60 protein-coding genes (1 of these 60 only partly in view) are annotated in these 54,879 nt (G+C 68.4%); 31 read left to right on the forward strand and 29 right to left on the reverse strand.

The features are described 5' to 3' along the window. Nucleotides 1-89 precede the first annotated feature (89 nt). The 4 genes from ON43_RS07150 (at nt 90) to ON43_RS07165 (ending at nt 2,094) form a co-directional block, all read left to right on the forward strand. On the forward strand, nt 90-524 hold the full coding sequence (locus ON43_RS07150) for a DUF1707 SHOCT-like domain-containing protein (RefSeq protein ID WP_040805071.1): 435 nt from the start codon (nt 90-92) through the stop codon (nt 522-524). Next, on the forward strand, nt 524-868 hold the full coding sequence (locus tag ON43_RS07155; protein ID WP_040805072.1) for a hypothetical protein: 345 nt from the start codon (nt 524-526) through the stop codon (nt 866-868). Before ON43_RS07150 ends, ON43_RS07155 begins: the two co-directional genes overlap by 1 nt. Before the next feature lie 78 nt (nt 869-946). Continuing rightward, nucleotides 947-1,210 carry a hypothetical protein gene (locus ON43_RS07160; RefSeq protein WP_040805073.1) on the forward strand — a complete coding sequence of 88 codons (264 nt, stop codon included), beginning with the start codon at nt 947-949 and terminating at the stop codon, nt 1,208-1,210. An 83-nt stretch (nt 1,211-1,293) separates the two neighbouring features. Continuing rightward, nucleotides 1,294-2,094: a biotin--[acetyl-CoA-carboxylase] ligase gene (locus tag ON43_RS07165; RefSeq protein WP_040805076.1), complete on the forward strand. Its 801-nt coding sequence runs from the start codon at nt 1,294-1,296 to the stop codon at nt 2,092-2,094. Between the two features lie 9 nt (nt 2,095-2,103). On the opposite strand, the gene ON43_RS07170 is transcribed toward ON43_RS07165, so the two are convergent. From ON43_RS07170 to ON43_RS07180, 3 genes are all read right to left on the reverse strand, one after another. Continuing rightward, entirely contained in the window at nt 2,104-3,582 is a 1,479-nt protein-coding gene (locus tag ON43_RS07170) for a serine/threonine-protein kinase (protein ID WP_051178079.1), read from the reverse strand. Nucleotides 3,583-3,668: 86 nt separating this feature from the next. After that, complete coding sequence (locus ON43_RS07175) at nt 3,669-5,045, reverse strand: serine/threonine-protein kinase (RefSeq protein ID WP_083913212.1); 1,377 nt, start codon at nt 5,043-5,045, stop codon at nt 3,669-3,671. A gap of 82 nt (nt 5,046-5,127) precedes the next feature. Further along, nucleotides 5,128-6,081, reverse strand: coding sequence for an acyl-ACP desaturase (locus ON43_RS07180; RefSeq protein WP_040805143.1), 954 nt, complete (start codon nt 6,079-6,081; stop codon nt 5,128-5,130). A 193-nt stretch (nt 6,082-6,274) separates the two neighbouring features. Here ON43_RS07180 and ON43_RS07185 point away from each other — a divergent pair, with 193 nt between their 5' ends. From ON43_RS07185 to ON43_RS07210, 6 genes are all read left to right on the forward strand, one after another. Next, nucleotides 6,275-6,820: a PH domain-containing protein gene (locus tag ON43_RS07185; protein ID WP_040805079.1), complete on the forward strand. Its 546-nt coding sequence runs from the start codon at nt 6,275-6,277 to the stop codon at nt 6,818-6,820. Nucleotides 6,821-6,829: 9 nt separating this feature from the next. Next, on the forward strand, nt 6,830-7,507 hold the full coding sequence (locus ON43_RS07190; protein WP_040805082.1) for a response regulator transcription factor: 678 nt from the start codon (nt 6,830-6,832) through the stop codon (nt 7,505-7,507). Between the two features lie 84 nt (nt 7,508-7,591). Continuing rightward, nucleotides 7,592-8,902, forward strand: a complete 1,311-nt coding sequence (locus tag ON43_RS07195) for a sensor histidine kinase (RefSeq protein WP_040805084.1) — start codon at nt 7,592-7,594, stop codon at nt 8,900-8,902. 113 nt (nt 8,903-9,015) lie between these two features. After that, nucleotides 9,016-9,402, forward strand: a complete 387-nt coding sequence (locus ON43_RS07200; protein WP_040805086.1) for a hypothetical protein — start codon at nt 9,016-9,018, stop codon at nt 9,400-9,402. A 37-nt stretch (nt 9,403-9,439) separates the two neighbouring features. Continuing rightward, complete coding sequence (locus ON43_RS07205; RefSeq protein WP_040805089.1) at nt 9,440-10,132, forward strand: response regulator transcription factor; 693 nt, start codon at nt 9,440-9,442, stop codon at nt 10,130-10,132. An 11-nt stretch (nt 10,133-10,143) separates the two neighbouring features. Then, a complete protein-coding gene (locus ON43_RS07210; protein ID WP_040805090.1) occupies nt 10,144-11,433 on the forward strand; it encodes a sensor histidine kinase in 1,290 nt (429 codons plus the stop codon). On the opposite strand, the gene ON43_RS07215 is transcribed toward ON43_RS07210, so the two are convergent. After that, the gene (locus ON43_RS07215; RefSeq protein ID WP_040805092.1) at nt 11,399-11,947 is read right to left on the reverse strand and encodes a GtrA family protein; all 549 of its coding nucleotides are present in this window, start codon (nt 11,945-11,947) and stop codon (nt 11,399-11,401) included. The two genes, ON43_RS07210 and ON43_RS07215, sit on opposite strands and share 35 nt — an antisense overlap. A gap of 116 nt (nt 11,948-12,063) precedes the next feature. Here ON43_RS07215 and ON43_RS07220 point away from each other — a divergent pair, with 116 nt between their 5' ends. From ON43_RS07220 to ON43_RS07240, 5 genes are all read left to right on the forward strand, one after another. Further along, complete coding sequence (locus ON43_RS07220; RefSeq protein WP_040805095.1) at nt 12,064-13,269, forward strand: 5-(carboxyamino)imidazole ribonucleotide synthase; 1,206 nt, start codon at nt 12,064-12,066, stop codon at nt 13,267-13,269. Then, nucleotides 13,262-13,765 (forward strand): 5-(carboxyamino)imidazole ribonucleotide mutase, encoded by a 504-nt coding sequence (gene purE, locus ON43_RS07225; RefSeq protein WP_040805096.1) that lies wholly within the window; start codon nt 13,262-13,264, stop codon nt 13,763-13,765. The genes ON43_RS07220 and purE overlap by 8 nt, the downstream gene beginning before the upstream one ends. 36 nt (nt 13,766-13,801) lie before the next feature. Then, nucleotides 13,802-14,491 (forward strand): TetR family transcriptional regulator, encoded by a 690-nt coding sequence (locus ON43_RS07230; protein ID WP_051178085.1) that lies wholly within the window; start codon nt 13,802-13,804, stop codon nt 14,489-14,491. A gap of 136 nt (nt 14,492-14,627) precedes the next feature. Continuing rightward, nucleotides 14,628-15,785, forward strand: a complete 1,158-nt coding sequence (locus ON43_RS07235) for an acyl-CoA dehydrogenase (RefSeq protein WP_040805097.1) — start codon at nt 14,628-14,630, stop codon at nt 15,783-15,785. Between the two features lie 436 nt (nt 15,786-16,221). Next, a complete protein-coding gene (locus ON43_RS07240) occupies nt 16,222-16,545 on the forward strand; it encodes a hypothetical protein (RefSeq protein ID WP_040805098.1) in 324 nt (107 codons plus the stop codon). Here ON43_RS07240 and ON43_RS07245 read toward each other — a convergent pair. From ON43_RS07245 to ON43_RS07255, 3 genes are all read right to left on the reverse strand, one after another. Continuing rightward, nucleotides 16,542-16,832 carry a GNAT family N-acetyltransferase gene (locus tag ON43_RS07245; protein ID WP_040805099.1) on the reverse strand — a complete coding sequence of 97 codons (291 nt, stop codon included), beginning with the start codon at nt 16,830-16,832 and terminating at the stop codon, nt 16,542-16,544. The two genes, ON43_RS07240 and ON43_RS07245, sit on opposite strands and share 4 nt — an antisense overlap. Before the next feature lie 91 nt (nt 16,833-16,923). Then, nucleotides 16,924-18,243 (reverse strand): FAD-binding oxidoreductase, encoded by a 1,320-nt coding sequence (locus tag ON43_RS07250; RefSeq protein ID WP_051178103.1) that lies wholly within the window; start codon nt 18,241-18,243, stop codon nt 16,924-16,926. Nucleotides 18,244-18,352: 109 nt separating this feature from the next. Further along, a complete protein-coding gene (locus ON43_RS07255) occupies nt 18,353-19,807 on the reverse strand; it encodes an MFS transporter (RefSeq protein ID WP_040805101.1) in 1,455 nt (484 codons plus the stop codon). Nucleotides 19,808-19,951: 144 nt separating this feature from the next. On the opposite strand from ON43_RS07255, the gene ON43_RS07260 reads away from it, so the two are divergent. After that, nucleotides 19,952-20,566 carry a TetR/AcrR family transcriptional regulator gene (locus ON43_RS07260; RefSeq protein WP_051178086.1) on the forward strand — a complete coding sequence of 205 codons (615 nt, stop codon included), beginning with the start codon at nt 19,952-19,954 and terminating at the stop codon, nt 20,564-20,566. Nucleotides 20,567-20,596: 30 nt separating this feature from the next. Further along, a complete protein-coding gene (locus ON43_RS07265) occupies nt 20,597-20,917 on the forward strand; it encodes a GroES family chaperonin (RefSeq protein WP_033085091.1) in 321 nt (106 codons plus the stop codon). Here the strand turns inward: ON43_RS07265 and ON43_RS07270 are convergent, their stop codons facing one another. Then, nucleotides 20,918-21,706 carry an oxidoreductase gene (locus tag ON43_RS07270; RefSeq protein ID WP_040805102.1) on the reverse strand — a complete coding sequence of 263 codons (789 nt, stop codon included), beginning with the start codon at nt 21,704-21,706 and terminating at the stop codon, nt 20,918-20,920. A gap of 90 nt (nt 21,707-21,796) precedes the next feature. Then, nucleotides 21,797-22,372 (reverse strand): TetR/AcrR family transcriptional regulator, encoded by a 576-nt coding sequence (locus ON43_RS07275; RefSeq protein ID WP_040805103.1) that lies wholly within the window; start codon nt 22,370-22,372, stop codon nt 21,797-21,799. Between the two features lie 60 nt (nt 22,373-22,432). On the opposite strand from ON43_RS07275, the gene ON43_RS07280 reads away from it, so the two are divergent. After that, nucleotides 22,433-23,137, forward strand: coding sequence for a polysaccharide deacetylase family protein (locus ON43_RS07280; RefSeq protein ID WP_040805104.1), 705 nt, complete (start codon nt 22,433-22,435; stop codon nt 23,135-23,137). A gap of 71 nt (nt 23,138-23,208) precedes the next feature. Here ON43_RS07280 and ON43_RS07285 read toward each other — a convergent pair whose 3' ends face one another. Genes ON43_RS07285 through ON43_RS07295 form a run of 3 tightly spaced genes read right to left on the reverse strand, consistent with a single transcriptional unit; the run spans nt 23,209 to nt 26,063 of the window. Next, entirely contained in the window at nt 23,209-24,624 is a 1,416-nt protein-coding gene (locus tag ON43_RS07285) for an NAD(P)(+) transhydrogenase (Re/Si-specific) subunit beta (RefSeq protein ID WP_040805105.1), read from the reverse strand. A gap of 3 nt (nt 24,625-24,627) precedes the next feature. Continuing rightward, entirely contained in the window at nt 24,628-24,945 is a 318-nt protein-coding gene (locus tag ON43_RS07290; protein WP_040805106.1) for an NAD(P) transhydrogenase subunit alpha part 2, read from the reverse strand. Next, nucleotides 24,945-26,063, reverse strand: coding sequence for a Re/Si-specific NAD(P)(+) transhydrogenase subunit alpha (locus tag ON43_RS07295; RefSeq protein WP_040805107.1), 1,119 nt, complete (start codon nt 26,061-26,063; stop codon nt 24,945-24,947). Before ON43_RS07295 ends, ON43_RS07290 begins: the two co-directional genes overlap by 1 nt. Before the next feature lie 326 nt (nt 26,064-26,389). On the opposite strand from ON43_RS07295, the gene ON43_RS07300 reads away from it, so the two are divergent. Genes ON43_RS07300 through ON43_RS07310 form a run of 3 tightly spaced genes read left to right on the forward strand, consistent with a single transcriptional unit; the run spans nt 26,390 to nt 28,297 of the window. Beyond that, entirely contained in the window at nt 26,390-26,839 is a 450-nt protein-coding gene (locus ON43_RS07300) for an HIT family protein (RefSeq protein WP_040805108.1), read from the forward strand. Further along, nucleotides 26,836-27,654: a maleylpyruvate isomerase family mycothiol-dependent enzyme gene (locus ON43_RS07305; RefSeq protein WP_040805110.1), complete on the forward strand. Its 819-nt coding sequence runs from the start codon at nt 26,836-26,838 to the stop codon at nt 27,652-27,654. Before ON43_RS07300 ends, ON43_RS07305 begins: the two co-directional genes overlap by 4 nt. A 4-nt stretch (nt 27,655-27,658) precedes the next feature. Next, the gene (locus ON43_RS07310; protein WP_040805112.1) at nt 27,659-28,297 is read left to right on the forward strand and encodes a Type 1 glutamine amidotransferase-like domain-containing protein; all 639 of its coding nucleotides are present in this window, start codon (nt 27,659-27,661) and stop codon (nt 28,295-28,297) included. A gap of 43 nt (nt 28,298-28,340) precedes the next feature. Here the strand turns inward: ON43_RS07310 and ON43_RS07315 are convergent, their stop codons facing one another. Next, nucleotides 28,341-29,780, reverse strand: coding sequence for an MFS transporter (locus tag ON43_RS07315; protein ID WP_040805115.1), 1,440 nt, complete (start codon nt 29,778-29,780; stop codon nt 28,341-28,343). Between the two features lie 110 nt (nt 29,781-29,890). Here ON43_RS07315 and ON43_RS07320 point away from each other — a divergent pair, with 110 nt between their 5' ends. Beyond that, the gene (locus ON43_RS07320) at nt 29,891-30,376 is read left to right on the forward strand and encodes a MarR family winged helix-turn-helix transcriptional regulator (protein ID WP_245568498.1); all 486 of its coding nucleotides are present in this window, start codon (nt 29,891-29,893) and stop codon (nt 30,374-30,376) included. A gap of 11 nt (nt 30,377-30,387) precedes the next feature. Here ON43_RS07320 and ON43_RS07325 read toward each other — a convergent pair whose 3' ends face one another. Together ON43_RS07325 and ON43_RS07330 are read right to left on the reverse strand one after the other, a co-directional pair. Continuing rightward, on the reverse strand, nt 30,388-31,749 hold the full coding sequence (locus ON43_RS07325; RefSeq protein ID WP_040805116.1) for an MFS transporter: 1,362 nt from the start codon (nt 31,747-31,749) through the stop codon (nt 30,388-30,390). A 138-nt stretch (nt 31,750-31,887) separates the two neighbouring features. Then, a complete protein-coding gene (locus ON43_RS07330) occupies nt 31,888-32,745 on the reverse strand; it encodes an NAD(P)H-binding protein (RefSeq protein ID WP_040805117.1) in 858 nt (285 codons plus the stop codon). Between the two features lie 74 nt (nt 32,746-32,819). On the opposite strand from ON43_RS07330, the gene ON43_RS07335 reads away from it, so the two are divergent. Continuing rightward, nucleotides 32,820-33,776 (forward strand): AraC family transcriptional regulator, encoded by a 957-nt coding sequence (locus ON43_RS07335; protein ID WP_040805118.1) that lies wholly within the window; start codon nt 32,820-32,822, stop codon nt 33,774-33,776. A gap of 42 nt (nt 33,777-33,818) precedes the next feature. Then, entirely contained in the window at nt 33,819-34,259 is a 441-nt protein-coding gene (locus ON43_RS07340) for an acyl-CoA thioesterase (RefSeq protein WP_040805119.1), read from the forward strand. Nucleotides 34,260-34,269: 10 nt separating this feature from the next. Here ON43_RS07340 and ON43_RS07345 read toward each other — a convergent pair whose 3' ends face one another. From ON43_RS07345 to pdhA, 3 genes are read right to left on the reverse strand one after another with little or no spacing between them, the layout of a single operon-like run. Continuing rightward, nucleotides 34,270-35,730, reverse strand: a complete 1,461-nt coding sequence (locus ON43_RS07345) for a dihydrolipoamide acetyltransferase family protein (protein ID WP_051178088.1) — start codon at nt 35,728-35,730, stop codon at nt 34,270-34,272. Between the two features lie 9 nt (nt 35,731-35,739). Then, on the reverse strand, nt 35,740-36,723 hold the full coding sequence (locus ON43_RS07350; protein ID WP_040805121.1) for an alpha-ketoacid dehydrogenase subunit beta: 984 nt from the start codon (nt 36,721-36,723) through the stop codon (nt 35,740-35,742). Then, complete coding sequence (gene pdhA / locus ON43_RS07355) at nt 36,720-37,799, reverse strand: pyruvate dehydrogenase (acetyl-transferring) E1 component subunit alpha (protein ID WP_040805122.1); 1,080 nt, start codon at nt 37,797-37,799, stop codon at nt 36,720-36,722. Before pdhA ends, ON43_RS07350 begins: the two co-directional genes overlap by 4 nt. A 179-nt stretch (nt 37,800-37,978) precedes the next feature. Here pdhA and ON43_RS07360 point away from each other — a divergent pair, with 179 nt between their 5' ends. The 3 genes from ON43_RS07360 (at nt 37,979) to ON43_RS07370 (ending at nt 40,691) form a co-directional block, all read left to right on the forward strand. Beyond that, complete coding sequence (locus tag ON43_RS07360; RefSeq protein ID WP_040805152.1) at nt 37,979-38,503, forward strand: Lrp/AsnC family transcriptional regulator; 525 nt, start codon at nt 37,979-37,981, stop codon at nt 38,501-38,503. A gap of 97 nt (nt 38,504-38,600) precedes the next feature. Next, nucleotides 38,601-39,809 (forward strand): benzoate/H(+) symporter BenE family transporter, encoded by a 1,209-nt coding sequence (locus tag ON43_RS07365; protein WP_040805123.1) that lies wholly within the window; start codon nt 38,601-38,603, stop codon nt 39,807-39,809. A 60-nt stretch (nt 39,810-39,869) separates the two neighbouring features. Continuing rightward, nucleotides 39,870-40,691: a sulfurtransferase gene (locus ON43_RS07370; RefSeq protein ID WP_040805154.1), complete on the forward strand. Its 822-nt coding sequence runs from the start codon at nt 39,870-39,872 to the stop codon at nt 40,689-40,691. Nucleotides 40,692-40,700: 9 nt separating this feature from the next. Here ON43_RS07370 and ON43_RS44680 read toward each other — a convergent pair whose 3' ends face one another. After that, nucleotides 40,701-41,399, reverse strand: coding sequence for a class I SAM-dependent methyltransferase (locus tag ON43_RS44680; protein WP_157513942.1), 699 nt, complete (start codon nt 41,397-41,399; stop codon nt 40,701-40,703). 18 nt (nt 41,400-41,417) lie between these two features. On the opposite strand from ON43_RS44680, the gene ON43_RS42250 reads away from it, so the two are divergent. Then, nucleotides 41,418-42,071, forward strand: coding sequence for a TetR/AcrR family transcriptional regulator (locus tag ON43_RS42250; protein WP_083913221.1), 654 nt, complete (start codon nt 41,418-41,420; stop codon nt 42,069-42,071). Here ON43_RS42250 and ON43_RS07385 read toward each other — a convergent pair. Continuing rightward, nucleotides 42,012-42,719 carry an HNH endonuclease family protein gene (locus tag ON43_RS07385; RefSeq protein ID WP_051178093.1) on the reverse strand — a complete coding sequence of 236 codons (708 nt, stop codon included), beginning with the start codon at nt 42,717-42,719 and terminating at the stop codon, nt 42,012-42,014. The two genes, ON43_RS42250 and ON43_RS07385, sit on opposite strands and share 60 nt — an antisense overlap. Nucleotides 42,720-42,813: 94 nt before the next feature. After that, nucleotides 42,814-43,176, reverse strand: a complete 363-nt coding sequence (locus ON43_RS07390; protein WP_040805124.1) for a hypothetical protein — start codon at nt 43,174-43,176, stop codon at nt 42,814-42,816. A 334-nt stretch (nt 43,177-43,510) separates the two neighbouring features. On the opposite strand from ON43_RS07390, the gene ON43_RS07395 reads away from it, so the two are divergent. Then, nucleotides 43,511-46,336 (forward strand): DEAD/DEAH box helicase, encoded by a 2,826-nt coding sequence (locus tag ON43_RS07395; RefSeq protein WP_040805125.1) that lies wholly within the window; start codon nt 43,511-43,513, stop codon nt 46,334-46,336. Further along, the gene (locus ON43_RS07400; RefSeq protein ID WP_040805126.1) at nt 46,333-47,103 is read left to right on the forward strand and encodes an SWIM zinc finger family protein; all 771 of its coding nucleotides are present in this window, start codon (nt 46,333-46,335) and stop codon (nt 47,101-47,103) included. The genes ON43_RS07395 and ON43_RS07400 overlap by 4 nt, the downstream gene beginning before the upstream one ends. A gap of 101 nt (nt 47,104-47,204) precedes the next feature. On the opposite strand, the gene ON43_RS07405 is transcribed toward ON43_RS07400, so the two are convergent. The 4 genes from ON43_RS07405 to ON43_RS07420 are packed head-to-tail and all read right to left on the reverse strand — an operon-like array spanning nt 47,205 to nt 51,129. Then, nucleotides 47,205-48,740: a flavin-containing monooxygenase gene (locus tag ON43_RS07405; RefSeq protein WP_051178095.1), complete on the reverse strand. Its 1,536-nt coding sequence runs from the start codon at nt 48,738-48,740 to the stop codon at nt 47,205-47,207. Then, entirely contained in the window at nt 48,737-49,351 is a 615-nt protein-coding gene (locus ON43_RS07410) for an NAD(P)/FAD-dependent oxidoreductase (protein WP_051178097.1), read from the reverse strand. The genes ON43_RS07405 and ON43_RS07410 overlap by 4 nt, the downstream gene beginning before the upstream one ends. Next, the gene (locus tag ON43_RS07415) at nt 49,348-50,271 is read right to left on the reverse strand and encodes a reductase (RefSeq protein ID WP_040805127.1); all 924 of its coding nucleotides are present in this window, start codon (nt 50,269-50,271) and stop codon (nt 49,348-49,350) included. Before ON43_RS07415 ends, ON43_RS07410 begins: the two co-directional genes overlap by 4 nt. 21 nt (nt 50,272-50,292) lie before the next feature. Beyond that, a complete protein-coding gene (locus ON43_RS07420; RefSeq protein ID WP_040805128.1) occupies nt 50,293-51,129 on the reverse strand; it encodes an SDR family NAD(P)-dependent oxidoreductase in 837 nt (278 codons plus the stop codon). Nucleotides 51,130-51,233: 104 nt separating this feature from the next. Between ON43_RS07420 and ON43_RS07425 the strand changes: the two genes are divergently transcribed. Then, a complete protein-coding gene (locus tag ON43_RS07425) occupies nt 51,234-51,923 on the forward strand; it encodes a TetR/AcrR family transcriptional regulator (protein ID WP_083913218.1) in 690 nt (229 codons plus the stop codon). Between the two features lie 31 nt (nt 51,924-51,954). Here ON43_RS07425 and ON43_RS07430 read toward each other — a convergent pair whose 3' ends face one another. The 4 genes from ON43_RS07430 to icmF form a co-directional block, all read right to left on the reverse strand. Beyond that, entirely contained in the window at nt 51,955-52,941 is a 987-nt protein-coding gene (locus ON43_RS07430) for a methyltransferase (protein WP_040805129.1), read from the reverse strand. Between the two features lie 102 nt (nt 52,942-53,043). Then, on the reverse strand, nt 53,044-54,105 hold the full coding sequence (locus ON43_RS07435; RefSeq protein WP_245568499.1) for an amidohydrolase family protein: 1,062 nt from the start codon (nt 54,103-54,105) through the stop codon (nt 53,044-53,046). 202 nt (nt 54,106-54,307) lie between these two features. After that, complete coding sequence (locus ON43_RS07440) at nt 54,308-54,703, reverse strand: hypothetical protein (RefSeq protein WP_157513943.1); 396 nt, start codon at nt 54,701-54,703, stop codon at nt 54,308-54,310. A gap of 110 nt (nt 54,704-54,813) precedes the next feature. Further along, nucleotides 54,814-54,879 carry the 3' portion of a fused isobutyryl-CoA mutase/GTPase IcmF gene (gene icmF / locus ON43_RS07445; protein ID WP_040805135.1) on the reverse strand. It continues 3,210 nt past the right edge of the window, so the window shows 66 of its 3,276 coding nt (coding positions 3,211-3,276); its start codon lies off the right edge, out of view — the gene reads right to left on this strand; its stop codon occupies nt 54,814-54,816.

A 54,879-nucleotide genomic window follows, 5' to 3' on the forward strand; every position in this document is an offset into this window, starting at 1 on the left:
CTGTGCTCGCCGAGATCAAGTAGCACAAAGCAATTCGCGAAAGGCCGCTCACCTGCGAGGTGGGCGGCCTTTCGCGCTAATGTCGTGACATGGCTGAACCACCCGAAATCCGTATTGGCACCGCCGAGCGCGAGGACGCGATGAAGCGGCTGTCCGATCATTTCGCGGCCGGCCGGCTCAGTGTCGCGGAGTTCGACGAGCGCAGCGGGATCGTGGCGGCCGCGCTGACCCGTGGCGACCTCGACAAGGTGTTCACGGATCTGCCGCTGCCCATCGCCGAGAAGGCCGTTCCGGCGCAACGGGAGTCGCGCTTCGGCTCGCAGTGGCAGGAACGGGCGATGCCGGTGATCACCATCCTGTGCGTGATCATCGGGATCGTCAGTCACCAGTGGTGGGTGTTCCTGCTGATTCCGCTGGCCGGCGCGGCCCTGTTCGGCAGCCGGGACAATTCGCGTCGCCGGAATCGGGGCGATCGGCACGAGGACCGGCGGCAGCGGCGGCTGGATCGCGGATCGGACGACTGATGGAGCCCATCGAGATCAACGCGGGCAGCTGGTACCTGCGGGCACTGCGCGCCGACGAGCGCATCGACGACCGTCCGGCCCTGGCCGACGGCGGCATCACCGATCCGGAGTATGTGGCCCGGCGGACCTCGGAATGGGCGCAGGAGAGCCACTTCTCGTGGGCGGTGTGCGTGCCCACCACCGCCGAGATGGTCGCCGAGATCGGCGTCCGGCCCAACGCTGACGGCACCGCGACCGTGACCGGCTGGGCCCGAACCGGATATGACTCGGCGCTGGCGGACGGCCTGGTGACGGTGCGCCGCTTCACCGCGGGTGCGCTCGGCCTGGAACCGCTCGACGCCTGAAAAAAATCGGTCGTGCCCGCACCCGGTTGTAGGGGACCCTGGAGTCGCATCCGAAACCGACGACCAGGGGAGGCGGTTATGTGGAGCTGGAGTAGACACCAATCGGATCGGGCGACGGCGGCGTCGTTCACCAACTGGCGGGTCCGCGATCCGGAGCCGACAGTGTTCGATCCGGAGTTCAGCGAGACCTCGGACAAGGACGGGTCCGGCACCGATGCCGGGCGCACCCCGCGCGACGGCGGCCTCCGCATCCTCGACCACGACGACGCGATGGCCGAGATCGCGGCTTCGGAGTACGCGCGAATGCAGTTCGCTGAACTGACTCTGGCCGGTGCCCACTGATCTGTGGGCGCAATGAGCAGAGGGGCGGGCCCGAATCCGGGTCCGCCCCTTTCTCGCTGTCAGGGGGTAGTAGCGTGCGAGTTATGGATAGGTCGCCGCTGGATGCTGACTTGCTGGCCCGCAGTGTCACCGAGGTGCCGGGGCTCGCGTTCTTCTCGGCCGTCGAGGTGGTGGAGTCGACGGGTTCGACCAATGCGGATCTGGTTGCGCGGGCGGCGGATTCGAGCGCGGATCGGCTGGTGCTGATCGCGGAGTCGCAGTCGCGGGGCCGCGGGCGGCACGATCGGCAGTGGGTGGGTCCGCCGCGGGCGCAGCTGGCCATGTCGGTGCTGACGCGGGTGCGCGGAATCGCCCCGGAGGTGCTGGGCTGGCTGCCGCTGCTCACCGGCGTCGCGGTGGTGGACGCGGTGCGCGCGGCCACCGGCGTCAAGGCGGTGCTCAAGTGGCCCAATGACGTTCTCGTCGACGGTCGCAAGCTGGCGGGCATTCTCGCCGAGATCGCCGCCACCGGACCGGATCCCGCGGTGGTGGTGGGCGTGGGCCTGAATGTGAGCCTCACCGAGGCGGAACTGCCGGTGCCCCATGCCACTTCGCTGACGCTGTCCGGCGCCGCCGAGCCCGATCGCAGCGCCCTGGTGATCGCGATCCTGCGCGAATTCGCGCACCGGTTCACCACCTGGGAGGCCTCGGGCTGGGACATCGCCGATCTCTCGGCCGCCTACCGCGAGCGCTGCTCGACCATCGGCGCCGAGGTCCGGGCCGAACTTCCCGGCGGCGAGGTGCTCACCGGCCGCGCCACCGGCGTCGACGGGAACGGCCGCCTGCTCATCGGGGACCGCGCGGTCTCCGCGGGCGACGTCACGCACCTGCGCGCCGAATACTGACCGCCGCACCTACTTCGGCGGCTTGGCCGTTTTGGTCGGCTTGTCGGGCTTGTCGTGGCCGCCGTTGCCTTGATCGTCGTTCCCCGGCGTGTCCTGGCGCGGTTGCGGCTCGCCCGGCGGAGTGAGGTTGCCGGGCGTGAGATTGCCCGGAAACGGAATCGGGAAGTTGGTCGGGGCCGCCGAGGCGCTCGGCGGGGCCGGTTGCGGTGCGGTGGTGGTCGGTTGCGGTGCCGCGGTGGACAGTTCCGGCGCCTCGGTGGTCGAGGATCGCGGGGCCGGTGCGGGATTCGCCGGTGCGGTGGTTTCGACCCGGGTGTCGCGGGGCGGCTGGGTGGTCGCGGCGGGCACCGACGAGGCGGGCGGCGGTTGCGGCTGTGAGGTGGTGACCGGCTGCGGTGACGGATGGTGCTCCATACTCCAGACGGCCCAGCCCGATCCGGCTCCGACCAAGACCGCGGCGATGGCGGTCACCAGGGCGAAGCGACGCGGAAAGCGCTGGGGCCGAGCGGTTTCGGCGCGAGTGCGAGCTGCGGACGACGGCGGCACCACCGCGACCTGCGGCGGCTCGGCCTCCGCGCCGACCTCGCGCTCGGCGAAGCCCGGCTGGGGTACGGCCATGATTCTGGTGGGCGGAGGGGCCGCCGGGACCGGGACCGGGGCGGTAGCCGACGCGGTGGCACGGGTGAGGGCGGTGCGGGCGGCCGCCGCGAATTCCCCCGCGGTCGCGAAGCGCTGCGTCGGATCCTTGGCCAGCGCCCGGATGATCGCGGCGTCGAGTTCGGCGGGCAGGCTCGGATCGGTATCGGTCAGATGCGGCGGGTCGACGCTGAGGTGGGCGTGCATCTGGCCGGGCGCGTCCTCGGCGGGGAACGGCCTTCGGCCGGTGAGGGATTCGTAGAGCACACAGCCCAGCGAATAGATGTCCGAGCGCGGTGTGGCCGTGCCGGTGAATCGTTCGGGCGCCATGTAGGCGGGCGTCCCGATGACCAGGCTGGCGCCGGTGATGGTCGACTGCCCGATCTGCTGGGCGGTGCCGAAGTCGATGAGATAGGTGAACCCGCTCGGCATCACAATGATGTTGGAGGGCTTGACATCCCGGTGCAGCAGCCCGCTCCGGTGCGCCTCGTCCAGCGCGGCCGCGGCCTGGGACACGATGTCGACGGCCTCGACGGGCGGCAGCGCTCCGCGGGTGCGCAGTAGTTTGCCCAGGTCGGAGCCGTCCACATAGGCCATATCGATGAAGAGCTGCCCGTCCTCCTCGCCGAAGGTGTGGATGGGCACCACGTGTGGTTCGCGCAGCCGGGCGGCCATGCGCGCCTCGCGTTGGAATCGTCGCCGGTAGACGTCGTCGGCGGCGAGTTCGCGCGCCAGTAGTTTCACCGCCACCGTGCGATCGGTGCGCGTGTCATGGGCCTGCCACACCTGCCCGGTTCCGCCGTTGCCCAGCAGGTTCTCGAGTCGGTAGGGACCGAACCGCCTGTCCCCCATGGGGAGTCCTTTCGTGCCGGGAGTTGTCTTCCCCTGGGCACTACCCCCGAAAGGTCGCAGTGTTCATGCGGGTCGGTGCTGCGGGCTCATCGCGGTCCGCGAGGGTGGTCCGGGTGCTTGCCGCCGGGATCGGGCAGTGGCAGCGGAATCGTGGGAATCGTCCAGGGCAGGGGCGGCAGGGGCGGCACCGTCCACGGTGGCAGGACCGGGGCGGCGGTGTCGGGGACGACCGGCTCCTCGGGCGGCGGGGCTTCGGTCGTCTCCGGCGGCTGCTCGACCGGCTGCGCCGTGGTCGGTGGAACGGATTGCGGGACTTGGGTTCTCGCGTTGACCGTCGTCGGAATCAGCTCCCGCTCGGGCTCGGATTCCGCCGGGCGGCCGGTGAACCACGCCGTGCCGATCACGATGGCGGCCCCCGCGATGAGCAGTCCCGCCGTGGTGAGTGCGCGCCGTGCGGTCCATTGGTGGCGCGGCCGGGCATCCGCGAGCTCCGTCGCCGGGCCCGGGTTGGTCGGCAGCGCAACGGTTCGCGTTTCCGTGCCGGGGGTTCGCGCCGCGCCGGATTCGGAGCGCACGGCCCGCAGTGCGGTCCTGAGCTCGGGAGCGGGGGCGGCGATCACCACGGTCGGCCGGTCGTCGGCCAGCGCCGCACGCGCGGCCGCGGCGAATTCACCCGCGGTGGAATAGCGTTCGCCCGGATTCTTGGCGAGGCCGCGGGCGATCACCGCGTCCAGCGCGGCGGGCACCGCGGGCGCCAGTGTCGAGGGGGGTTCCGGGGTGCGTTCCAGATGGGCGCGCATGAGCTGGGCCGGATTGCGCAGCCGGAAAGGGCGTTCGCCGGTGAGACATTCGTAGAGGACGCAGGCCAGCGAGTAGATGTCGGACCGCGTGGAGACGGTGCCGTCGAAGCGTTCGGGCGCCATGTAGGCGGGGGTGCCGACCAGCATGCCGGCCTGGGTGATGGCGGTCTGCCCGTCCTGCAGGGCGGTGCCGAAGTCGATGAGGTAGGCGATGTCGTCGGGGGCGACGATGATGTTCTGGGGCTTGACGTCCCGGTGGATCAATCCGGCGGCGTGCGCCTCGTCCAGGGCCGTGGCGATCTGGGCGATGAGGTCGACGGCCGCGTCGGGGGCCATCGGGCCCTCCCATTCCAGCAGCGCCTCGATGTCGAGGCCGTCGACGAACTCCGAGTCGATGAACAGCCGTCCCTCGAGCTCACCGTAGGTGTGCACCGCCACCACGTGCGGTCCGTGCAGCAGCGAGGCGGCCCGGGCCTCGCGCTCGAAGCGGCGGCGATATTCGGGATCGGCGGTGAGCACGGGCGCCAGCACCTTGAGCGCGACGGTACGGTCCGCCACGGAGTCGTGCGCACGCCATACTTCCGCCGACCCACCGCTGCCGAGCAGTTCGTCGAGGCGGTATCGGCCCAGGTAGCCATCCCCCAACGGAATTCCTCTCGTCACACTGGGGGACTACCTTAGCGAACCGAAGTTCTTTGAATCGTGCACAACGCATATATCGCCGCGCACGAATCCGCCGTGGAATTCAGACCGTTTGCAGGATGCCGCGCGCGGCCTCCCGGGCCAGCATTCGGTCGCGCTGCTCCTCGAACTTGAGCACGTCCTGCCCGAGCTTTTCCATGTAGGCGGCCAGCTCGTCGCGCGCCTTCTCGCCGCGCGGGCCGAAGTCGTTGCGCTCGAAGATGTTCCAGTTCTTGAGCACCGGGCCGACCACCTCGTCCATGTGCTGGCGCATGTCGTAGATGCCGTGCTTGGCCATCATGACGCCGTTGCGGCGGAAGTTGGGCATACCGTGGCCGGGCATCACGAAGTGGGTGAGCACCTTGGTGATCGCCTCGATGGCCTGGTCGGGCACCAGGTCCAGGCCGGCGCCGCACAGGGTGCGGTAGAAGATCATGTGCAGGTTCTCGTCCGCGGCGATGCGCTGCAGCATGCGGTCGGCGATGGGGTCGTTGCACACCCGGCCGGTATTGCGGTGCGAGACGCGGGTGGCCAGCTCCTGAAATGTCACGTATGCGACGTTCTCCAGGAAACCGCCCCAATCATCCGGGGACTGCGCGCCATTGGTCATGTGAATCATCCGCGCCTCTTCGAGTGCCACCGGATCCACCCCGCGCGTCACCACCAGGTAATCGCGCATGACGATGCCGTGCCGGTTCTCCTCGGCGGTCCAGCGGCCGACCCAGGTGCCCCAGGCGCCTTCCTGTGAGAAGTTCTCGGCGATCTCGCGGTGATAGGAGGGCAGATTGTCCTCGGTGAGCAGATTGGTGATCATCGCGATCTTGGCGACTTCGCTCAGCTTCGATTGCGAGGGATCCCAATCCTCGCCGCCCATGGCGGCGAAATTGCGGCCCTGGTCCCAGGGCACGTAATCGTGGGGGTGCCATTCCTTGGCCATCGACAGATGGCGATTCAAATTCGCCTCGGCGACGGGTTCGAGCTCATGGAGAATCTGATACTGCGTCAACTCGCGGGTCACACACGCCTCCTGGATCATGCACACCGGGTAGAGCCTGAAAGGTCTTGCTCGGGACAAGCGAAGGTCTTGCGCGGTACAACTCGTAAGTAGGGCAACTCGTGAGAGCCGATCGTACCGGCAACCGCACGATTGTGCCTTGGGCCGCAGTTCGACGTGCGGCATTCCGACATCTACGCGCGATAGGGTTTCTCCCATGGGTTATCCCGAGGAGGCGTTGGCGCCCGAAGAGGTGCTGCTGCTGCACCGTCATCCGCATTGGAAGATGTTGTTCTGGCCCGCTGTGACTTTCATCCTGATCACGGCTTTGGCCGGATTCGGCCTTGGGGTGTCGGCGCGCAATACCGAGGGCACCCTCCAGACCGGTTTGCTGCTCGGCATTCTGGCGGTGTGGCTGGGTATCGTGCTGTGGCGCAGTCTCGCTCCGCTGATCCGCTGGAAGTCGACGCATTTCATCGTGACCGATCGCCGGGTGCTGATCCGGCAGGGCGTGCTCACCCACACCGGTATCGACATTCCGATGAACCGGATCTCGAATGTGCAGTTCCGCCATGGCCTGTTCGACCGCATGCTGGGCACCGGCACGCTGATCATCGGCTCGTCGTCGGAGGATCCGCTGGAATACGACGACATTCCGCATGTGCAGAAGGTGCACGCGATGCTCTACCACCAGGTCTTCGATGTGGTGCAGAACAATCCGAACGGCGGCGGGTCATACGGATCCGCGAGCCCGTACCCGTAGTCTTGTTCCGTGACCGCAGTACTGCTGGCCGAAGACGACGAGGCCATCGCCGCGCCGCTGTCGCGGGCGCTGGGCCGTGAGGGCTATTCGGTGACCGTGGAGAGCTATGGCCCCGCCGTGCTGGAGCGGGCCCTCGAAGGCGGTCACGATCTGCTGATTCTGGATCTCGGGCTGCCCGGCATGGACGGCCTCGAGGTGTGCCGCCAGGTGCGGGCGCGCGGCGCCGAACTGGCCGTGCTCATGCTCACCGCGCGCACCGACGAGGTGGATTTCGTGGTCGGCCTGGACGCCGGCGCGGACGACTACGTGGGCAAGCCGTTCCGGCTGGCCGAACTGCTGGCGCGGGTGCGAGCGCTGTTGCGCCGCAGCGGAATCGGCGACGAGGCCGTGGAGGTGGGCGGCATCCGTCTGGAGCCCGCGGCGCGCCGGGTGCTGGTGAACGGCATCGAGGTGAACCTGGCCAACAAGGAGTACGAGCTGCTGAAGGTGCTCATCGATCGGGCCGGGCAGGTGGTCTCGCGCGAGACCATTCTGCGCGAGGTGTGGGGCGACGCGGATCTGCGCGGCTCCAAGACGCTGGATATGCATATGTCGTGGTTGCGCCGCAAGATCGGCGACGAGGGCCCGGTGGCGGAGCGCCGCATCGTGACCGTGCGCGGCGTAGGCTTCCGGTTCAATACCGACTAGCTCCGCCGTTCGAACCGATCCGTTGTTGTGCTCTTCCGCGCTCGTAAATCTTCTGAAGGCCCGGCGAAGCGAGGCATCTCGACGATGAGACGCAGAATCCTGCTGTCCATGGTGGCCGCGTTGACCCTCACCACCCTGGTTCTCGGTGTGCCACTGGCGTTCACGGCCTGGCAGTGGGTGGAGGACATCAACCGCAATGAACTGCGCAACCGGCTCGAACTCATCTCCGAGGAGGTGACGCGGCAGGAGCGCGACGGCGTGGTGCAGGGGGACCTGGACACCCGGGCGGTGCGGCTGCTGATTCCGGCCAACGGGCGGCTGACCGTCATCTATCCGACCGCGGCGGAGTCCAACAAGCGGATCGATGTGGGCGCGGAGACCATCGAGGATCCGCTGGCCGAGTCCTGGTCGATGGGTACGGACGGCTCGTTGCGGCTCGAAGTGCCCTCGGCCCCAATGCATTCCATGCAGCGGCAGGCGCTGGGCGCGGTGCTGGGCCTGGTGCTCATCTCGCTGGGCGCGGGCATCGCGGTGGCGGTGGTGACCGCGCGCCGGGTGGCCGACCCGCTGCGCGATGTGGCGGCCCGCGCGGCCCGGCTGGCCATGGGTGACTTCCGTGCGGATCCGCGCCGCCACGGCATCACCGAACTGGATCGCGTCTCGGACGTATTGGATTCGGCCACAGTGGAAATCGCGGGCCGGCTGCAGCGCGAGCACGCGCTGGTCGCCGACGTCTCGCATCAGTTGCGCAGCCGCCTGACGGCCGTGCGCCTGCGGCTGGACGAGCTGTCGGTGAACGACGATCCGGCGGTCGTGCACGAGGCGGAAGAGGCCATGGCACAGGTGGATCGGCTCACCGACGCCATCGACGAACTGGTGCGCGCCTCCCGCGACGAGGGTGCGGCCGAACGCGATCCGGTGCCGGTGGTCGCCGAATTGCGCAGTGTCGTAGCGGAATGGCGGCATCCGTTCGCCGAGGCCGGGCGCAAACTGGTGCTGCTCGGCGACCCGACTCTCAAAGCGCCCGTGACGGGTTCGCGCCTGCGCGAGGCGCTGGCGGTGCTGGTCGACAATGCCCTCATGCACGGCGGCGGCACCTGCACGGTGTCGGTGCGCACGGTGGCCGGACGCATGGACGACAGCGAGCCGCTGGTGGTCGTCGAGGTCGCGGACGAGGGCGACGGTGTTCGAGATGAGTTGGCCCCGCACATCTTCGACCGCGGTTTCTCGGCGGCCGGGTCCACGGGCGTCGGGTTGGCTCTGGCTCGCGCGTTGATCGAGGCCGATGGTGGCCGTCTCGAATTGCAGCGCCGCCGCCCTGCCTTGTTCGCGGTCTTCCTCGGTTCCTCCGGTGTCGCCTCCCGCCCGATCGCGGTCGGCACCGAGCCGCGCTGATCTTCTATCCGTTCTCTAACTGTTCGTTAGTCGCCGCTGAGAAGTCGCTTCCTACCTTCGGATTCGTCAGAAGGAAGCGACGAGGAATCGTCGACAAGAGAGCAGGAGATGTCATGCAGAAGCGCACCGTCCGCCGCACCGTCACCGCCGGTGTCCTCGGAGCCGCCGCCCTCGGCGTGCTCGCGATTCCCGCGGTCGCCAATGCCGCGACCCCGGATTCGGTTGCCGCGCTGGTGGATACGGGCAGCGCCGGACCGGCCGCCCCGGTCACCCCCGCCGTCCCCGGTGGGCCGGGTGTCCTGGTCACCCAGGATCAGGACGGCAATGTCACCGTGCGCCCGGCCGAGCCCGGCATGCCGATCCCGCCGGGTGCGGTGCCCGCCATCCCGCTGCAGCCGGGTACGCCGGGGCCGGGGCAGCACGTGATCATCCAGCGCGACGATCGCGGCCCGGTGCCCGGCTCGCCCGCCGACACCATCGTGGTGAGCCCGGCTCGCTGAGAACCCTCCTCAGCCTGCGTCAGTATCGTCTGATCTCGTGACGAGTCCCCGGATTCTGATTGTGGACGACGACGTCAGGGTGCTGGCCTCGGTGGCGCGGGGGCTCCGGATGTCCGGTTTCGAGGTCGAGACCGCGGCGGACGGGGCCGCCGCGCTCCGGCATATCGGCACCGATGCCCCGCAGGCCATGGTGCTGGACCTGAACATGCCGAATCTGGATGGCGTCCAGGTGGTCACGGCCCTGCGCTCGCTGGGCAATGACATCCCGATCTGCGTGCTGAGCGCCCGCTCCGAGGTGACCGACCGCATCGACGCCCTGGAGGCCGGGGCCGACGACTACCTCACCAAGCCGTTCGATCTCGGCGAACTGGTCGCCCGCCTGCGCGCCATGCTGCGCCGCGCGCCCACGCCCGCCCATGTCGCCGACGATCGCATCGTGGTCGGTCCGCTGACCGTGCAGCCGGGCGCGCGCCGGGCCGCCATCGACGGCACGCCCCTCGACCTCACCAAACGCGAATTCGATCTGCTCGCGGCGCTGGCCGCCGCGCCCGGCCAGGTCTTCTCCCGGGCCCAGCTGCTGGACCGGGTCTGGGGCTACGACTTCGAGACCCAGACCAAGGTCGTGGACGTGTTCGTCTCCTATCTCCGCCGCAAGATCGAGGACACCGGATGCCCGCGCCTGATCCACACCGTCCGAGGCGTCGGCTTCGTCCTGCGGACCGAGCCGTGAGGCGGTTCCGGATGCCGCGTGCGCGGCGGCCGATGTCGTTGCGGGCGCGGGTCGCGTTCGCGAGTGCGGCGACGGCGGCGGTCGTGGTCGCGGCCATGTCGGTGCTGCTGTTCGTCTTCGCGCCCGCCGATGCGGCGAATCAGACCGGTCGCGTGATCAAGGCGATCGCGCTCAGTCCGGCCGAGCCGCGGTCGACTCCCGCGACGCCCGCACCCGGAACCCCCGCGCTCCCGGCCCTGCCGACAGTGCCGTCACCGGGCGTGATCATCACGCGGGTCGATCCGGGCAGCCCGGATGTGGAGTACTCACGGACCGTGGCGCTGGACGGCAATCCGGTCGCGGTGACGGTCCCCAATGACGTCGTCTCTGATTCGGCCACCCAGCAGCGGATCCGGATCGTGGCCATCGGTCTGACCGGGGTCGCATTGGCGGCCCTGCTGGGCTGGTATTTCGCGCATCGGGCGGTGGTGCCGCTGCGGCGGCTGACCGCGGCCACGGCCGGGCTGGGGGAAGGCGTCGCGCTGGAGACGCCGCGTCACCCGGTGGCCAGTGAGACAACGGAATTGGCCGAGGCCATGAACACCATGCTGGGCCGCATCGCGACCGAGCGGAAACACACCGACGAAGCCCTGGTCACCGCACGGGATTTCGCCGCCACGGCCGCACACGAGCTGCGAACACCGTTGACTTCCATGCGCACCGATCTGCAGGTGCTGCGCTCCATGCCGGTGTCGGAGAGCGAGCGGGCGGAGATCATCGATGAGATCCTCGCCACCCAGAGCGCCCTCGAATCGACCCTGTTCGCCCTGGAACGGCTGGCGGTCGGCGACCTCACCACCGAATCCGATTGGGAGGACATCGATCTGGGCCAGCTCATCGACCAGGTCGTCGATGACGCGCGGCGCATGAATTCCGGTGTGATCTTGATCGCCGAGGAGGTCGAGCCGATTCGCCTGCGCGGTCTGGCCGCGGGCCTGCGCTCGGTGGTGGAGAACGCCGTCACCAATGCGGTCCGCCACGGCGCGGCATCTCGCGTCGAGATCGCGGCGCGGCGATCGGATGATCATGTCGTCCTGACCATCGACGACAACGGGAGCGGCATCCCGGAAGGGGAGCGGGAGCGGGTCTTCGAACGCTTCTACCGGGCGAGCGTGACGCCGGGCAGCGGTCTGGGTCTGGCATTGGTGGCGCAGCAGGCCCGCCTGCACGGCGGCACCGCGGCCATTGGGGAAAGTGCGTCCGGCGGCGTCCGCCTGACCGTCACCCTCAGCTGTGGCCCAGCTGCTCTTCGTTCTCGCTGACCAGGTCTTCGAATTCGTCCTGCAGTTCCTGCATTTCGTCCGGAAAGACCCACTTCTTCATGGCGTAGAAGCGGAATGCCATTTGCAGCAGGTTGCCGATGATGAACGCGCTGAAGAAGTCGGCGATGTTCTCGACGGTGAAACTCACATTGGGCTGGCGCAGGTCGAAGACATAGCTGGAGACCCACAGCGGCAGCGCGGCCAGACCGACGCCGATGCCGCTGACCAGGAAGAACAACAGCGCTTCGTGGTGCTTCTCGCGGCCACCGCGCTTGTCGAAGGTCCATTCCCGGTTGAGGATGTAGGACACGATGACCGCGACGATGCCCGACAGGATGCGGGCGACCGTCGGCTTGGTGTCGAGGATCGTCCATTTCAGGAGATAGAAAATGCCCAGGTCGATGACGAACGTGGTCGCACCGACAATCGCGAACTTCAGCAGTTCGTAATGGCGGTCCGCGAGGGCCCGCAGCGGTGCGGGCAGGCGATTGACCACTTCGTCGACAAATGACACCCCGCGAGTCTACGTCTCCGGCGCGACGGCTGTCGGCCCGGTACAAATAGGGGCAGATACCTGTCATGCGACCCGCCGGTCAGAACCCGATGGGTGTCATGACAACATGGTGCAGCGTGAGCGCCCGTTCCTTCGATTCCTCCGCGATGCCGACCGTCACCATGATCGGCGGTGGCCAGCTCGCGCGCATGACCCATCAGGCGGCCATCGCGCTGGGGCAGCGGCTGCGCGTGCTCGCCGAGCGTCCCGACGATCCGGCCGCCCAGGTGACGCCGGACGTGGTGTTCGGCCATCACGACGATCTGTCCGCGCTGCGCAAGGCCGCGACGGGGTCGCACGCGGTGACCTTCGATCACGAGCATGTGCCGACCGAGCACCTCGAGGCGCTCATCGCCGAGGGCGTGAATGTGCAGCCGCCGCCGTCGGCGCTGATCTTCGCGCAGGACAAGCTGCGCATGCGCCGCAAGCTGGCCGAGCTGGGCGTGCCGATCCCGGCCTACACCGAGGTGACTTCCGTCTCGGATGCCGTGGCCTTCGCCGACGAGCACGGCTGGCCGTTCGTGCTCAAGGCGGTGCGCGGCGGCTACGACGGCCGCGGCGTGTGGATGCCCGCCGATGCCGCCGGGGCCGCGCCGATCATCGAAGATCAGCTGGCGCACGGCGTCTCGCTCATGGCCGAGGCCAAGGTGGATCTGAAGCGTGAGCTGTCGGCCATGGTGGCGCGCTCGCCGTTCGGTCAGGCCGCCGCCTGGCCGGTGGTGGAGACCGTGCAGCGCAACGGTCAGTGCGCGGTGGTCATCGCGCCCGCCCAGAACCTGTCCGAGGCCAAGGCCACCGAGGCCGAGGCGCTCGCGCTGCGGCTGGCCGCCGAACTCGGGGTCACCGGCGCGATGGCGGTGGAGCTGTTCGAGACCCACACCGGCGAACTGCTCGTCAACGAGCTCGCCATGCGCCCGCACAACTCCGGCCACTGGGGCATGGACGGCGCCTGCACCGGCCAGTTCGAACAGCATCTGCGCGCGGTCCTCGACTACCCGCTCGGCAGCACCAAGCCGCTGGCCCCGGTCACCGTCATGGCCAATATCCTGGGCGCCCCGCAGGCCCCCGAGATGTCCATGGACGAACGCCTGCACCACCTTTCGGCCCGGCTCCCCGAGGCCAAGGTGCACCTCTACGGCAAGGGCGAGCGCCCCGATCGCAAGATCGGCCACCTCAATATCCTCGGCGACGACCCCGCCGAGACCCGCGAAAAGGCCGAGCGCGCGGCACATTGGATGTCGCACGCCGTTTGGACCGACGGATGGGATCCGCATCATGACTGAATCTGCCCAGGTCGGCCTCATCATGGGCTCCGACTCCGACTGGCCCACCATGGAAGCCGCCGCCGAGGCCCTGGCCGAATTCGGCATCCGCTTCGAGGTCGGCGTCGTCTCCGCCCACCGCACCCCCCAGCGCATGCTCGACTACGCCAAGAACGCCGCAGACCGCGGCATCAAGGTCATCATCGCGGGTGCGGGCGGCGCCGCCCACCTCCCCGGCATGGTCGCCTCCGCCACCCCGCTCCCCGTCATCGGCGTCCCCGTCCCCCTGAAGTACCTCGACGGCATGGACTCCCTGCTCTCGATCGTCCAGATGCCCGCGGGCGTCCCGGTCGCCACCGTCTCCATCGGCGGCGCCCGCAACGCGGGTCTGCTCGCCGTCCGCATCCTCGCGTCCTCCGATCCCGAACTCCGTTCCCGCATGGAGCGATTCCAGGCGAGCCTCGAGCAGCTGGTCCTCGAGAAGGACGAAGCCCTCCGCACCAAGCTCCTGGGCTAGCGCAATCGCTGGTCATCGGGCCGCTACCGTTGGCGGATGCCCAGTGACCTGCCTGTGCGGCCGCGCGCCGACGCGGATTCGACCGAGCGACGCCTGACCGTGGTGGATCAGGCGCTGCGGTTGTTCGCCGAAAAGGGTTATGAGGCAACGACGGTCGATGAGATCGCGGAGGCGGCGGGGATTTCGCGGCGGACCTTCTTTCGGCAGTTCCGGTCGAAGGAGGATGTGGTTTTCGCCGACCACGAGTCGCAGTTGGCCCAGGCGCGGGCGTTCCTGGATGCGGCGCAAGGGGATCCGTGGGATGCCGTGTGCGAGGCCGTGGCCGAGGTCTTCGAGCGGTTCACGCAGTGGCGGGAGATCGCGGCGCGGCGGTATCGGGTGGTGCGGCAGGTGCCGACGCTGCGGGAGCGGGAGATCGTGACGGTCTTCCGGTACGAGCGGTTGTTCACCGATTACCTGCGTCGGAGGTTGCAGGGGACCTCGGATTTGACGTTGGTGCAGTTCACCGCGGCGGTGACCGCGACGCACAACTATCTGTTGCGGCGGATGGTGCGCGGCGAGTCGCAGGCGAGCCCCGCGGATCTGCGCACGGCGCTGGCGGCGATTCCGCGCGGCGGCCGCGAGAGTGCCGCCGCATCGGAGGAGATGGTGGTCGCGGTGTTCCCCCGTGATCTCTCACCCCGGCAGGTCGCCGATCTTCTCGCGCGTCGGCTCGATACCCTTTAGGCGTCACTCGGCACCTCTCATGACACTCGGTGCCATGCTTGTGTGACGAAATACCCGCACGTGGCCGCGTTATCTCAACGTATACTCGGCTTCGACTGGCACTGAGTGCCGTACCGACGACCAGGAGAGACACCTCATGGCGGGCAACCCCGACTTCAATCTGTTCCAGCTCGAGGACTTCCACCACGAGCTGCGTGAGGCCATTCGCGGCCTGTCCGAGAAGGAAATCGCGCCCTACGCCAAGGACGTCGACGGCAACGCCCGCTTCCCTGAGGAGGCGCTGACCGCCCTCAACGCGGCCGGCTTCAACGCCGTGCACGTGCCGGACGCCTACGGCGGCCAGGGTGCGGACTCGGTCGCCACCTGCATCGTGATCGAAGAGGTCGCCCGCGTCTGCGGTTCCTCCTCGCTCATCCCGGCCGTCAACAAGCTGGGCACCATGGGCCTGATCCTGAAGGGCTCCGAGGAGCTCAAGCAGAAGGTGCTGCCGGACATCGTGAACGGCGAGATGGCCTCCTACGCGCTGTCCGAGCGCGAGGCGGGTTCCGACGCCGGCTCCATGCGCACCCGCGCCCGTCGCGACGGCGACGACTGGGTCATCAACGGCTCCAAGTGCTGGATCACCAACGGCGGCAAGTCCTCCTGGTACACCGTCATGGCGGTCACCGATCCGGAGAAGGGCGCCAACGGCATCTCCGCGTTCATGGTGCACAAGGACGACGAGGGCTTCGTGGTCGGTCCGCTCGAGCACAAGCTCGGCATCAAGGGCTCTCCGACCGCGGAACTGTACTTCGAGAACTGCCGCGTCCCCGCGGACCGCATGATCGGCGCCGAGGGCACCGGCTTCAAGACCGCCCTCGAGACCCTCGACCACACCCGCCCGACCATCGGCGCGCAGGCCGTCGGCATCGCCCAGGGCGCCCTGGACGCCGCGATCGCCTACACCAAGGACCGCAAGCAGTTCGGCAAGACCATCGCGTCCTTCCAGAACACCGAGTTCATGCTGGCTGACATGGCCATGAAGATCGAGGCCGCCCGCCTCATGGTCTACACCTCCGCGGCTCGCGCCGAGCGCGGCGAGAAGAACCTCGGCTTCATCTCCGCCGCCGCCAAGTGCTTCGCCTCGGATGTGGCCATGGAAGTCACCACCAACGCCGTCCAGCTCTTCGGCGGCGCCGGCTACACCACCGACTTCCCCGTCGAGCGCATGATGCGCGACGCCAAGATCACCCAGATCTACGAGGGCACCAACCAGATCCAGCGCGTCGTCATGTCCCGCCAGATCCTCCGCTGATCCTTTCGGCGAATTCGTAAGTCCCGGAGGCGGTTCCGAGTTTCGACTCGGGCCGCCTCCGCTCGTCTGCGGGGGTGTCGTGTCAAGGCGTCTTGCGGGCGGTAGCCGCAATGTGTGGTGCGTCACACTGAAATGGTTATTATTAACAGCTAACTGAGGGCCTCGTGCGGCTGCCCCCGAAGGGGCCCGGGGCTCGCTGCTGCCGTGCCCGCCAAGATCATTCGGAGTGGGCCGGTGCAGGCCGCGTGCCGCGCGGGGTCGACTCGCCTTCGTGGGCGCGCCGAAATCTGTTCGGTAACTGCAGAATTGCCCGAGCGGATGGTTCGCCGTCGATGTGCGGTGCGGGGGTTCGCCGGGATGTTTATTTACGGCTTCCTCAGGTAAAGCACGGGTTTGAGGTCTGTTCGGGTGGGGATGCCGGGGGCACTATGGAGCCATGGCCGGAGTCGAAATCAACGACACCTTCGTCCGGCGCACGTTGGCTGACGGACGGGTGGAAGAGGTCGCGTGGACGGAACTGGCAGAGGTGCGGATCATTACGGCGGCGGACGGGCCGTTCGCCGGGGATGTGTTCTTCGTGTTGATCGGGGCGACGGGTAAGGGTTGCGTGGTCCCGTATTCGGCGGCCGACACCGCGTTCCTGGCGAAGCTGCAGTCGCTGCCGGGGTTCGACGACGTGAAGGTGAGCGAGGCGATGGTGGGCAGCGCCGACCGGCATTTCCGGGTCTGGCAGCGCCACCACGCGCCGCGCGCGAATTAACCCACCAGGTCGGCGTATTCGGGGTGCTCGCCGATGTACTTCTCGACGTACCAGCAGGTGGGGATGATCGAGAAGCCTTCGGTGCGCGCGTCGTTCAACGCGAACTCGACGACCTGCGCGGCCACGCCGCGGCCCCGGAACTCGGGAAACGTGAGGGTGTGCTGGATGTCGCGGATCTTGCGGTCGCCGTCGACCTGCTCCGCGTAGTCGGCGTAGCCTGCGAGGGTGCCATCGAGGTAGATCTCGTAGCGGGTCGCGTCGGCATTGTGTTCCAGCTTCGTGCTCATGACGTGTTCGAACTCCCTTGTGCTGCGGATTGTTCCTTAAGGGGGTGTGGGGGCTTAGCCTCACACCCCCCTTCGTCGGGCGCAGCCCCGATCAGAGAACCGCTCCGGGGTTGAGTATCCCGTGCGGATCCAGCGCATCCTTGATGCGGCGCGTGAGAGCCATCACGTCGGGTCCGAGCTGATCGGGCAGCCACGGCTTCTTCAGGCGTCCGACGCCGTGCTCACCGGTGATGGTGCCGCCGAGGCCGATGGCCAGGTCCATGATCTCGCCGAACGCGAGGTGCGCACGCTCGGATTCGTCGGGATCGGCGGGGTTGTAGACGATGAGCGGGTGGGTGTTGCCGTCGCCCGCGTGCGCGATGACGGAGATGAGCACCGCGCGTTGTGCGGCGATCTCGGCGATGCCCGTCACCAGGTCGCCGAGCCGGGGGAGCGGGACACCCACATCCTCGAGCAGCAGCGGCCCCTTGCGTTCCACGGCCGGAATGGCGAATCGCCGTGCCGCACAGAACGCCTCGCCCTCGTCGGGATCGTCGGTGCGGAAAGCCTCGGTCGCCCCGGCCTTTTCGCAGGCGGCCAGCATGATGTCGGCCTCGTGTCCCGCGTGCTCGCCGGGCGCGTCGGAGCGCGCCACCAGCAGTCCCGCCGCCTCCCGGTCGAGGCCCATGCGCAGCTCGTCCTCGACGGCGTTGATGGCCACCGAATCCATGAATTCCAGCATGGAGGGCCGCAATTGGCCGGTGATGGCCAGAATCGCGTCGGTCGCTGCGGTCAGCGTCGGGAAGGTGGCGACCACCGTGGACTGCGGCGGCTGCGCGGGCAGCAGCCGCAGCGTCAGCTCGGTGATGATGCCCAGCGTCCCCTCGCTGCCCACGAACAGCTTGGTCAGCGACAGCCCGGCGGAGTCCTTGAGCCGCGGCCCGCCCAGCCGCACCGCGGTCCCGTCCGCCAGCACGACCTCCATGCCGAGCACGTAATCGGTTGTGACGCCGTACTTCACGCAGCACAGCCCGCCGGCGTTGGTGGCGGCGTTCCCGCCGATCGAGCAGATCTCGAACGAGGACGGATCCGGCGGATACCACAGCCCATGCTCGGCCACGGCTTGCTTCACCTCGGCATTGAGCAGTCCGGGCTGCACCACCGCGGTCCGCGTCACGGTGTCGACGCTGATCTCACGCATCTTCTCGGTGCTCAACAAGAGCGCCCCGTTCTGCGCGGTGGCCCCGCCGGAGAGCCCGGTCCCCGCCCCGCGCGGAACGATCGGCACCCGGTGCTCGTGCGCCCACCGCACGGTCGCCGCGACCTGTTCGGTGGTCAGTGGCCTGACCAATGCGAGCGCGATTCCGGCATCGGGATCCAGCGCCCGATCCTGTCGATACGCGCCCAGCACATCCGGATCGGTCACCACCATGCCCGCTGGCAGTAGACCGCGCAGTCCGTCGAGATCGATGTCCACAAACCCGAAACTACGGGTTCCGGACACTTTTGTCCGGGACCCGTAGTCATCGAGTGAGTGAGGCTCAGTGCGCGGGAGCGGCCTTCGGCAGCGCCAGCGCCGCCGCGAGCACGACGGCCAGCACCGCGAACCCGCCGAGCGCGGCCATCTCCATCGCGGTCACGTACCCGCCGGTGCCGTGCTTCGCACCCAGCGCGCTGAAGAAGATCACCCCGAGAACCGTTGCGCCGATGGCGTTTCCGAACTGCTGCGAGGTGGTCAGCACTCCCGCCGCCATGCCCGCCTGCCGCGCCGGAATCCCCGACGACAGCACCGCCCCGACGACCGACGGAATGGTCAGCCCGTTCCCGGTGCCGACGATCATCATCCCCGGGATCAGGGCGAGCGCGGTGACGTCGGAACCCATCCCGAACAGCACGCCCAGCGTGATCGCCAGCCCGGTGAGACTGGTCAGCGTCCCGACCACCATCACCCGGTTCCCGATCCGCGCCGCCACCCGCGGCGCGAGGAAGAACGAGCTGCCCGCGAAGCACAGCCCCAGCGGCGCGAACGCCAATCCCGCGGTGAGCGGCGACAATCCGAGCCCGTTCTGCAGCATGAGGGTCAGGCACAACATGAATCCGGCGAAGAAGGTCAGGTATCCGCCCGCGATCACCAGCCCGAGGCTGAATCCGCGTTCGCGCACCATGCCGGTGTCGAGCACCGGTTCGCCACCGCGCGCCGTCAGCCGGTTCTCGTAGCGCAGGGTGAGCAGCAGCACCGGGATCGAGGCCAGCATGCTGACCCAGGTCCACACCGGCCAGCCTTCCGGCCGGCCCAGCGTGATCGGCACCAGCAGCAGCGCCAGCGCGGCCGAGATGCCCAGCGCGCCAATCGGATCCAGCTTCGGCCGATGGGTCTGCTCGTGCCGGGGCAGCCAGCGCGCGGCCAGCGCCGCCGCGACCAGCCCGATCGGGACGTTGATGTAGAAGATGCTGCGCCAGCCCCAGCCGAACAGGTCGAGGTCGAGCAGCACCCCGCCGAGCACCTGGCCCGACACCGCGCCGAGCCCGATGGTGGCGCCGAAAGCCGCCATGGCCCTGGGGCGTTCGTGCGGCGGGAACAGCGTGTTGATGAGCGCCAGCATCTGCGGCACCATGAGCGCCGCGGTGGCGCCCTGCAGGACGCGGAAGGCGACCAGCGCCCAGGCGGTGGGCGCGAGCCCGCACAGCAGTGAGGCGGCGGTGAAGGCGAGCATGCCGATCACGAACAGCCGCCGGTGTCCGTGCAGGTCGCCGAGGCGGCCGCCGGTGATCAGGCCCGAGGCGTAGGCGAAGCCGTAGCCGCCGACGATGAGTTCGAGCGCGGCTTCCCCGGCGTGCAGGTCGTGTTGCAGCGAGGACGCGGCGACGTTCACGACGAACCAGTCGAACATCGCCATGAACATGGCACTGAGGATGACGGGCAGGGCCCGCCAGCGGGTGGCGAACTCGAGCCCGACGGAAACCGCTGCGGCGGGCCGATTTTCGAGTGTGGTCACGTCGTTCTCCCGAACGTGAAGGGGGCGGAGGAGGCGTGGCGCGCCTTTGCGCCGAAGCTCGAAGCATGTAACTAACCGGTTGGTTACAGTTATTCCATCGAGCCCCGCCCCTTGTCAACCAGTTAGTTGGTTACCATCGAAGCCATGGCAGGCATCAGGGATCCCGAGGCGACGAAGGCGCGCATCTTCGAGGCCGCGACCGCGGAATTCGCGCAGTACGGGATCGCCGGCGCGCGTGTCGACCGCATCGCCCGCAATGCCAAGGCCAACAAGCAGCTCATCTACGCCTATTTCGGCGACAAGGAGAAGCTGTTCCATCAGGTCCTGGAGAAGACCATGCTGGCCGTCGCCGGTTCGGTCACCACCGATATCGAGGACCTCGACGCCTGGATCGATCAGCACATCGACTACCACCGCGAGCATCCCGAACTGCTGCGCCTGTTGCAGTGGGAGGCCCTGGAACTGGGCCGGGAGAACGCCTCGGCCGGCGAATTGCGTTGCGGCCGTTACCTGGAGAAGCGCCGGAAGGTCGAGGTAGCGCAGTCCAAGGGCCTGATGCGCGCGGACATGCCCGCCGGTCAGATCCTCATGCTGCTCATGTCGATGATCAACTACCCCATGGCCGTTCCGCAGGTCGCCGAGTTCACCCTCGGCCCCGATATCGATCCGGAGGCGCAGCGCGCCTGGATCAAGGACGCCATCCGCCGCATCGTGGCCCCGCAGGCCGTTCCTGGCCCGGCCCCGGACACCGAGGCGTAACCGCTCGTCCTCGCGCAGTACACTGCCGCCGTGTCCGATGCCAAGCTAGAAATCCAGATGCTGCACGACCGAGTGATGGTCAAGCTCAGCCCGGAGGCGGGCGAGCGCCGCAGCAGCGGTGGCATTCTCATTCCCGCCACCGCCCAGGTGGCCAAGCGCCTGTCGTGGGGCGAGGTCTGCGGCGTGGGCTCGCACGTCCGCGCGGTGTCGGTGGGTGATCAGGTGCTCTTCAGCGCCGATGACCAGTTCGAGGTGGAGATCCAGGCGCAGGCGTATTACGTGCTGCGCGAACGCGATCTGCACGCCGTCGCCAATACCCACCCCGAACACGGCACCGGCCTCTACCTGTGATCAGAGGGTCTTGACGGTCCCGCCGTCGATGACCAGATCCGCGCCGACGATATTGGCGGCCCGCTCCGACGCCAGGAAGGTGACCAGCGCCGCCACCTCGTCGGCCTCGGAGATGCGCCCGGAGGCGATGCCGAACTGTTCCGGGATCGCGGCCAGGAAGTCGTCCTGCGCAAGGCCGTTGGCCGCCGCGAGCTTCGCGCCGATCCCCTCGGATCCGTCCCAGATCGAGGTGCGGACCACGCCCGGGGACACGGTGTTCACCCGGACTCCGGCGGGCCCGAACTCCTCGCTGAGCCGCTTGCTGAAGGAGCTGAGCGCGGACTTGGCCTCGCTGTAGCCGACCGGCCCGACCGCGGGCAGCCGCGAGTTGATCGAGGCCACGTTCACGACCGCGCCCTTGCGTTCGATAAGGCTCGGCAGCGCCGCGCGCGTGGTGGAGACGACGCCGAAGAGGTTGAGGTCGAACATGTTTCGCCACTGCTCGTCCGGGATGTCGAGGAAGCCGCCGAGGGTGAGCTTGTCACCGTCGCCGCCGCCGACATTGTTGACGAGAATATCGAGCCCGCCGACCTGCTCCAGCGCCGACGTGACGGCCGCGACCGCGCCCTCGGTGGTGCTGAGGTCGGCGGAAACGGTTGCCGCCGCGACCTTTTCGAGCTCCGGCGTGATGGTCCGGGCAACGCCCACCACCCGCACGCCCTCGTCGGCCAGCGCTTCGGCGACCGCCAGCCCGATGCCCCTGCTTGCGCCGGTCACGAGTGCGGTCTTGCCGTTCAGTCCGAGATCCATGATCCTTGCCTTTCTTGAACTGTGGGTCAAAAACTGGGTTAAAGAAAAGGGCCGCCGGATGCGGCCCGATTCACAAGGGGGAGAAGGTATTCAGAGGGTGGACAGGGTGGTGTCGACGATCCGGTACAGCGTCGCGGCATCCGAGATCCGCGCCGATACGCGAAGGCCGCCGATCGCATTCATCAGGTACTCGCCGTAGGCGCGGGCATCGATCTCGGGCCGGATGTCGCCGTCGCGCTTGCCCTGTTCGATGCGCTCGGCGAGCACCTCGGTCATGTGCGCGTGGGCCGCTGCCACCGCTTTGGTGGCCGCAGGATCGTGCCCGCCGAGTTCGGCTGCGGTGTTCACCACCATGCATCCGCGCGGTACCGGCTGCGCCAGGTCGCTGTCCACGACCCAGCGCATCCAGGCTTGCAGCCGCTCGCGCGTGGTTCCGGGCTGGGACAACACTTCCCGGGCGAGGTCGGTGCCCATCCGGTCATACCGTGCCATGCATAGGTCGAACAACTCCCGCTTGCTGCCGAAGGCGTTGTAGAGACTGCCTTTTCCGATCCCGGTGCATTCGGCCAGCTGCGCGGGCGAGGTATTCGCGTACCCGTAGGTCCAGAACGCCTCCATCGCGCGCTCCACCACGGTGTCCGCGTCGAAGTTGCGTGGCCTGCCCATGAGTACGACCGTAGCCATTCTGGACCTTGAGGTCAATAACCCTCGGCGATAATCGCTCCCATGAAACGCAAGCTGCTGGTCGGCGGCGCGCTCGCGCTGGTGCTGCTGGTGCTGAGCTGTGTCGGTCTGTACGTGCTGATGAACTCGCGCACCTACCAGGTGGCAGGCCGGATCGTCCCGCGCGTGGACACCTCGGAGAAGATCGTCGCCCTCACCCTCGACGACGGCCCCACCGACCGCACCCCCGAAATCCTGAAAACCCTTGCCGACGCAGGTATTCCGGCCACCTTCTACCTCATCGGCAGCGAGCTGGCCGCCCATCCGGACCAGGGCCGCGCCATCGCCGAATCCGGCAACGAGATCGGCAACCACACCTACCACCATGAGCGCATGATCTTCGTGACGCCGGGCTTCGTGCGCGACGAGGTCGAACGCACCGACGCCGAGATCGCGAAAACCGGCTACACGGGCCCGATCACCTTCCGCCCGCCGAACGGCAAGAAGCTCTTCGCCCTGCCCCGATACCTGTCCAGCCACAACCGCACCACGGTCACCTGGGACGTCGAACCCGATTCCGGCAAGACCCCCACCACCGACGAAATCGTGACCGAGACCCTCCAGAAGGTGCGCCCGGGCTCGATCATCCTGCTGCACACCATGTATGCGACCGGCGCACCCTCCCTCGCCGCGATCCCGCGCATCGCGCAGGGGCTGAAGGATCAGGGCTACCGCTTCGTCACGGTGTCCCAGCTGCTCGCGCAGTAGGTGCGGAGATGTCTTGAAAAGGCAAAGGCCCGTGTCCTTTTCGGACACGGGCCTTTGTCGTTGACGACCGCTTACAGCGCCTTCAGTTCCTCGGTGACGGCACCGACGGACTTCTTGGCGTCGCCGAACAGCATGGAGGTGTGGTCGGCGTAGAACAGCGGGTTGTCGATGCCGGCGAAGCCGGAGTTCATCGAACGCTTCAGGACGATGACCGACTTGGCCTGGTCGACGTTGAGGACCGGCATGCCGTAGATCGGGGACGAGGCGTCCTCGCGGGCGGCCGGGTTGGTGACGTCGTTGGCGCCGATGACCAGGGCGACATCAGTGCGGGCGAATTCGCCGTTGATGTCGTCCATTTCCTTCATGGCGTCGTAGGACACCTCGGCCTCGGCCAGCAGCACGTTCATGTGGCCGGGCATACGACCGGCAACCGGGTGGATGGCGTACTTGACCTCGACGCCCTTGGCCTCGAGCAGGGCCGCCATCTCCTTGACCGCGTGCTGGGCCTGGGCGACGGCCATGCCGTAGCCGGGGACCACGATGACCTGGTTGGCGTAGGCCATCTGGATCGCGGCGTCCGCGGCCGAGGTTGCCTTGGCCTGCTTCTGCTCGCCGCCGCCGGAAGCGCCGGGAGCCGCTGCGCCACCACCGAATCCGCCCGCGACGATGGCCGGAATGGAGCGGTTCATGGCCTTGGCCATCAGGTTGGTCAGGATGGTGCCGGACGCGCCGACGATCATGCCCGCCACGATCATGGCGGTGTTGTTCAACGCCAAACCTGCTGCGGCAGCCGACAAACCGGTGAGGGCGTTGAGCAGCGAGATGACCACGGGCATGTCCGCGCCACCGATGGGCAGCACCACCATCAGGCCGAGGATGCCCGCGAGCACCAGCAGCGCGATCATCCAGTACTGCGGCACACCGTCATTGGTGGCGCCGATGCCGATCACCACGGCCGCGGCGATGGCTCCGGCCAGCAGCAGCAGGTTGAGTGGCTGTTGCAGTTTGCCGACGCTGATCGGGCGGCCCGATAGCAGTTCCTGCAGCTTGGCGAAGGCGATGATCGAGCCCCAGAAGGAGATGGAGCCGATGATCGCGGCGAACAGCGAGCCGATGACGATGTGCACCGACGGCTGCTCGTGAACGTTGGAAAAGCCCTTGGTGTCGATGAATTCGGCCCAGGCGATGAGCGCCACGGTGCCACCGCCGACGCCGTTGAACGCGGCGACCAGCTGCGGCATGGCGGTCATCTTGGTGAAGCGTGCGGGCGGAACACCCAGTGCCACACCGACGACCAGGCCCGCGACGATGATGATCCAGTTGCTGGTGTCACGGATGGAGATCAGCGTCGCGACGACCGCGATCACCATGCCGACGGCCGCGATCAGGTTGCCGCGCACCGCGGTCTTGGGACCGGTCAGGCCCATCAGACCGTAGATGAACAGCGCGAACGCGACGATGTAGAGAATATTGACCAGATTGTCCATGGCTTACTTGCCCGCCTTCTCGCTCGCAGCGGGCTTCTTGGCCTTGAACATGCCCAGCATGCGGTCGGTCACCACGAAACCACCGATGACGTTCAGGGTTCCGAACACCACGGCCACGAACAGAATGATCTGCATCAGCACCGACGGGTGCGACACCTTGCCGAACACCACCAGCGCGCCCAGCACCACGATGCCGTGAATGGCGTTGGTGCCCGACATCAGCGGGGTGTGCAGGGTATTGGGGACCTTGGAGATCACGGCGAAGCCGACGAACCCGGACAGCACCAGGATCGCGATATTCGCCAGCAATTCGGTGTACATCAGGCTTCCACCTCACGTGTCACGCAGGAATCCGCCAGCACCTGATCCTCGAAATCCGGTGCCAGCGCACCGTCTTTCAGCATGAGTTCGAGCAGGGCGGCGATGTTCTTGGAGTACAGCTCGCTGGCATGCTCCGGCATGGTGGCCGGCAGGTTCAGCGGCGAGGCGATGGTGACGCCATGGCGCACAACGGTTTTACCGGGTTCGGTCAATTCGCAGTTACCGCCGGTCTCGCCGGCGAGGTCCACGATCACGCTGCCGGGCTTCATGCCCTCCACGGCGGCGGCGGTCACCAGGCGCGGGGCCGGGCGACCGGGCACGAGCGCGGTCGTCACGACCACGTCGAAACCCTTGATGGCATCTTCCAAAGCCTGCTGCTGCTGGGCCTTTTCGTCATCGGTGAGCTCGCGGGCGTACCCGCCCTCACCGGCGGCGTCGATACCCAGATCCAGCCACTGCGCACCCACCGACCGCACCTGATCGGCGACCTCGGGACGCACGTCGTAACCGGTGGTCCGGCCGCCGAGACGCTTGGCGGTCGCCAGCGCCTGCAGACCGGCCACACCCACGCCGAGCACCAGCACGGTGGCGGGCTTCACGGTGCCCGCGGCGGTGGTCAGCATGGGGAAGAATCGGGTGGATTCGCTAGCGGCCAGCAGCACGGCCTTGTAGCCCGCCACGTTCGCCTGCGAGGACAGCGCGTCCATCACCTGGGCGCGGGAAATACGCGGAATCGATTCCACCGCAAAGGCTTGCACGCCCGCGCTCTTCAGCGCGCCGATCTTGTTGTCGGCGTTGCGGGGCGCGAGGAAGCCGATCAGCGTCTGACCCGATGCCAGCTTGGCGATCTCGGCGTCATTGGGCGGAGCGACCTTCACGACCACATCGGCGGACCACGGATCACCAAGCGTCGCACCGGCTTCGGTGTACGCCTCGTCGGGAATCAATGCGCCCAGACCGGCACCGGCCTCGACGACCACCTCCACACCCTGCTTCAACAGGGCCGGAATGATCTTCGGCACCAATGCGACGCGTCGTTCGTCCGGGTTCGTCTCACGAACCACGCCGACGGTCGCACCGCGGGGCGCAGCGGTCTGTGCGCTCTGCGTTGTGTCCACTTGTCAAACTTCCTTCTCGTGGTGAACCCAGGACCACCCTGGCGGGTCGGGCCGCGTCACCGGTCCAACGGTGGGCCGAACTTACTCCATAGTAAGTTCGTGAGAATTCTCGCAACTGTACCTGGTTCGCGGTGAGCGTAGCGGAGATGCCCATCACATGGTGTGGCGAGAAAACCGGACAACTCCATGCTCGGCCGGGGTCCCGTCGTGGACAAGTACGAACTATTCCATGCTGCTACTTACCGGTAGGTGTGTATCCAGTTGTGGCCGTGTCGGGGTCGTCTAGGGGGTGTCGCACATCACTTGTACGCCGTAATGTCTGGACGGTGAGTGGCTGCATCTTCTGCCGGATCGTCGCGGGTGACGCGCCGGCGACCAAGATCTACGAGGACGACACCCTGCTGGCGTTCCTCGACGTCCGGCCCATCACCCGGGGTCACACGCTGGTCATCCCCAAGCGGCACGCCACCGATCTGGACGAACTGGATCCGGCCGTGGGCGCGCTGCTGTTCTCCTTCGGCCATCGCCTGGCGAAATCCATGCGCCGCGCCGGACTCGGCGCCCACGGCGCGAACCTGCTGATCAATGACGGCAAGGCCGCCTTCCAGACCGTGCATCACGTGCACCTGCACGTCATTCCGCGGCACAACGGCGATTTCCTGCGCTTCGCCAGGGGTTTCGTGCTGCGCCGCCCGCACGACACCGAGCGCACCGCCACAGCCCTGCGATCCGGCCTGGACCGGCTCGCCGATGAGGAAAGGGAGACCACCGCATGACCGACACGGTGCCCGACCGCGCCGAGATCACGGCCCTCTTATCCGACCAGTGGGACGCCATTACCCGGCTGGTGGACGGCCTGGACGAAAACCGCTGGCGCACGGCCTCGCCGCTGCCCGGCTGGACCGTGTTCGACGTGGTCGCCCACGTGATCGGCACCGAATCGCTGCTGCTGGGCGAGCCGACCCCCGATATCGATGTGGCCGGGGTGCACATTCGCAATGACATCGGCGCGCTGAACGAGAAGTGGATCGACTCGCTGCGCCCGCTCGCCGGTTCGCAGCTGCTGGAACGGTTCCTGGAGGTGACCGGCCGCCGGTTGAAGGCCCTCGAGCAGACCACCCCCGGGGCCTGGGCCGAACTCGTTCCGACCCCGGTGGGCATGGCCCCCTACGGCCGGTTCATGCGCATCCGTCTCTTCGACTGCTGGATGCACGAGCACGATATCGCCGATGCGCTGGGCGTTTCCGTCGACGAGGGCGGATCGCGCGGGAGGGCGGCCTTCGCGGAACTGCTGCCCGCACTGGGCAAGGCGGTGGTCAAGGGTGCGGGCGCGCCGGATGGTTCACGGATCACCATCGAGCTGACCGGTCCGGTGCCGGGGCGGATCAATGTGGCGGTCGACGGCGGGCGGGCCGCTGTCGTCGAAACCCTCGACGCCCCGGCCACGGTCGTGGTCACCCTCGACTCCGGCCTCTATGCCCGCCTGCGCGGCGGCCGCACCTCGGCCGACGATCATGCCGACCGGATCACCGTCACCGGCGACACCGACCTCGGCAATCGCCTGGTCCGCAGCCTCGCCTTCACGATCTGATCCCATGCGACTGTTCCTGTCCAGCTACCACTTCGGCGCACACCAGAACCGGCTGCTCGAGCTGGTCGGCACGCCGGGCCCGGTGGCGCTCGTCCCGAACGCTTGTGACGGCTGGCCCGCGGCCTGGCAGAGCGCGGTCACCAGCGATCTGATTCCGCTGCGCCGCTTGGGCTTCCAGCCCGAGGTGGTCGACCTGCGCGAGTACATCGACCGCCCGGATGAGGTAGAGCGGCGGCTGCGCGAGTTCCCGATGGTCTGGGTGCGCGGCGGCAACACCTTCGTACTGCGCGCCCAAATGGCCCGCAGCGGAGCCGATCTCGCGCTGACCAGGCTCCTGGCCGAGGACGCCCTGGTCTACGGCGGCTACAGCGCGGGCGCCTGCGTCATGCAACCCGACCTGCACGGCATCGAATCCATCGACGATCCGAACGAGGTCCGCCCCGTCTGCGGCGTCGAACCGCGCTGGGACGGACTGGGTCTCGTCGACCGCCGCATCGTCCCGCACCTGGATTCCCCGACCGATCCGGACGGGTTATCTCGAAAACTGGTGCGGGAGTACGCCGCAGCAGGTGTGGAGCACTGGGCGCTCACCGACGACCACGTGGTAGTGGTCGACGGCGACCGCACCGAAGTTCTGACGTAGTTGGGGGTTCGGGGGCGAAGCCCCTGAGAGTTACGAGAGTTGTTCAATTCCCCTTGTGGCGAATGCCGTGGCCGAGTGCGACCGCGGCAGCGCCGAACGCGCCGATTCCCAACGTCGTGAAGCTGGCGACGTACGCGCCCTCGGTCGGGAAGGCGTGCCCGCCGAGATTCAGCACGTGCGCGGTCAGGATCGAGCCGGTGATCGCGCCCGCGATCGAACCGCCCGCGGTCCGCACCAGAGAGTTGATGCCCGAGGCGATCCCGCTCTCGCTCATCGGCACGTGCTGCACCGCGAGGCTGCCCAGCGCCGCGTAGCCGATGCCGAAACCGGTGCCCTGCAGGATCTGCGCGACGATCATGTCGTAACCGTGGTCGTGCGACAGCGCCAGCCACCCCATGGACAGCCCGGCGAACACCGAACCGATGGCCAGCGTGTAGGCAGGTCCGATCTTGGCCGAGATGCGGCCGGTATTGAACGAGAAGAACGTCATGAGCGCCGCGCTCGGAATGCCGTAGAGGCCGACCGAGAGCACGGTGCCGGACAGGCCGTAGCCGACCACCTTCTCCGGGGTCTGAATGAAGTTGGACACCAGCGAGAACGCGCCGAACATCGAGAAGCCCAGCAGCGCCGAGGCCACGTTGGCCGACAGCGACTGCGGCCCGACCAGCAGCTGCAGGCGCACCAGCGGCTGTTCGACCTTCAGTTCCACGAACACCCAGACGGCCGCCAGAACGGCAGCGGCGCCGAACAATCCGAGCACCGATCCGGAGCCCCAGCCCCAGCGCGGGCCCTCGCTGATGCCCAGCAGCAGGCAGATCAGCAGGGCGGCGAGCAGTGCCGCGCCGATGAAGTCGGGCTTGCCGCCGTGGCGGACGCCATTGTTCTTGGCGCTCACCTGAATCAGCACGGTGGCGAGCACGCCGAGGCCGGCGGTCAGCCAGAAGACCGGATGCGGGTCGGTGGTGTGGTCGGCGATGACGCCGGTGGCCAGCAGGCCGACGGTGCCGCCGACGCCCATGGTGCCGGACACGATTCCGATTGCGCCGACCAGTCTTTCGCGCGGGAAGGTGTCGCGGATGATGCCGATGGCCAGCGGGATCATGGCCGAGGAGATGCCCTGCAGGGCGCGGCCGAAGATGTAGACCGGCAGCGTGGTGGCGAAGGCGCAGACCACCGAACCGGCGATCAGCACACCCATGGCGACCATGACCATCGGCTTCTTGCCGTACATGTCGCCGAAGCGGGAGAGCAGGGGAGTGGCGACCGCGCCGGAGAGCAGGGCGGCGGTGAACAGCCAGGTGACCCCGGCGACATCGGTGTGCAGCTGGGTGATGAAGCGCGGCAGCAGCGGAATCACGACGGTCTGCTGCAGCGACACGACCAGACCTGCCGCACAGAGCGCGAGCAGAGTGAGGCCGAGGTGGGCCTTGGAATGGTCGTCGGGTTTGGTCCCGGCGACCTGACCGACAGCGGTCGTAGTCATGCGGTGATCCTTTGGCTTACTTACCAAAATTAAGTAAATGGGTTTCGTAAGATAACCACATGCCGGGACCGGAAGCCACAAACGCCACCGAAGTTGACCCAGGTCACATCGTGGAACTCGAGCGCGCGCTGGCCCGTGTCGCCTACCTGCTGACCCGTGTGCGCCGCCACGACCAGGCCATGGTCCAGTGCGGATTGACCATGGATCGGGCCAGCGTGCCGCTGCTGCGACTGCTCGCCGACGCCGACGAGCCGATGCGCCTGGGCGAGGTCGCGACCCGCCTCGACGTGGAGGCTCCGCACGTGAGCCGCCAGATCCAGCGCCTCGAGAAGACCGGCTACGTCGAGCGGGTCGCGGACCCCGACGACCGCCGCGCACAGCTGGTGCGCCCCACCGACTCCGGCCGCCGCGCGGTCGAGGCCTTCCGCCAGGTCATGCGCGGCTGGATGCGCGACGCCCTCGCCGATTGGAGCCCCGAGGACCTGAAGGCCCTCGCCGTCCTCAACCACCGCATGGTCGACGACTTCCTCGACCACGCCGAAATCATCGGCGACTTCGGCGCAACCGCCCGGGAACGCGGCCCGCGCACCGCTTGATCGGCCGCGGCCTATCCCTCGCGGGCCGCCGGAGGATTGGCGGCGACCGATCGGGCTCCCCAGGCGCACAACAGCATTGCGCACAGTGGCACCGCCATCGCGGCGGTGAGCGGCACCAGCTTGTCGAGCCAGCCGATGATCGCCGGTCCCGCCAGCAGGCCGACATAGCCGAGCCCGAACACCCGTGACATGTCGGTGGCCGCCTTGGCCGACCCCAGATTGCCCGCGGCGGTGAAGACCTGGGGCACGCCGCCCGAGAGTCCGATGCCGCACAGCGTCCAACCCAGCAGGGTGAGTGGCAGCCACCCCGAGCTCACGATCAGGCCGAATCCGATGGCGGCCAACAGTGTTCCCCAGCGCACGATCGCTACCCGCCCGTACCGGCCGCTAACCCGATCCGCCGCGAATCGCCCCAGCGTCATAGTGAGCGAGAACCCTGTGAACGCCAGCGCCGCCGTGCCCGCGTCCACCCCGAGCCGACCCTGGACCTGCAGCGCGCTCCAATCCGCCGCCACGCCTTCCGCCATCAACAGCGCGAACGCGATCAGCCCGAGCGCCAGCACTTTTCGCCCGATGCGCCCGATGCGCCGGGTATTGCCGAGTGCTTCGGACGAATCGGGCGTGGCGGCAGCGGGTTCGGCCACGGGCCTCCCCGCACTGTCGATCGCCGCGCGGGCGGCCGCATCCCCCATGGAAGTATCGCGGTCGGCCGGAAAAGGGTGGGCCGCTGCGGGATCGATCCCGGCGGCGGCCCCGGCCAGTGGCGCGGATTCGTCGGGGGTAGCGGTGGTCGCCGGAGCGGTGTGGGGGAGCAGTCGCGGGATCGCGATGGCGACTGTCGCCAGGCCGAAGGCGCTGGCGAGGGCGAAGGTGAGGTGGATGGGCCAGTGGGTGTGTTGGGTGGTGGCGCCGTAGGCGGAGCCGAGGAAGCCGCCGCAGGAGAAGAAGGCGTGGAAGGCGGACATGATGGGGCGGGGGTATTCGCGCTCGATGTGGACGGCCTGGGCGTTCATGGAGACGTCGATCGCGCCGTTGCCGAAACCGAAGGCGCACAGGGCCAGAGCGAGGGTGAGGGGTGAGGTGGCGTAGGCGGGGCCGAGGAGGGCCAGGGAGAGGAGGGTGGCGGCGACGGCGGTGAGGGTGCGGCTGCCGAAGCGGTCCGCGAGGGGGCCGGCGGCCTGCATGCCGGCGATGGCGCAGGCCGCCATGAGCAGGATCAGCATGCCCAGGGTGGTGGGCGTGACGTGGGTGCGCGCGGTGACGGCGGGGATGTGCACGATCCAGACTGCGGAGAGCATCCCGTTGAGGCCGAACACCGCGAACAGTGCCGTTCGCGCCTTCCGGATCCGGGGAGCGGGCGTCGTAGCGGCCATCGATACGACGCTACCGGGTGCACCCGGCAACTCCCCGTCTTTCATCCCTTCGCGGCCTCGTCGACGCTTCGGGCTGTGATCCGAATTCTTTGCTGTACAACCTGTTTGATACCCATTCTAGGCGCGGGCACCGACAAGTTACGCGACCGGCGCGACCGCCCAGACCCCGGAATCCGCCGCCTCGCGCGCATACTCGGCAAAGTCGCGCGCCTCGCGTCCGAGCGCGCGGCGCACCCCGTCGGTGACATGTGAATTGCGCCCGTCGAGCACGGTCGCGAACATGTAGTCGAGCAGGCTGACCTCGTCGGTGGGCACGCCGTAGGAGGTCAGCGCGGCCACGAAATCGGTTCGGGTGAGCGGGATGAAGGCGATCTCGCGCCCGGCCGCCGCGGCGATCTCGGCCACCGCCTCGGCGAAGGACAGCGCGCGCGGACCGGTCAGCTCGTACACCTCACCGGCGTGCCGGTCATCGAGCAGCGCGGCCACCGCCACCTCGGCGATATCGTCCGCGTGCACGAAGGGTTCCGGAGTGTCCCCCGTGGGCAGCGCCAACTCGCCGCCGCGGATGAAATCGGTGAAGGCGCCCTCGCTGAAGTTCTGCGCGAACCAGGCGCAGCGCACGACCGTCCAGGTCAGGCCCGAATCCCGCACGATCGCTTCGCATTCCAGCGCCTCAGGCTCCCCGCGACCGGACAGCAACACGATCTTGCGCACCCCGGCCGCCCGGGCCGTGGTGCTGAACGCCTTGATGTCCGCCGGTGCGCCGGCCACTGCCAGATCGGGCTGATAGGACAGGTACACGGCGTCGACGCCGGCCAGCGCGGCGGCCCAGGTGCCGCGGTCGGTCCAGTCGAACGGGATTGCGGCCGAGCGCGAACCGGACCGCACCGGCACCCCGCGCGCGCTCAGCAGGGCGGCCACCCGGCCTCCGGTCTTTCCGGTCGAACCCAGGACGAGAACGGTGTTTTCGCTGTTGGAAGCGTTTTCGATGATCATGTATCGAGTACACCGGGATACGGCCCGCAGGAACATGGTTGAGAAGCGCCCGGGCATTTGCAATCGTCTTCGGTATGGATGCGTTGGCCAGTCTGCTCGAAGGACCACGCGCGCGAGCGGCGTTCGTCATGCGCTCGTCGTTCGACCCGCCCTGGTCCCTGCGCATCCGGGACGAGGCCCCGCTGACGCTGGTGGCCGTGGTGCGCGGCGGCGGCTGGGTGGTTCCGGACCCCAAGGGCGGCAAGCCGACTCCGCCGCGGCAGCTGCGCACGGGGGATATCGCGATCTTCCGGGGGCCCGACCACTACACGGTGGCCGACGATCCGGCGACCGAGCCGCAGGTGCTCATCGAACCGGGCAATATCACCACCACCATGGACGGCGAAGTGCTGTGCGAGGCATTGAGTCTGGGCGTGCGCAACTGGGGCACCGCCGCCGATGCCGAGACCGTGCTGGTCACCGGTACCTACGAGAACGAGTCGGCGGCCAGCCGTCGCCTGCTGCGCGCGCTGCCGCCGATCGCGGTGCTCGGCCGCGGCGAAATCGATGCGCGGGTGCTGGATCTGCTGGTCGACGAGTCCGCCAAGGACCTGCCCGCCCAGGGCGCCATGCTGGATCGACTATTGGATCTGCTGCTGATCGCCGCACTGCGCGCCTGGTTCTCCCGGGCCGACGCCCCCGCCTGGTACCACGCCTACGGTGATCCGCTGGTCGGCAAGGCCCTGCGCCTCATGCAGCACAATCCGGCCCATCCGTGGACGGTCGCCTCGCTGGCCGCCGAGGTCGGCGTCTCCCGCGCCGCGCTGGCCCGCCGCTTCACCGAACTGGTCGGCGAACCGCCGATGTCCTTCCTCACCGATTGGCGCCTCGCCCTGGCCGCGGATCTGCTGCACGAATCCGACGCCACCCTGGAGTCGATCGCCCGCCGGGTCGGCTACGGCAGCGCCTTCGCCCTGTCCACGGCCTTCAAACGCCACTACGGCATCAGCCCGCGCGACCATCGCGCCACCCCGGACGAGCGTTCGGCCTGACCGGTCGGCGCTGGGCGCAACCGGTCGCGTTATGGTCGCGGCATGCAGGAATCTGGATACCCGGTGCTGTGGCCGGTGCCGACACGTTGGGCCGACAACGACCACTACGGGCACGTCAACAACGTGACGTACTACTCGTACTTCGATACGGCCGTGAACGCGTGGCTGATTCATGCCACCGGTACCGATATCCGGGAGCTGCCCGCCATCGGGATCGTGGCCGAGACCTCCTGCAAGTTCCTGGATTCGCTGAGCTTCCCGGACCAGCTCCAGGTGGGAATCCGCATCGGCCGCTTGGGCAAGTCGAGCATCAGCTACGAGCTGGCGATCTTCCGCGACACCGGCGACGGCCTGCAGATCGCCGCCACCGGCACCTTCGTGCACGTCTACGTGGACGAGGTGACCCGCAAGCCGGTGCCGATCCCGGACGTCATCCGTGCCGCCGCCGAGCCGCTCGTCGTGACGGCCGTGGCCGAGAACTAGACCCGGGGCGCTAGACTCGGCCCAGCAGGGTCAGCGGATCCTCCAGCAGCGCGGCCACACTCGCCAGGAAGCGGGAGCCCAGCTCACCGTCGATCATGCGGTGGTCGAAGCTGAGGCCCAGCGTGGTCACCCACCGCACGGCCAGCTCGTCGCGATGCACCCACGGGCGCTTGCGGATCGAGCCCAGGCACAGGATGGCGCCCTCGCCCGGATTCACCAGCGGCACACCGGCATCCACGCCGAACACGCCCACATTGGTGAGGGTGAAGGTGCCGCCGGTGAGATCCGCGGGCGTGGCCGTCCCGGCGCGCGCCTTGGCGGCGGCCCCGGCGATCTCCAGGCAGATATCGCGCAGCGTGAACCCCTGCGCCTCTTTGAGATTCGGCACCAGCAGCCCGCGCTCGGTCGCGACCGCGAAACCGAGATTCACGTAGTGCTTGGTGATGATCTGCTGGTTCTCTTCGTCCCAGCAGGAATTGATGTCCGGGAACTCGGTGAGGGCGGCCAGGGTGGCCCGCGCGACCAGCGACAGCGGCGTCAGGGTCAGCCCGGTGAAGCTGGGCGTGGCCCGCAGATGCTCGAGCAGCTCCATGGACGCCGTGAAATCCGTGGTCACGAAGGCGCTGGCCTGCGGAATGTGCTGGGCGCTGGCCACCATGGCCGCGGCCGTGCGCTTGCGGATGCCGCTGATCGGCGTGCGCGTCTCGCGTTCGACGGGCGCGGTGCGGCCGCCGGTCGGGTGCATGGGCGGCACCTCCGGCGCGGGATGCGTCGTGGGCAGCGCCGCCAGGGCGGCGGGCGGCGGCGGGGTGTGGATCGGAATATGCCCGGCGGCAAGGGATTCCGGGCGCATTCCGTGTAGATCGTCCACGGTGACCGCGCCCTGGGGCCCGGTCCCGATGACGGCGGACAGATCGATCCCGATCTCCCGCGCGAGCTTTCGCGCGGCCGGGGTGGCGGAAGGACGTCCGGCGGGGGCGGAACTCCCCAGCCCTTCCGGGCCGTCCGAACCCATGGCGCGACCGCCGGAATTGGCCGGTGCGTCAGCCGTTTTCGCCGCCGCGCGAGCCCGCCGGGACACCGGCTCGCTGTCGGGCCCGTACCCGACCAGTACCGACTGCCGCTCGGCCGGTGCCGCGGTGGCCGCACCGGCGGAAGCAGCAGGGGCGGCGGCACCGGCGGGTGCGGCGGTGCCCACCCGGATCAGCGGTGCGCCGACCGGCACGGTGTCGCCCGGCTGGGCCAGCAGTTCCAGGACCGTGCCCGCGTACGGGCTCGGCAGCGCCACTTGCGCCTTCGCGGTCTCGACCTCGGCGATGACCTGGTTCAGGGCCACCGTGTCGCCCACCGCGACCGACCACGACACCAATTCGGCGTCCGCCAATCCCTCACCGAGATCGGGCAAACGGAATTCCTGGACCTGCTGCTGATCTTCCACCGGGCTTCCTCCGTGCAAAAGGGCTGCCTGCATCAAGGCAAATCAGGCGGCGAGCGTGCGATCGACCGCGGCGAGAATGCGGTCGGGGTCGGGCAGGTGATGCCGCTCGAGTTTAGCCGGGGGGTAGGGGATGTCGAAGCCACCGACGCGCAATACCGGCGATTCCAATTGGTAGAAGCAGCGTTCGGTGATGCGTGCCGCGATTTCCGCTCCCAGCCCGGCGAATACGGGGGCCTCGTGCACCACGATCAGCCGCCCGGTTTTCCGCACCGAGGTTTCGATGGTGTCGAAATCGATCGGCGAGAGGCTGCGCAGATCGATCACCTCGATCGAATGTCCTTCCGACGCCGCGATATCGGCGGCGGTGAGCGCGGTGGCCACGGTGCCGCCATAAGCGACGATGGTGGCGTCTTCCCCGCTCGCGCACACCCGGGCCTGGTCCAGGGCCAATCCGCCGTCCCGGTCCAGCCGCTCGAAGTCCACCTCGGTCTTGTCCCAGTACCGGCGTTTCGGCTCGAAGAAGACGACCGGATCGTCGAGCGCGATGGCCTGGCGGATCATCAGATACGCGTCGGCCGGATTGCTCGGCGACACCACCCGCAGTCCCGCGGTGTGCGCGAAATACGCCTCCGGGGATTCCGAGTGGTGCTCCACCGATCCGATGCCACCGCCGAACGGAATGCGAATGGTGATGGGCGCGACCACCTTTCCGCGGGTGCGGAAGTGGATTTTCGCGACCTGCGAGACAATCTGGTCGAATGCCGGATACACGAATCCGTCGAACTGGATTTCACACACCGGCCGCAGGCCCCGCAATGCCATTCCGAAAGCCGTTCCGATGATTCCGGATTCGGCCAGCGGAGTATCGATGACGCGGTTGTTGCCGAAATCCTTCTGCAGCGTGTCGGTGACCCGGAAGACCCCGCCCAGGCGGCCGATGTCCTCACCCATGAGCACGACCTTGGGATCGTCCTCGAGCGCCCGGCGCAGTCCGAAGTTGATGGCTCCCGCGAAGGTGGTCTTCATTGTCCGACTCCCTCCAGATAGGCGGTGTACTCGCGGCGTTCCTCCTCGATCAGCCGATGCGGGGTGGCGTACACGTGGTCGAACAGTTCGGAGGGGTCCGGGTCCGGCATGGTGAGCGTGGCGCCGCGCAGCCGGGTGGCGACGTCGTCGGCGCGTTCGGTCACCGCGGCCTCGAAGGCGCTGTCCCACAGTTTCTCTCGCTCGAGCAGCCGCTGGAATCGGTCGATGGGATCGCGTCGCCGCCACAGCTCCAGCTCCGCGTCGGTGCGGTAGCGGGTGGGATCGTCGGCGGTGGTGTGCGGGCCCATCCGGTAGGTGATGGCCTCGATGAAACTGGGCCCGCCGCCGGCGCGGGCGTGCTGGATGGCCTGCCGGGTCACCGCCAGCACGGCCAGCGCGTCATTGCCGTCGACCTGGATGCCGGGAATGCCGTAGCCGAGCGCGCGGCGGGCGATGGGCGTCGCGCTCTGCACCCGCACGGGTTCGCTGATGGCCCAATGGTTGTTCTGGCAGAAGAACACCACCGGTGCGGACCAGCCGGCCGCGAAACCGAGCGCCTCGGCGATATCGCCCTGACTGGTCGCGCCGTCGCCGAAGTAGGCGATGGTCGCGATCTCGGAGCCCTCCAGATGCGCCGCGTAGGCATAGCCGGTGGCGTGCAGCCCCTGCGCGCCGACGACGATCGCCGGATTGGTCATCTTGACCGCGTCGGCGTCCCAGCAGGAATGCGCCGCGCCCCGCCAGAGTCGGGTCAGATCCTCGGGTGCGACACCGCGGCAGAAGGCGACACCCGCCTCGCGGTAGCTGCAGAACACGTAGTCGTCTGGATGCAGGGCGTGGGCCGAACCGATCTGGGCGGCCTCCTGACCGAGCAATGGGGGCCAGAGTCCGAGCTGGCCCTGGCGTTGCAGGGCGGTGGCCTCGGTATCGATGCGGCGGGCCACCACCATGTCGGAATACATGGCGCGCAGGCGTTCACCGTCGATATCGGCGACCAGCGGGGCGTGCACGCGATCGTGGACGCGGGAACCGTCGGGCTGTACGAGCTGCACCGGGTAGGTGTTCTTCTCGGGCATGGATATCGCCTCCTGACACCGGGTTACACCGTCATCGCTTCGGGATTGTGTCCCTCGAGCAACCGTTGTGTGTCCTGTACCACACAGCATCCTCCGGCTGGCGATCTGCGCAAGTAGGGCGCGCCGAACTGTGCAGAATGCCCGATCGGTGGCCGGTCGCGGGTGTCATACTGATCCCCATGAGCAGCAGGGAGCCCATTTCTGCCCCGCTGGACGCCACCGATGCCCGGCTGTTGCTGGAGTTGGTGGCCAACCCGCGTGCCACGGGTGTCGAACTGGCCGCGCGCCTGGGCCTCTCGCGCAATACCGTGCAGGCCAGACTGGCTCGCTGGGAGGCCGCCGGGGTCCTGGACAGCTTCGAGCGCCGGGTCTCCCCGCGGGCGCTGGGCTACCCGTTGGCAGCCTTCGTCGCGGTGGTCGTGGACCAGCATCGGCTCGACCCGGTTGTTGCCGAACTGGCCGAGATCCCGGAGGTCACCGAGGTGTGCGGGATGACCGGGCCGACCGATCTGACCGTGCGGGTGGTCGCCACCGACGCCGATGATCTGTATCGGCTGACCGGGCGCATCCTGAAGATTCCGGGCGTCGAGCGGACGAATATGGCGCTGGTCATGCGGTCGCTGGTCGGGCCGCGGGTCGCGCCGCTGCTGGATCGCCTCGCCGCGAACGGATCCCGGGCCGTGCCGGAGTCGGACCCGGTCTGACGAGACGGCTGGCGGCCGGTTCCCGAAGGCGAATTTCAGTCCAGTTTCGGGGGATTGGCCGCTGACCTCAAGGCGACTGGACCGGGACGATGACCCGATGAGCACCAGCGTCACCGTCACTCCGGAGGTCGAGACCCCGCGCGGGGTGGGTCTCGGCCAGCCGATCGGGGCCGGAATCGTCACCGCCCTGGTCGGATTCACCAGCTCGTTCGCGGTGGTACTGGCCGGTCTGACCGCCATGGGCGCCACCTCGGCGCAGGCGGCGTCCGGCCTGCTGGCGGTCTGCGTCACCCAGGCCGTCGGCATGATCGTGCTGAGCCGGCGGTATCGGATGCCCATCACACTGGCCTGGTCCACGCCCGGCGCGGCGCTGCTGGCCAGCACGGGCGCGGTCACCGGCGGCTGGCCCGCGGCGGTGGGCGCGTTCGCGGTGGCGGGGGCGCTGATCGTGCTGACCGGATTCTGGCAGCGCCTCGGCGCGCTGATCGCGGCGATTCCGGTGGAGATCGCGCAGGCCATGCTGGCCGGGGTGCTGCTGCCCATGTGCCTCGCGCCGGTGAAGGCGCTGCCGGTGAGCCCGGCGGTGGTGGTGCCGGTCATCGCCACCTGGCTGGTGCTGCAGCGGTATGCCCCGCGCTGGTCGGTGCTGGCGGCCTTCGCCGTGGCGGCCGTCGGCGCGGGCATCGATATCGCGGTGACGCATCGGCACCTCGACGTGTCGGCCATGGTGCCGAATGTGGAATGGACTGTGCCGCACTGGAGTTGGCAGGCCATGATCGGCGTCGCCATCCCGCTCTACATCGTCACCATGGCGGCGCAGAACATTCCGGGCACCGCGGTGATGAAGACCTTCGACTATCAGGTGCCGTGGCGGGCCGCCATGACCGTCACCGGGATCGGCACCATGCTCGGGGCCGTCGCGGGTGGGCATGCGATCAATCTGGCCGCCATCAGCGCCGCCCTGTCCGCGGCTCCGTCCGCCCATCCGGATCCGAAACGACGCTGGATCGCGGCCTGCACGGCGGGCTTCGCGTACTTGATCCTCGCCCTGGCCTCGGGCGCATTGGTCATGCTGGTGGCCGCCGCGCCCAAGGGCGTGCTGGAAACCGTTGCGGGACTTGCCCTTATCGCGACTCTCGCAGGTGCTCTGACCGCAGCCCTCACTCCCGCGACCCATCGCTCTGCCGCCGCCCTCACTTTCCTGGTGGCCGCCTCCGGTATCTCCCTGCTCGGTATCGGCGCGGCCTTCTGGGCGCTCACCGCCGGTCTGGTGGTCCGGTGGTTCCTCCGGCCGCAGGCTGGCTAATGTGAGGTGGTTCGGCTTCATGCGGTGAATCGGCGAAGAGGAGTTGGCTTGAGCGCGGTGCTGATCTCGGTTGCGGAACTTCAGGAGCTGCTGGGCGCGGGCGGGAGCCGGGTGCGACTGCTGGATGTGCGGTGGGCGCTCGGGGATCCCGATGGGCCGCAGCACTATCTGGACGGGCACATTCCCGGCGCCGTGTTCGTGGACCTGGAGACCGAACTCGCCGATCCGCCGTCGGCAGCCAAGGGCCGCCACCCCCTGCCGGAGCTGGCGCACCTGCAGAAGTGCGCGCGCAGCTGGGGTGTGTCCGGCGGCGACACCGTTGTCGCCTACGACGCCACCGGCGGCATGGCCGCCGCCCGGGCCTGGTGGCTGCTGCGCTGGGCCGGTGTCGCCGATGTCCGCATCCTCGACGGCGGCCTGCCGGCGTGGGAAAAGGCCGGGGGCAAGGTGGTTTCCGGCGACGAACCGGACCCGGAGCCGGGCGACGTCGTCCTCACTCCGGGCAATATGCCGACCGTCGACGCCGATGGCGCGGCCGGGTGGCAGGGCCTGCTGCTGGACGCCCGCGCGGGCGAGCGCTACCGCGGCGAGACCGAGCCGATCGATCCGCGCGCCGGCCACATTCCGGGCGCGGTGAGCGCGCCGACCGCCGAGAACCTCACCGCCACCGGTCATTTCAAGCCGCTCGACGAATTGCGTTCGCGCTTCGAGGGATTCGGCTCCGGACCGGTCGCGGTGTACTGCGGTTCGGGTGTGACGGCCGCGCACCAGGTGGCGGCGCTGGCGGTGGCGGGCATCGAGGCCGCGCTCTACCCGGGCTCCTGGTCGCAGTGGTCCAACGACCCGAAGCGCCCCGCCGCCACCGGCGCCGGGCCCGCCTGAGGATCCTGTTCAGTTCGGTTTCACCGCGGTGAGAACGCCGGTCGCGAACGGGCCTTCGCGGAATTCGAGTGCGGTGAAGCCGATTTCGGTGAGCAGATCGCGGTAGCGGCGCACATCCACCGTGGCCAGCACGTCGCCGTCGTGATCATGCCCGTGGCCCTGCGTGCTGCCCTCGCGGTGTGCGGCCAGGCGTGCCATGGCCTTGATGGCCATTCCGCGCAGTCCACGGGTGGGATGGGTGTCGGCAAGCAGCAGCCGTCCGCCGGGCCGCAGGATGCGGAAGATGTTGGTCAGCGCGGTCTTTCGCTCGGACTCCGGAATGTGGTGCATCGCGAAGGTCGAGGTGGCCACGTCGAAGGACGCCTCCGGATAGGTGATGGATTGCGCCGGCACCAGCTCGAAGGTGCAGGTCGGTGCGGCGTGCGCGGTCGCGTACTCGATCATCGGCCCCGACGCGTCCACGCCGGTCACCCGGCCCTGCGGACCGGCCTGACGAGCCAGCTCGTTCGCGAGTCTGCCGGGGCCGCAACCGATGTCGATGGCGCGGTCCCCGGGGCGAATGCCGCTGGCGGTGGCGAAATACTGGACCAGCTTGCCGCCCCGGCCCAGTAGATACACGTCGGTGAGCAGGTTGTAGCGGCGCGGCCAGGTGATGAGGGCGCCCACGGGGCGGGATTCGATATTGGACACTTGCTTGTTCCGGTTCATGCGATCCATCATGGGAGAATGGAAAACGCCAGGCCAGGGCCACAATCCGGCGATCTGTACGTTTCCGGACACTCGGACGGAATCCGTCCGGGAACGTCCTCGGACCGCCGAATCCGCCGCACCCGCATGGCCCTGCATCGCGCGCTCATCGAGCTGATGCAGGAGGGCGCCTACGCGCGGATCACGGTGCAGGACATCATCGATCGCGCCGATGTCGGCCGGTCCACCTTCTACGCGCACTACCGAGACAAGGATGATCTGCTGCTGGTCAGCTGCCTCGAGCATGTGCGCGGCGAGATCTCGGCGCAGCTGGCCCGCTTCGACGGCGACCCGCCGCCGCTGGCGCCGATCGAGATCCTGTTCCGCCTGGTCGACAAGTATCCGGACGTTTATCGCCCGCTGGTCGGCCAGCGGTCGAACGCCACTGTGCTGCGGTCGATTCGGCAGACCTACGCCGAACTGCTCACCGAACACCTGGCGGCGCGCCTCGACCCGGCCGAGGCCGCGACCACCGTCACTTTTCTGTCCTGGGGGCTCTACGGATTGCTGGAATCGGTCATGGATCCGCGCCAGGAGCTCACCGCCGAGCAGGCCTACCGCCACTTCGCGCGGCTATGGGCAGCCGCGGGCCACCCGGCGGAGGGCATCGCGGTCGGCGGCGGTGACCGGTAGGCCGTAGCGGCTGGCGGCCGTCAGATACTTGCCCGCGTAGAAGCAGTGACCGGCCCGCGCGGGTGGCAGCCAATCGCCCGGTGTGCGATCGCCCTTGTCCTCGTTGGTCTTTCCGTCCACCGCCAGCAGGTTGTAGTCGACGTCATTGGCGAACCGCACCCGCTGCGCCGGAGGCCACCCGGACGCGCCGAGATCCCACGCGGCCGCCAGCGGATACACGTGATCGATCTGCACGGCCTTGGCCGCGCCCCGCTCGAAGGCGATGCGCTGCCCCGTGTACGTATCGTTCAACACCCCCGCGACCACCACGCACTCGTCACCGCGCCGAAAGGTCACCTGCGTGAGCTGCCTGGCCAACACGGCATTGCGGCTGTCGCACCCGTCGTGCCCGCCCGGCCCGTCGTGATCGTCGGTCCACGCGGGCCCGAACACACACGCCTGACCATTGCCACACCCGCGCTCGTAACCGCCGGGTCTGGATCGCTTGGGCACGACCCGAACCCCGGCCAGCAACTGCTCGAGCTGTGCGCGGGTGGGACTGCCCGGCGCCGGTGTCACCTGCCCGATGGATTCGCACCCCGGGACCGCGAGCAGGACGACGACGGAGCCGAGCAGGGAAAGAAGGTGTTTACCGTCCTTGGGCCACACGGTGATACGTGTACCGTGCCCTCCCGCCCGAAGGTGCCGTCAAGCGAACTTCGCACCCCCGGACCGGGGTGCGAAGTTCGCTGCGGGTTCCCGGCTACAGCCAGGCGTGGGCGAGCAGGTCGTCGGCTGCGGTTTCCGAGAGCTGGGGCGGGAAGCGCGTGGCCGCAATGGAATCCACGTGCGCGCCGTCATGGCCGATGAGCCAGGAGCCGCCCCGCTCCTCGCATTCGGCGATCTTGGCGAAGACGGTGAGCAGGAAGCTGATGGAATCGCGAGGGTCGGCGGTGCGGGCGAGGCGTTGCGACTCGCCGGGCCGGGACAGATCCAGCCACACCCCGGACTGCCCGTCCAGGCGCATCCCCACGATCTTGGTCGTGTCCACGAAGGTGAATTTCCGCCGTTCCCACGGAGTGGTGGGCGTGAAGCTCTGCTCGAGCACTTGGAGCAGAATCGTCATCTGCACGGCCTCCCTACGGTCTCGAAAGGTCCACGGCCCCGGATTGAGTCGCGGATGGATTGTCGGGTGCGCCCCGCAAGGCCGCTGTCCGGGAACAACAAGGTTGTGCACTGGACACAGCCGACACCGACCTACGCGGTGACCTGCGGATTTATCCAGTATGTGCCGTATCCGGACAGAAATAAAGAGGCATCCGACTCTCCGGGGCTCTCATGGGCTTCGCCCCTGAAACCCCACGTCAAGGGGACGGTCCGGGATCGGGGCGGCACGGTGGTCCGACCGCTGCGGGGATGGGTAGCCCGGGGTTGTCGGAGGGGGCTGGTTGGATGGGCGGATGCTGCACGGACTGTGGTCTTCGGGGTCGGGATTGGTGCTCTGGCACGATCCGGACGATGCCGTGGCGGCCATTGACGCGCTGAGCGTGCCGGATCCGCTGGGGTCGATCGTGCAGGCGGCAAAGTGGCGGCATAAAGCCCAGGTCATGGTGGTGGGGCCGTACGGACCGGAGAAGACGCAGGTGAGGGCGCACGCGTTGGCTCCCGAGACGGCCGCGAAGGTGTTGTTGCAGGAGCTCCCGACACAGCAGGTCGCGGGGGATCTCAGGTTTCTCGGGCACGTGGCGCGCGGGATCGACCGTTGGGTGCGGGCGGGCCGGATCGTGCCGGAGGTGCGGCGTGATGATGGGGAATGGTGGGTGCGGTGGCGGCTGCTCGGCGGGCAGCGGCAGCGCGCGTGGCTGGCTGAGTTGGCGGTGGCCATGCCTGCGGCTTTGCAGGTGGCGGGTAAGCCGACCGAGCTGCTCGAGAATCTGATCGCGGAACTGGCCGATCCCATCGCGCGGATGCGGATCCCGGCACAGGCCGAGGAAGCGGTGCCGCATCCCTTGCTGACCGCGCTGCTCGAGGCCACCGCGCTGGAGACGGGTTCGCATCGGGTGGCGGCGGTGCTGGAGGACTGGCGGACCAGTCTGACCGCGGACGAGCCGGAACTGGTGTTGCGGCTGCTGGAACCCGACGGGGAGGACCTGGGGGAGCTGTGGCGGCTCGAGGTGTGCCTGCGCGCGGAAGGTGAAGCGCCGCAACCGGTTCTGCTGCCGGGTGATCCGCAGCTGATGCGGATCGCGGGGGAGAAGCTGGCGGCGGCCAAGCAGGCGTACCCGCGGCTGCGGGATCTGCCGGGCGATGCGCGCAGCATGGATCTGTTCCTGCCCACCGAGGTGGTGCTGGATCTGGTCGCGCACGGGGCCACCGCGCTGCGCGAGACCGGGGCGCGGCTCATGCTGCCGCGAGCCTGGCGGGTGGCGGCGCCGGCCATGAAGCTGAAGGTGGAGAGCCCGGCCGCCACCGAAACCGCCGTGGGGCTCAAGGGTTTGGTGTCCTTCCGGTGGGAGCTGGCGCTGGGCGACACCGTGCTCTCGGCCGCCGAGATGGCGCGCATGGTGGAGGCGAAATCGGATCTGGTGCGGCTGCGCGGGGAATGGGTGCAGGCCGATCACCGCATGCTGGCGGCCGCGGCCGACTACGTCTCGGGGCGCACCGACGAGACCGAGACGACCATTGGCGGGCTGTTCGCGGAGCTGTCCGCGCATCCGGTGATCGGGGTGCCGCTCGAAGAGGTCAGCGCGACCGGTTGGGCCGCAGAGCTTTTCGACGGCGAACGGCACACCGAACCGGTGCCGGACCCGGTCGGGTTGAAGGCGCAGCTGCGGCCGTATCAGCAGCGCGGGCTGGCGTGGCTGGCGACCATGAGCAGGCTGGGCTGCGGTGCGATCCTCGCCGACGATATGGGTCTCGGCAAGACCGTGCAGGTGCTGGCGCTGCTGGTGCACGAGCGTGAAACGGCCGCTGCGGCAGGTGAATCGGATGGCATCGGCCCTACCTTGCTGGTGTGCCCGATGTCGGTGGTCGGCAACTGGCAGCGCGAGACCGAGCGCTTCGCGCCGGACCTGCGGGTGCTGGTGCACCACGGGGCCGGTCGGCTCAGCGGCACGAAATTCGATGCGGTGGTGGCGGATTCGGATCTGGTGATCACTACGTACGCCCTGCTGGCTCGCGATGTCGAGGAGCTGAAGCGGCAGCAGTGGCAGCGGGTCGCGCTCGACGAGGCGCAGCACATCAAGAACGCCGCCACTCGGCAGTCCCGGGCGGCGCGGCTGGTTCCGGCGCGACATCGCCTGGCGCTCACCGGAACTCCGGTGGAGAACCGGCTGGAGGAGCTGCGGTCGATCCTGGATTTCGCCAATCCGAAGCTGCTGGGGAAGGCGTCGGAGTTCCACTCGCGCTTCGCGGTGCCGATCGAACGCGAGCACGACGAGAACGCGATCACCCGGCTGCGGGCCATCACCTCGCCGTTCGTGCTGCGGCGCGTGAAGACCGACCCCGCCGTCATCAGCGACCTGCCCGAGAAGATCGAGATGACGGTGCGGGCCAACCTCACCGTGGAGCAGGCGGCGCTGTATCAGGCCGTGCTGGACGATATGTCGGCCAAGCTGAAGGCCGCCAAAGGGATGGAGCGCAAGGGCGCGGTGCTGGCGGCGCTGACCCGGCTCAAGCAGGTGTGCAACCATCCCGCGCACTTCCTCAATGACGGTTCCGGCGTGCTGCGCCGCGGCCATCACCGGTCCGGGAAGCTCGGCCTGGTGGAGGACATCCTGGAATCGGTGATCGCCGATGGTGAGCGGGCGCTGTTGTTCACCCAGTTCGCCGAGTTCGGGAATCTGATCGGTCCGTACCTGTCCGAGCGATTCGGCACCGAGGTGCCGTTCCTGCACGGCGGTGTGAGCAAGCAGCGCCGCGACGCCATGGTCACCGGCTTCCAGGAGGAGAGCGGTCCGCCGCTGATGCTGTTGTCGCTCAAGGCCGGTGGCACGGGACTCAATCTGACCGCCGCCAATCACGTTGTGCACCTGGACCGCTGGTGGAATCCGGCGGTCGAGAACCAGGCCACCGACCGTGCCTTCCGCATCGGGCAGCGGCGCGACGTGCAGGTCCGCAAGCTGGTGTGCGTGGACACCATCGAGGAGCGGGTGGACGACATGCTGAAGGGCAAGAGCCAGCTCGCGGATCTGACCGTCGGCACCGGCGAGAACTGGATCACCGAACTCGGCGACGAGGAACTGCGGGCCCTGTTCGCGCTCGGATCGGAGGCGGTCGGAGAATGAACGACTACATCGACTTCAGCGAGTACGGGAAGCGCCGCCCGGTGCGCGGCGGCGTTCCCGCGCGCAGCCGCCGTGGCACCGCCTTCGCCCGAACCTGGTGGGGCCGCGCCTTTCTGGAGGCCGTCGAGCACGTCGCCGACGCCGGGCGGCTGGCCCGCGGCCGCTCCTACGCCCGCACCGGCCAGGTGGTGAACTACCGCCTCGAGCCCGGCATGGTGAGCGCGGAAGTCCAAGGCAGCCAGCCGCGCCCGTTCATCTCGGTGCTCACCATGCGCCAGCTGCGCGACGACCGCCTCGACGAACTGGTGGGCACGGTCCGCGCCACCCCCGGCATGCTCGGTGAGATCGCGGCCGGGACCTTGCCCCAGACCCTCGGCCCGCTGCTGCTCCCCACCACCGCATCGGAGCTCGACTTCTCCTGCAGCTGCCCGGATTCCGGCTGGCCGTGCAAGCATGTGGCCGCCATCTGCTACGTCATCGCCGAACGCCTCGACGAACACCCCAACGACCTGCTGACCCTGCGCGGCGTGGAACTCGACGACCTCATCGGCAGCGTCCAGCGCGAGGCCCCCGCGTTGGACACCGCAGACCTCTACGGCAACGACACCGCCCTCCCGAAACTCCCCAAGCCCGAATTCCACCCGGCCCCGGACGATCTCGACGCCGTCCTGCTCCGCCAGGCCCTCCGCATGACCGCCGAGGACGAGCAGCAGGTGGCCGCCGGCCTCCGCCAGCTCCGGGGGCTTTACCGGTCGCTCGACACGTAGCCTCGTCATCCCGGCATGCTTTTGGCCGGGATCCACCCGGGCCGTGCTGTCACTGATCGCGTTGGATTCCGGCCAAAAGCGCGCCGGAATGACGGGATGGCTCAGGCCGAGGCGGTGCGGGTCGCGGAGTGATCCGTGGATGGGCGCTTCTCCGTGGAGCCGAAGGTGTAGTCGCGGAGGTCGAAATGGGCTGCGCGCCAAGCGGCTTCGGGGGTGCTCATGGCGCGGAGGGGGACGTCGCCGTTCTTGTCGAAGTAGTAGCTGTTGGCCAGGGCGCAGCTGTCTTGCCAGAAGACCTGGGTGCCGCGGCGGGAGAGCATTTCCTGGAAGTAGCGGTCGTTGGCCTCGGGGGTGACCTCGATGTGGGTGGCGGATTGGCGGCGGGCGTGGCGGAGTAGGCGCAGGATGTGGGTGGTCTGCATTTCGATGAGGGTGAAGTAGGACGCGCCGTTGTAGCCGTAGGGGCCGATGATGGTGAAGAAGTTGGGGAAGCCGGGGATGCTGACGCCCTCGTAGGCCTGTAGGCGGTGGGTGTCCCACCAGTCCTCGAGGCGGATGCCGCCGCTGCCGTGCAGGTCGAAGGTGGGCATATTGCCGGATTCCATGACTTTGAAGCCGGTGGCCATGATCAGGACGTCGACCTGGTGGTGGCGGCCGGTGGTGCGCAGGCCGCTGGCGGTGATCTCGGTGATGGGATCGGTTTCCAGGGTGACGTTCTCGCGGTTGAAGGTCTTCAGGTAGTCGTTGGAGAACGACGGCCGCTTGCAGCCGAGCGCGTATTTCGGGGTGAGCTTCTCGCGGATCTCGGGATCCTTCACCTGGTCGCGCAGGTGCGCCAGACCTTGCCGCTCACCGAGTTTCACGATCGGCAGCACCTTGTAATAGTGCGCCGAGAGCGGGAAGGTGAGCTCCACGAATGCCTGGCTCAGCCAGCGGGTGAGGAACTGCCCGCCCGGCAGGCGCATGAGCGCCCGTGCGGCCGGCGGCATGGGCGCGTCCGGCCGGGGTAGGCACCAGATCGGAGTGCGCTGGAAGACAACGAGTTCCGACACCTTCGGCGCGATCTCCGGAATGATCTGGATGGCCGACGCCCCGGTGCCGATGATGCCGACCCGCTTGCCGCGCAGATCGACGTCGTGATCCCAGCGGGCGGTGTGCATGGTGAGGCCCCGGAACCGTTCCGCACCAGGGATATCCGGCCGCTTGGGCCGGGTCAGCACACCGGTCGCGCCGATCAGGTACCGGCAGGTGAGCTCGTCGCCGTCGGAGGTGTGCAGTCGCCACAGGTGCAAGGCGTCGTCGAAATCGGCGCGATCGACATTCGTTCCGAACCGGATGCGCGGCCGCAGCCCGTACTTCTTCACGCAGTGCTCGGCATACGCCTTCAGCTCCCGCCCGGGCGCGTACACCCGTGACCAGGACCGCTGCTTCTCGAACGAGTACTGGTAGCTGAACGACGGAATATCCACCGCGATACCGGGATAGGTGTTCCAATGCCAGGTCCCGCCCACCCCGTCGGCCTCGTCGATCATGATGAAATCGTCGAATCCCGCCTTGCGCAACGCGATCGCGGTCCCGATTCCCGAGAAGCCCGCGCCCACAATGACGATCTCATGGTCCACCACAGTGCCGGTCACAGCGATTCCTCCGCGTAGATGATGCAGTCCACCCGATGCTCGACCCCGTCCACGGTGCGAATCCCGAGCGGCGCGAGACGAGCGATGGGCCATGAGACGACCCGGCAGTTCGGGCGTCGCAGCGCCCGGTAGTAGCGGCCGTGGACCCGAATGGCGGCGGCCCGATCGGGTGTGAGCTGCCGCCGCTGCCACGAATCACCGATCTGCGCCCGGAGATTCGCGGCCGCCGCCAGCCGCAGTACCCGGTCCGCGAGTCGGTGCAGGACACCGTGGTTCGTGTCGTCATCGGCCGGGATCCCGGGCTGGGCCGACGAAGTCGAGCTCGGTAGCGAACCCAGGGCGTCGGCCGGGAACTGCCGCAGCAGTAACCCGGCCCCCGGCACGGGTGGCGTCGGCAGGATCCAGATCGGATCGTGCTGGAACACCGTCACCCGGCGCGCCTGCTCGACGACCGGCGGCACCACCCGGGCCAGTGCGGACCCTCCGCCGATCACCGCCACATGGAGGCGGTCGAGTTCCTGCTGGTCACGCCAGTGCGTGCAGTGAATGACCGGGCCGGAGAAGGTTTCGCGGACTCTGCGGGAGTCGCCGCGCCGGATCGGGGAGGTCATTTCGCCACCGGTTCGTAGGTCAGGGCCTTGGACCAGGACGGGGTGCGGCGGAAGACCTTCACCGGGAAGTGGTCGATGGCCTTGTTGAGCGCGTCGTTGACGCCCTGGATCGGCTGCCAGCGGTTGATCGTCGCCATGCCGTGCAACCGGACCACATGGTAGAGCGGCACCCGCTTGATGTCGGGACTGCGTTCACCGGCTTTCTCATAGCGGCGCACGGCATTCCAGAGCTTCTCCTCGTCCAGCCCCATCGCCATGATGTTGGTGGACATGCGGGACAGCAGCGGGGTGTAGAGCAGCGCTCCCATCAGGATGCTTGGCCGCAATGCGTACCCCGCCGACTCGATGGCGAGCCGCCGCATCGGTCCCGCGCCCAGTTGTTCGAGGACCTGGAATCCGACCGCGAGATGCCGGGACTCGTCGCTGTTGATGTGCCGGAATACCTCGTGGCACAGCGGATCTCGGACCTCGTCGAGCAGAAATTTCACCAGCGCCCCGTCCAGCGCGCACTCCAGTGACGGAATCACCGTGCCCAGCACCGGCAGCGTCAGACCATCTCCATAGCGGTCCAGCCACTGGATGACGAGCCGAATGTTCTTGTTGGGCAGCGGCATAGCGTCCCCGTCGAGCATGCCCCAGCGCCGCATCAACGCCAGTTCGGCATTGGCGTGCTTCTGTTCCTCGGCGTGGAAGTAGCGGTAGATCTCCTTGAGCGGCCCGTCCGGAGCCCGCAGGGTGAGCGCCGCGAATCCGCGCGCCCCCACATGTTCGATCCACACCAGATCGGCCATGAATTTCGCCAGCGCGGGCCGCTGCTCCTCGGTGATGAGCTCGGCTCCCGGTGCGTCCCAGTCGATATCGGCCAGCGCCCACTGCCGATCCTGGATGACGGTGAGCATGTCGGAATACGCGAACGCCATTGTTCAACTCCTCGGGTGTGGCTACCGCACCAGCCGCTCCAGCAGTCCGGCGGCGCGGGTGTAGGGCTCGGGCAGCAGTCGCTTGGACTGCCAGATGGCCTTGGCCTCGAGCTGCGGGACCACGTAGAGCTGGCCGCGGTCCACGGCGTCGAGGGTGGTGCGGGCGATGGCGGCCGGCGGGCGGCCGGTCCAGCGGATCAGGCGGTCGCCCCAGCGCTGGAGGCTGTCGTCGCCGATCGAAACGCCTTCGAGGATATTGGTTTTCACCCCGGTGGGGCACAGCACGGTGACGGTGATGCCGGTGCCGGACAGCTCGGCGGCGAGGGTCTCCGACAACGCCAGCACTCCCGCCTTGCTCACGTTGTAGGCGGCCATGCGCGGCGCGGAGCCGAAGGCGGCCGCGGAGGCGACATTCACGATCGACCCGTGCCCGGCCTCGCGCAGTCGGGGCGTGAAGACATGGCAGCCGTGAATGACACCCCACAGGTTCACATCCAGTACCTCATGCCATTCGGCGGGCGGGGTGTCGCCGATGAGCGTGCCGCCGCGCCCGATGCCCGCATTGTTGACGACCACGTCCGGGGCCTTGCCGAACCACTCCTCGGCGGTGTGCGCCAGCGCGGTGACCTCGGCGAGGCTGCTCACGTCGCAGACGGTGTCGAAGGCCTTTCCGCCTGCGGCGCCGACCAATTCGACGGTTTCGCGGGCCCGCTCGGCGCTGATGTCGGAACAGACGACCCGTCCACCCCGCTTGGCCAGTTCGATGGCGAAGGCCCGGCCGATGCCGCTGCCCGCGCCGGTCACCACCGCATCCGCCTGCCGGGTACGGCGAGACCCGCCGAAGGGATTGAGTCGCATGGGAACTCCCGTGGCCGTGCCATCCGGGCAGTCAATTGGTGGCGTCTGCCACCATTGGCCGCACCTGCCACCAATTAGGCTCCGGGTGCGCTACTTTGTCAACTATGAACGCGCGCGCAAAAGCCGCCGTGACCGTTCCTGTCAATGCGGAGCCCGTCTCGCCCGCACCGGCCCGCCGGGGCACGTGGGGCGGCCGCACCCAGGAGCAACGCCGCGCCGAACGCCGCGAGCGCCTGATCGGCGCGGCGCTGGATATCTGGCTCGAAAATGGCTGGGCGGCGGTGACCATGCGCGGCGTCTGCACCCGCGCGGGCCTGAACGACCGCTACTTCTACGAGCACTTCGCCGATCGCGACGACCTGCTCGGCGCGGTGTGGGACGACGTGGGTTTCCAAGTCCTGGCCGATCTTTCGGCCGTGGTCGCCGAGAACCTCCAACACCCGGCCCTGGGCATCCTGCACCTGGCAATCGCCCGCGCGGTGGCGCTTCAATCCGACGGCCCCGCCCGCATCCTGTTCGGCGATCACGCGGGTAGCCGGGTCCTGGAGCAACGCCGCACCGCGCTACTCCAAGAGTCGACCGATTTGCTGATCGCGACCGCCCGCCCCTACCTGCGTCCGGGTGTGGACGAATCCGATCTGCGCATGGGCGTTTTGATGGGCATCGGCGGCTTCATCGAACTCTTGACCGCCTGGCGCACCGGCACCATCGAGGCCGACGCCCCGCGCATCATCGACCACGTCAGTCGCACCGCCGACCTCCTCGGCGCGCAGTACCTGTCCCTGCCGGATTGAAAATCTCCGTCGGGATGACGAGGGCGGAGGTCTACTTGACCGCCCAGACCATGGACTCCGGTCCCGCCAAGTGCTCGGTTTGGGGGTTGTGGAAGCCGGTGTCGGTGAGCCAGGTTCGGAGGTCGGCGGCGGTGTAGTCGAAGCCGCCGGGGGTTTCGATGAGCATGTTGAGGCTCATGAGGAGGCCCTGGAGGTTGGTGCGGCGGTCGTCGTCGATGAGGGATTCGTAGACCAGGATGGCGCCGCCCTCGGGGAGGGCGCGGTAGGCCTTGTCCAGGAGCATGAGCTTGGTGGGGAGGTCCCAGTCGTGGAGGATGTGGCCGAGCACCAGGACGTCGGCCTCGGGGAGGTCGTCGACGAAGAAGTCGCCGGGCTCGAAGGTGCATCGATCCTCCACCGGCGCACTGTATTCGGTGAAGATGGGCGCGACCGCGGGCAGGTCGTAGCCGATGCCGTGCAGGTGCGGGTTGGTTTCCAGGACGGTGCGCAGCAGCGCGCCCTGGGCGGTGCCGATATCGGCGACGGTCTTCCAGCGGTGCCAGGGGAAGACCTCGGCGATGGCGTGCGCGCTGGGCAGCGACAGGCCGGTCATGGCGCGCTGAAAGTCATAGAGCCGCTGCGGATCCCGGTAGAGCGTGGTGAAGAAATCGCCGCCGCCCTTGGCCTCGTTCTGCGGCTGCCCGGTGCGCAGGCCCTCGGTGAGACCGGCCCAGAACGGGTAGAGCCGGGCGGCCGCCATCTCCAGGAAGCCGCCGATGTATTCGCTTCCGGTGCTGTCCAGGTAGGTCGCGGTGTCGGCGGTATTGCCGTAGCGATCGTCGGTGCGCCGCAGCATGTCCATGGCCACCAGCGCGTCGAAGAAGTCGCGGGCCGCGCGCGGATGCAGCCCGAGTTCGCGCTGCAATTGCTCGGCGGTCAGTTGCCGATGCCCGAGCACCGTGAACACTCCCAGTTCGACGGCGCTGAGCAGGGTCCGGGACTCCCAGAAACCCATTCCGATCCGCAGGATCCGCTCCATGGCGCATCACGATAGCCACAGCGACCCTCCGGCAACGGCAAATCGGCGGGTCCGGCCTACGCGGGTCCCGGCAGCCGGGACCCGGCGCGCGCCGTACAGAGATCAGAGCGCGTCGATCCCGTACACCCGCTCGGCATTGCTGCGGAACACCTGCCCGATGGCCTTGTCGTCGGCCCCGTGCGCCGACAGCGCCGTCGCGACCGCCTCCGCCGCGTTCGGAATGCTCGTAATCGGCTTGTCCACCGGGAAATTCGAGCCCCAGATCAGCCGGTCGGCCCCGAACACGTCCAGCGCGTGCTCCAGCATCGGCGAAATCCGTTCCAGCAGCACCGGAACCGGTGTCGGCTCGCCGCGCTTGGGCACCGGATGGCCGAGGATGGGCATCATCAGCCCGCTCACCTTGGTCACCACATTGGCGTGCGCGGCCAGCGCGGTGAGATCGTCGCGCCAGCGCACGAACAGTTCGCGCCGCTGGCCCGGATTCTGCCCGGTGTCGCGGCCCACCGGCCCGAAAATCCCTGCGGGCGTGCCGAGATGGTTGAGCACGATGGTGGTGTCGGGATACCGCTGGGCCAGCGCCGTGACCTCCGGCAGTTGCCCCGAGTACACCCACGCCTCGAACGACAGCCCCCGATCGGCGAGCGCGCCGAACCCGTTCAGGAAGGCGGACGAGGTCAGCACGCCGGGCCCCTTGCCCACCGCGCGCACGCCGCGGTCCGGATGCTGTTCGACCCGTGCCCGAATGCCCCGGAACCGCGGCGACGCGGCCTTGTGCGCGTCGAGCAGGTCGGCGAATCCGGGCGCGGTGGGATCGCCCGCCCCGATGATCGCGCCCAGCGCGGGCGTGTCCACGCCGAACGGCAGGCTCGAAACCCACCGGGTCTCATTGGCTGCCGCCAGCGGACCCTTCTCGTTCCACTCCACCTCGATGTGCACGATCGCCTCGACCGGCACCTCTCCGGCATCCGCGCGGTAGTCGCGCGGCAGATACGGGTGCACGAACGGCGTTGGATCCCCGACGAATTCGCGATCGCGCCGTGGCGCCAGCCGCTTGGCGACGTCGATGGGGACGGGCACGTACCGGAACAGCTTCGCCAGCCCGCTGAACTCCCGCGGGGTGGTCAGCGGATCCCACTGGTGAATATGCGCGTCGACGACAGTCATTCCCGCAAGGTCCATGAGGTGCCTTCCGTCTGGGTCAGCCTGCCCCGGATTGTTTCACGCGCATCGGGCGCGGGCCCAGCGAATCGGACACGCGGCACGGGAATCGGACGGGCGGCAGCGGAAAACGACCGTGCCACGCCCGGCGAGGTGGGCGTGGCACGGTCGCTTCGAAAACCTGGTCGGCCGGAGTGTCGCCGGGGGATCAGGGCAGGATCTGCGGGATCACATTCGGGTCGAGAATGCCGACCAGAGCGCCGATACCGCCGCCGATCAGCGCGCCCAGGGCCGAACCGCCCAGCGCGCCGGGAATCGAGCCGATGGCCGAGCCGAGCGCCGCGCCGCCCGCGCTACCGGTCAGCGCGCCCGCGGCCGCGCCGTTCAGCGCCGGGTCGGGGAACTGGGCATTCGGGTTGGTGGCCACCGGATCCAGGTCGATGCCGTCGGCGACCGGCACGGCCTGCACCGGTGCGGTGACCGTGACCGGCGCGGCGTCCGGGGCCTCCGCGGACGCCAGCCCCGAGAACAGGGTGGCGGCGGCCGCGAGCGGCACGGCGACGGCCAACAGCTTGGCGGTGGTTCTCACGCTGGTTTTACGCATCATCGACTTCCTGTCAGCTGCAATCGAACCGAACCATTCCGGTATAGCTCGGAAATTGCTGCCGTTCGGAAATTCCCATGCGCCCTGCGCAGTGGTGGTACCGCCCGGGGTCAGACGTTACGGCGGTACTGTCCGCCGACTGTGAAGAAGGTCTCCGTGATCTGTTGCAGCGTGCA

Origin of the sequence: Nocardia concava NBRC 100430 (assembly GCF_000308815.1) — a bacterium.
Classification (GTDB): Bacteria; Actinomycetota; Actinomycetes; order Mycobacteriales; family Mycobacteriaceae; genus Nocardia; species Nocardia concava.

Coding starts and splice junctions, on each gene's coding strand:
- ON43_RS07150 (WP_040805071.1), top strand. CDS start 90: ATGGCTGAACCACCCGAAATCCGTATTGGCACCGCCGAGCGCGAGGAC.
- ON43_RS07155 (WP_040805072.1), top strand. CDS start 524: ATGGAGCCCATCGAGATCAACGCGGGCAGCTGGTACCTGCGGGCACTG.
- ON43_RS07160 (WP_040805073.1), top strand. CDS start 947: ATGTGGAGCTGGAGTAGACACCAATCGGATCGGGCGACGGCGGCGTCG.
- ON43_RS07165 (WP_040805076.1), top strand. CDS start 1,294: ATGGATAGGTCGCCGCTGGATGCTGACTTGCTGGCCCGCAGTGTCACC.
- ON43_RS07170 (WP_051178079.1), bottom strand. CDS start 3,582: ATGGGGGACAGGCGGTTCGGTCCCTACCGACTCGAGAACCTGCTGGGC.
- ON43_RS07185 (WP_040805079.1), top strand. CDS start 6,275: ATGGGTTATCCCGAGGAGGCGTTGGCGCCCGAAGAGGTGCTGCTGCTG.
- ON43_RS07195 (WP_040805084.1), top strand. CDS start 7,592: ATGAGACGCAGAATCCTGCTGTCCATGGTGGCCGCGTTGACCCTCACC.
- ON43_RS07200 (WP_040805086.1), top strand. CDS start 9,016: ATGCAGAAGCGCACCGTCCGCCGCACCGTCACCGCCGGTGTCCTCGGA.
- ON43_RS07210 (WP_040805090.1), top strand. CDS start 10,144: ATGCCGCGTGCGCGGCGGCCGATGTCGTTGCGGGCGCGGGTCGCGTTC.
- purE (WP_040805096.1), top strand. CDS start 13,262: ATGACTGAATCTGCCCAGGTCGGCCTCATCATGGGCTCCGACTCCGAC.
- ON43_RS07230 (WP_051178085.1), top strand. CDS start 13,802: ATGCCCAGTGACCTGCCTGTGCGGCCGCGCGCCGACGCGGATTCGACC.
- ON43_RS07235 (WP_040805097.1), top strand. CDS start 14,628: ATGGCGGGCAACCCCGACTTCAATCTGTTCCAGCTCGAGGACTTCCAC.
- ON43_RS07240 (WP_040805098.1), top strand. CDS start 16,222: ATGGCCGGAGTCGAAATCAACGACACCTTCGTCCGGCGCACGTTGGCT.
- ON43_RS07245 (WP_040805099.1), bottom strand. CDS start 16,832: ATGAGCACGAAGCTGGAACACAATGCCGACGCGACCCGCTACGAGATC.
- ON43_RS07250 (WP_051178103.1), bottom strand. CDS start 18,243: ATGGTGGTGACCGATCCGGATGTGCTGGGCGCGTATCGACAGGATCGG.
- ON43_RS07260 (WP_051178086.1), top strand. CDS start 19,952: ATGGCAGGCATCAGGGATCCCGAGGCGACGAAGGCGCGCATCTTCGAG.
- ON43_RS07270 (WP_040805102.1), bottom strand. CDS start 21,706: ATGGATCTCGGACTGAACGGCAAGACCGCACTCGTGACCGGCGCAAGC.
- ON43_RS07275 (WP_040805103.1), bottom strand. CDS start 22,372: ATGGGCAGGCCACGCAACTTCGACGCGGACACCGTGGTGGAGCGCGCG.
- ON43_RS07280 (WP_040805104.1), top strand. CDS start 22,433: ATGAAACGCAAGCTGCTGGTCGGCGGCGCGCTCGCGCTGGTGCTGCTG.
- ON43_RS07285 (WP_040805105.1), bottom strand. CDS start 24,624: ATGGACAATCTGGTCAATATTCTCTACATCGTCGCGTTCGCGCTGTTC.
- ON43_RS07290 (WP_040805106.1), bottom strand. CDS start 24,945: ATGTACACCGAATTGCTGGCGAATATCGCGATCCTGGTGCTGTCCGGG.
- ON43_RS07305 (WP_040805110.1), top strand. CDS start 26,836: ATGACCGACACGGTGCCCGACCGCGCCGAGATCACGGCCCTCTTATCC.
- ON43_RS07310 (WP_040805112.1), top strand. CDS start 27,659: ATGCGACTGTTCCTGTCCAGCTACCACTTCGGCGCACACCAGAACCGG.
- ON43_RS07315 (WP_040805115.1), bottom strand. CDS start 29,780: ATGACTACGACCGCTGTCGGTCAGGTCGCCGGGACCAAACCCGACGAC.
- ON43_RS07325 (WP_040805116.1), bottom strand. CDS start 31,749: ATGGCCGCTACGACGCCCGCTCCCCGGATCCGGAAGGCGCGAACGGCA.
- ON43_RS07330 (WP_040805117.1), bottom strand. CDS start 32,745: ATGATCATCGAAAACGCTTCCAACAGCGAAAACACCGTTCTCGTCCTG.
- ON43_RS07335 (WP_040805118.1), top strand. CDS start 32,820: ATGGATGCGTTGGCCAGTCTGCTCGAAGGACCACGCGCGCGAGCGGCG.
- ON43_RS07340 (WP_040805119.1), top strand. CDS start 33,819: ATGCAGGAATCTGGATACCCGGTGCTGTGGCCGGTGCCGACACGTTGG.
- ON43_RS07345 (WP_051178088.1), bottom strand. CDS start 35,730: ATGCAGGCAGCCCTTTTGCACGGAGGAAGCCCGGTGGAAGATCAGCAG.
- ON43_RS07350 (WP_040805121.1), bottom strand. CDS start 36,723: ATGAAGACCACCTTCGCGGGAGCCATCAACTTCGGACTGCGCCGGGCG.
- pdhA (WP_040805122.1), bottom strand. CDS start 37,799: ATGCCCGAGAAGAACACCTACCCGGTGCAGCTCGTACAGCCCGACGGT.
- ON43_RS07360 (WP_040805152.1), top strand. CDS start 37,979: ATGAGCAGCAGGGAGCCCATTTCTGCCCCGCTGGACGCCACCGATGCC.
- ON43_RS07365 (WP_040805123.1), top strand. CDS start 38,601: ATGAGCACCAGCGTCACCGTCACTCCGGAGGTCGAGACCCCGCGCGGG.
- ON43_RS44680 (WP_157513942.1), bottom strand. CDS start 41,399: ATGAACCGGAACAAGCAAGTGTCCAATATCGAATCCCGCCCCGTGGGC.
- ON43_RS42250 (WP_083913221.1), top strand. CDS start 41,418: ATGGAAAACGCCAGGCCAGGGCCACAATCCGGCGATCTGTACGTTTCC.
- ON43_RS07390 (WP_040805124.1), bottom strand. CDS start 43,176: ATGACGATTCTGCTCCAAGTGCTCGAGCAGAGCTTCACGCCCACCACT.
- ON43_RS07395 (WP_040805125.1), top strand. CDS start 43,511: ATGCTGCACGGACTGTGGTCTTCGGGGTCGGGATTGGTGCTCTGGCAC.
- ON43_RS07400 (WP_040805126.1), top strand. CDS start 46,333: ATGAACGACTACATCGACTTCAGCGAGTACGGGAAGCGCCGCCCGGTG.
- ON43_RS07410 (WP_051178097.1), bottom strand. CDS start 49,351: ATGACCTCCCCGATCCGGCGCGGCGACTCCCGCAGAGTCCGCGAAACC.
- ON43_RS07415 (WP_040805127.1), bottom strand. CDS start 50,271: ATGGCGTTCGCGTATTCCGACATGCTCACCGTCATCCAGGATCGGCAG.
- ON43_RS07420 (WP_040805128.1), bottom strand. CDS start 51,129: ATGCGACTCAATCCCTTCGGCGGGTCTCGCCGTACCCGGCAGGCGGAT.
- ON43_RS07425 (WP_083913218.1), top strand. CDS start 51,234: ATGAACGCGCGCGCAAAAGCCGCCGTGACCGTTCCTGTCAATGCGGAG.
- ON43_RS07430 (WP_040805129.1), bottom strand. CDS start 52,941: ATGGAGCGGATCCTGCGGATCGGAATGGGTTTCTGGGAGTCCCGGACC.
- ON43_RS07435 (WP_245568499.1), bottom strand. CDS start 54,105: ATGACTGTCGTCGACGCGCATATTCACCAGTGGGATCCGCTGACCACC.
- ON43_RS07440 (WP_157513943.1), bottom strand. CDS start 54,703: ATGCGTAAAACCAGCGTGAGAACCACCGCCAAGCTGTTGGCCGTCGCC.